This window comes from Methylocella silvestris (genome assembly GCF_002891535.1).
Taxonomy (GTDB): domain Bacteria; phylum Pseudomonadota; class Alphaproteobacteria; order Rhizobiales; family Beijerinckiaceae; genus Methylocapsa; species Methylocapsa silvestris_A.
This window is the reverse complement of the sequence record NZ_PDZR01000005.1, coordinates 55,444-111,283: the sequence shown is the minus strand read 5'-3', so window position 1 is coordinate 111,283 and position 55,840 is coordinate 55,444. Positions and strand designations below refer to the sequence as shown.

General features: G+C 63.6%; 53 protein-coding genes (2 of these 53 running past the window's edge). 32 read left to right on the top strand and 21 right to left on the bottom strand.

Going from position 1 to position 55,840, the window contains the following annotated elements; genetic code table 11:
- A protein-coding gene (gene msrB / locus CR492_RS07055; protein ID WP_102843034.1) for a peptide-methionine (R)-S-oxide reductase MsrB crosses the window boundary here: on the top strand, positions 1-60 show its end. It extends 342 nt beyond the left edge of the window; 60 of the gene's 402 nt are visible here — the last part of the coding sequence; its start codon lies beyond the left edge, outside the window; the stop codon is at positions 58-60.
- 7 nt (positions 61-67) lie between these two features.
- On the opposite strand, the gene CR492_RS07050 is transcribed toward msrB, so the two are convergent.
- Positions 68-283: a hypothetical protein gene (locus tag CR492_RS07050; protein WP_102843033.1), complete on the bottom strand. Its 216-nt coding sequence runs from the start codon at positions 281-283 to the stop codon at positions 68-70.
- Positions 284-491: 208 nt separating this feature from the next.
- Here CR492_RS07050 and CR492_RS07045 point away from each other — a divergent pair, with 208 nt between their 5' ends.
- Entirely contained in the window at positions 492-1,187 is a 696-nt protein-coding gene (locus tag CR492_RS07045) for an alpha/beta hydrolase (protein WP_102843032.1), read from the top strand.
- Here CR492_RS07045 and CR492_RS07040 read toward each other — a convergent pair.
- Positions 1,168-1,935: a class I SAM-dependent methyltransferase gene (locus CR492_RS07040; RefSeq protein WP_102843085.1), complete on the bottom strand. Its 768-nt coding sequence runs from the start codon at positions 1,933-1,935 to the stop codon at positions 1,168-1,170. The genes CR492_RS07045 and CR492_RS07040 overlap by 20 nt on opposite strands.
- Before the next feature lie 216 nt (positions 1,936-2,151).
- Between CR492_RS07040 and gloB the strand changes: the two genes are divergently transcribed.
- Complete coding sequence (gloB, locus tag CR492_RS07035; RefSeq protein ID WP_102843031.1) at positions 2,152-2,922, top strand: hydroxyacylglutathione hydrolase; 771 nt, start codon at positions 2,152-2,154, stop codon at positions 2,920-2,922.
- Entirely contained in the window at positions 2,919-3,386 is a 468-nt protein-coding gene (locus CR492_RS07030; RefSeq protein ID WP_102843030.1) for a cupin domain-containing protein, read from the top strand. The genes gloB and CR492_RS07030 overlap by 4 nt, the downstream gene beginning before the upstream one ends.
- A 73-nt stretch (positions 3,387-3,459) precedes the next feature.
- On the opposite strand, the gene CR492_RS07025 is transcribed toward CR492_RS07030, so the two are convergent.
- Positions 3,460-5,802: an autotransporter domain-containing protein gene (locus tag CR492_RS07025; RefSeq protein WP_102843029.1), complete on the bottom strand. Its 2,343-nt coding sequence runs from the start codon at positions 5,800-5,802 to the stop codon at positions 3,460-3,462.
- A 255-nt stretch (positions 5,803-6,057) separates the two neighbouring features.
- Positions 6,058-7,635: a B12-binding domain-containing radical SAM protein gene (locus tag CR492_RS07020; RefSeq protein WP_102843084.1), complete on the bottom strand. Its 1,578-nt coding sequence runs from the start codon at positions 7,633-7,635 to the stop codon at positions 6,058-6,060.
- A 519-nt stretch (positions 7,636-8,154) separates the two neighbouring features.
- On the opposite strand from CR492_RS07020, the gene CR492_RS07010 reads away from it, so the two are divergent.
- From CR492_RS07010 to CR492_RS07000, 3 genes are all read left to right on the top strand, one after another.
- A complete protein-coding gene (locus CR492_RS07010; RefSeq protein WP_102843027.1) occupies positions 8,155-9,726 on the top strand; it encodes an SUMF1/EgtB/PvdO family nonheme iron enzyme in 1,572 nt (523 codons plus the stop codon).
- Between the two features lie 159 nt (positions 9,727-9,885).
- Positions 9,886-10,941: an efflux RND transporter periplasmic adaptor subunit gene (locus tag CR492_RS07005; RefSeq protein ID WP_102843026.1), complete on the top strand. Its 1,056-nt coding sequence runs from the start codon at positions 9,886-9,888 to the stop codon at positions 10,939-10,941.
- Entirely contained in the window at positions 10,941-14,039 is a 3,099-nt protein-coding gene (locus tag CR492_RS07000; RefSeq protein ID WP_102843025.1) for an efflux RND transporter permease subunit, read from the top strand. Before CR492_RS07005 ends, CR492_RS07000 begins: the two co-directional genes overlap by 1 nt.
- A gap of 26 nt (positions 14,040-14,065) precedes the next feature.
- Here CR492_RS07000 and CR492_RS20430 read toward each other — a convergent pair whose 3' ends face one another.
- The 8 genes from CR492_RS20430 to CR492_RS06965 all read right to left on the bottom strand — a co-directional run bounded on the left by CR492_RS20430 (position 14,066) and on the right by CR492_RS06965 (position 23,656).
- Positions 14,066-15,343 (bottom strand): HEPN domain-containing protein, encoded by a 1,278-nt coding sequence (locus CR492_RS20430; RefSeq protein WP_146030193.1) that lies wholly within the window; start codon positions 15,341-15,343, stop codon positions 14,066-14,068.
- Positions 15,344-15,433: 90 nt separating this feature from the next.
- Positions 15,434-16,801 (bottom strand): UDP-N-acetylglucosamine-peptide N-acetylglucosaminyltransferase, encoded by a 1,368-nt coding sequence (locus tag CR492_RS06995; RefSeq protein WP_245411999.1) that lies wholly within the window; start codon positions 16,799-16,801, stop codon positions 15,434-15,436.
- Positions 16,802-16,940: 139 nt separating this feature from the next.
- A complete protein-coding gene (locus tag CR492_RS06990; RefSeq protein ID WP_146030192.1) occupies positions 16,941-17,468 on the bottom strand; it encodes a hypothetical protein in 528 nt (175 codons plus the stop codon).
- A 238-nt stretch (positions 17,469-17,706) separates the two neighbouring features.
- Positions 17,707-18,234: a hypothetical protein gene (locus CR492_RS06985; RefSeq protein WP_245411998.1), complete on the bottom strand. Its 528-nt coding sequence runs from the start codon at positions 18,232-18,234 to the stop codon at positions 17,707-17,709.
- A gap of 374 nt (positions 18,235-18,608) precedes the next feature.
- Positions 18,609-19,556: a M91 family zinc metallopeptidase gene (locus CR492_RS06980; RefSeq protein ID WP_102843022.1), complete on the bottom strand. Its 948-nt coding sequence runs from the start codon at positions 19,554-19,556 to the stop codon at positions 18,609-18,611.
- 12 nt (positions 19,557-19,568) lie between these two features.
- The gene (locus tag CR492_RS06975; RefSeq protein ID WP_102843021.1) at positions 19,569-20,732 is read right to left on the bottom strand and encodes an adenylate/guanylate cyclase domain-containing protein; all 1,164 of its coding nucleotides are present in this window, start codon (positions 20,730-20,732) and stop codon (positions 19,569-19,571) included.
- Between the two features lie 24 nt (positions 20,733-20,756).
- The gene (locus tag CR492_RS06970) at positions 20,757-23,135 is read right to left on the bottom strand and encodes a sensor histidine kinase (protein WP_102843082.1); all 2,379 of its coding nucleotides are present in this window, start codon (positions 23,133-23,135) and stop codon (positions 20,757-20,759) included.
- 161 nt (positions 23,136-23,296) lie between these two features.
- Positions 23,297-23,656 carry a DUF2147 domain-containing protein gene (locus tag CR492_RS06965; RefSeq protein ID WP_102843020.1) on the bottom strand — a complete coding sequence of 120 codons (360 nt, stop codon included), beginning with the start codon at positions 23,654-23,656 and terminating at the stop codon, positions 23,297-23,299.
- On the opposite strand from CR492_RS06965, the gene CR492_RS06960 reads away from it, so the two are divergent.
- From CR492_RS06960 to CR492_RS06940, 5 genes are all read left to right on the top strand, one after another.
- On the top strand, positions 23,655-23,885 hold the full coding sequence (locus CR492_RS06960) for a hypothetical protein (protein WP_102843019.1): 231 nt from the start codon (positions 23,655-23,657) through the stop codon (positions 23,883-23,885). The genes CR492_RS06965 and CR492_RS06960 overlap by 2 nt on opposite strands.
- 66 nt (positions 23,886-23,951) lie before the next feature.
- Positions 23,952-24,830: an aldose epimerase gene (locus CR492_RS06955; protein ID WP_102843018.1), complete on the top strand. Its 879-nt coding sequence runs from the start codon at positions 23,952-23,954 to the stop codon at positions 24,828-24,830.
- Positions 24,831-24,963: 133 nt separating this feature from the next.
- Positions 24,964-27,114, top strand: coding sequence for a transglycosylase SLT domain-containing protein (locus CR492_RS06950; protein ID WP_102843017.1), 2,151 nt, complete (start codon positions 24,964-24,966; stop codon positions 27,112-27,114).
- Between the two features lie 201 nt (positions 27,115-27,315).
- The gene (locus CR492_RS06945; RefSeq protein ID WP_102843081.1) at positions 27,316-28,272 is read left to right on the top strand and encodes a bifunctional 5,10-methylenetetrahydrofolate dehydrogenase/5,10-methenyltetrahydrofolate cyclohydrolase; all 957 of its coding nucleotides are present in this window, start codon (positions 27,316-27,318) and stop codon (positions 28,270-28,272) included.
- An 87-nt stretch (positions 28,273-28,359) separates the two neighbouring features.
- The gene (locus CR492_RS06940) at positions 28,360-29,793 is read left to right on the top strand and encodes a hypothetical protein (protein WP_102843016.1); all 1,434 of its coding nucleotides are present in this window, start codon (positions 28,360-28,362) and stop codon (positions 29,791-29,793) included.
- A gap of 3 nt (positions 29,794-29,796) precedes the next feature.
- Here CR492_RS06940 and CR492_RS06935 read toward each other — a convergent pair whose 3' ends face one another.
- On the bottom strand, positions 29,797-30,006 hold the full coding sequence (locus tag CR492_RS06935) for a DUF2842 domain-containing protein (RefSeq protein ID WP_102843015.1): 210 nt from the start codon (positions 30,004-30,006) through the stop codon (positions 29,797-29,799).
- A 204-nt stretch (positions 30,007-30,210) separates the two neighbouring features.
- Between CR492_RS06935 and CR492_RS06930 the strand changes: the two genes are divergently transcribed.
- Entirely contained in the window at positions 30,211-31,290 is a 1,080-nt protein-coding gene (locus CR492_RS06930) for a COX15/CtaA family protein (RefSeq protein ID WP_102843080.1), read from the top strand.
- A 2-nt stretch (positions 31,291-31,292) separates the two neighbouring features.
- Here the strand turns inward: CR492_RS06930 and CR492_RS06925 are convergent, their stop codons facing one another.
- Entirely contained in the window at positions 31,293-31,736 is a 444-nt protein-coding gene (locus CR492_RS06925) for a CoA-binding protein (protein ID WP_102843014.1), read from the bottom strand.
- A 71-nt stretch (positions 31,737-31,807) separates the two neighbouring features.
- Between CR492_RS06925 and CR492_RS06920 the strand changes: the two genes are divergently transcribed.
- From CR492_RS06920 to CR492_RS06895, 7 genes are all read left to right on the top strand, one after another.
- Positions 31,808-32,236: a cupin domain-containing protein gene (locus CR492_RS06920; RefSeq protein ID WP_102843013.1), complete on the top strand. Its 429-nt coding sequence runs from the start codon at positions 31,808-31,810 to the stop codon at positions 32,234-32,236.
- A gap of 193 nt (positions 32,237-32,429) precedes the next feature.
- Positions 32,430-32,900 carry a 50S ribosomal protein L13 gene (rplM, locus tag CR492_RS06915; RefSeq protein ID WP_102843012.1) on the top strand — a complete coding sequence of 157 codons (471 nt, stop codon included), beginning with the start codon at positions 32,430-32,432 and terminating at the stop codon, positions 32,898-32,900.
- Between the two features lie 2 nt (positions 32,901-32,902).
- Positions 32,903-33,382, top strand: a complete 480-nt coding sequence (rpsI, locus tag CR492_RS06910) for a 30S ribosomal protein S9 (RefSeq protein WP_102843011.1) — start codon at positions 32,903-32,905, stop codon at positions 33,380-33,382.
- A 205-nt stretch (positions 33,383-33,587) separates the two neighbouring features.
- A complete protein-coding gene (locus CR492_RS20730; RefSeq protein ID WP_180982459.1) occupies positions 33,588-34,283 on the top strand; it encodes a hypothetical protein in 696 nt (231 codons plus the stop codon).
- Positions 34,280-34,951, top strand: coding sequence for a TetR/AcrR family transcriptional regulator (locus CR492_RS06905; RefSeq protein ID WP_180982458.1), 672 nt, complete (start codon positions 34,280-34,282; stop codon positions 34,949-34,951). The genes CR492_RS20730 and CR492_RS06905 overlap by 4 nt, the downstream gene beginning before the upstream one ends.
- A gap of 244 nt (positions 34,952-35,195) precedes the next feature.
- Positions 35,196-36,110: an N-acetyl-gamma-glutamyl-phosphate reductase gene (gene argC, locus CR492_RS06900; RefSeq protein WP_102843009.1), complete on the top strand. Its 915-nt coding sequence runs from the start codon at positions 35,196-35,198 to the stop codon at positions 36,108-36,110.
- Positions 36,111-36,177: 67 nt separating this feature from the next.
- Positions 36,178-36,666, top strand: coding sequence for a CDP-archaeol synthase (locus CR492_RS06895; RefSeq protein ID WP_102843008.1), 489 nt, complete (start codon positions 36,178-36,180; stop codon positions 36,664-36,666).
- Between the two features lie 118 nt (positions 36,667-36,784).
- On the opposite strand, the gene CR492_RS06890 is transcribed toward CR492_RS06895, so the two are convergent.
- Both CR492_RS06890 and CR492_RS06885 read right to left on the bottom strand, forming a co-directional pair.
- Entirely contained in the window at positions 36,785-37,030 is a 246-nt protein-coding gene (locus tag CR492_RS06890; RefSeq protein ID WP_102843007.1) for a hypothetical protein, read from the bottom strand.
- 197 nt (positions 37,031-37,227) lie between these two features.
- Complete coding sequence (locus tag CR492_RS06885) at positions 37,228-38,235, bottom strand: metallophosphoesterase (RefSeq protein WP_245411997.1); 1,008 nt, start codon at positions 38,233-38,235, stop codon at positions 37,228-37,230.
- A gap of 344 nt (positions 38,236-38,579) precedes the next feature.
- Here CR492_RS06885 and trxA point away from each other — a divergent pair, with 344 nt between their 5' ends.
- From trxA to pgi, 7 genes are all read left to right on the top strand, one after another.
- Positions 38,580-39,500: a thioredoxin gene (gene trxA / locus CR492_RS06880; RefSeq protein WP_102843005.1), complete on the top strand. Its 921-nt coding sequence runs from the start codon at positions 38,580-38,582 to the stop codon at positions 39,498-39,500.
- A gap of 117 nt (positions 39,501-39,617) precedes the next feature.
- The gene (locus tag CR492_RS06875) at positions 39,618-40,277 is read left to right on the top strand and encodes an LON peptidase substrate-binding domain-containing protein (RefSeq protein WP_102843079.1); all 660 of its coding nucleotides are present in this window, start codon (positions 39,618-39,620) and stop codon (positions 40,275-40,277) included.
- 74 nt (positions 40,278-40,351) lie between these two features.
- The gene (locus CR492_RS06870) at positions 40,352-40,561 is read left to right on the top strand and encodes a Trm112 family protein (protein WP_012590878.1); all 210 of its coding nucleotides are present in this window, start codon (positions 40,352-40,354) and stop codon (positions 40,559-40,561) included.
- A gap of 207 nt (positions 40,562-40,768) precedes the next feature.
- The gene (gene tesB / locus CR492_RS06865) at positions 40,769-41,683 is read left to right on the top strand and encodes an acyl-CoA thioesterase II (RefSeq protein WP_180982457.1); all 915 of its coding nucleotides are present in this window, start codon (positions 40,769-40,771) and stop codon (positions 41,681-41,683) included.
- 416 nt (positions 41,684-42,099) lie between these two features.
- On the top strand, positions 42,100-42,438 hold the full coding sequence (locus CR492_RS06855; protein ID WP_102843003.1) for a P-II family nitrogen regulator: 339 nt from the start codon (positions 42,100-42,102) through the stop codon (positions 42,436-42,438).
- 35 nt (positions 42,439-42,473) lie between these two features.
- A complete protein-coding gene (locus CR492_RS06850; RefSeq protein ID WP_432431199.1) occupies positions 42,474-43,994 on the top strand; it encodes an ammonium transporter in 1,521 nt (506 codons plus the stop codon).
- A 166-nt stretch (positions 43,995-44,160) separates the two neighbouring features.
- The gene (gene pgi, locus CR492_RS06845) at positions 44,161-45,810 is read left to right on the top strand and encodes a glucose-6-phosphate isomerase (protein ID WP_102843002.1); all 1,650 of its coding nucleotides are present in this window, start codon (positions 44,161-44,163) and stop codon (positions 45,808-45,810) included.
- Positions 45,811-45,827: 17 nt separating this feature from the next.
- Here the strand turns inward: pgi and CR492_RS06840 are convergent, their stop codons facing one another.
- The gene (locus CR492_RS06840) at positions 45,828-46,598 is read right to left on the bottom strand and encodes a protease inhibitor Inh/omp19 family protein (RefSeq protein WP_102843001.1); all 771 of its coding nucleotides are present in this window, start codon (positions 46,596-46,598) and stop codon (positions 45,828-45,830) included.
- Between the two features lie 297 nt (positions 46,599-46,895).
- Between CR492_RS06840 and CR492_RS06835 the strand changes: the two genes are divergently transcribed.
- A complete protein-coding gene (locus CR492_RS06835; RefSeq protein ID WP_102843000.1) occupies positions 46,896-47,714 on the top strand; it encodes a DUF3108 domain-containing protein in 819 nt (272 codons plus the stop codon).
- Between the two features lie 11 nt (positions 47,715-47,725).
- On the opposite strand, the gene CR492_RS06830 is transcribed toward CR492_RS06835, so the two are convergent.
- Both CR492_RS06830 and CR492_RS06825 read right to left on the bottom strand, forming a co-directional pair.
- Positions 47,726-48,391 (bottom strand): 3-oxoacid CoA-transferase subunit B, encoded by a 666-nt coding sequence (locus CR492_RS06830; RefSeq protein ID WP_102842999.1) that lies wholly within the window; start codon positions 48,389-48,391, stop codon positions 47,726-47,728.
- Positions 48,391-49,044: a CoA transferase subunit A gene (locus CR492_RS06825; protein WP_102842998.1), complete on the bottom strand. Its 654-nt coding sequence runs from the start codon at positions 49,042-49,044 to the stop codon at positions 48,391-48,393. Before CR492_RS06825 ends, CR492_RS06830 begins: the two co-directional genes overlap by 1 nt.
- A gap of 237 nt (positions 49,045-49,281) precedes the next feature.
- Here CR492_RS06825 and CR492_RS06820 point away from each other — a divergent pair, with 237 nt between their 5' ends.
- Positions 49,282-50,673, top strand: coding sequence for a GntP family permease (locus CR492_RS06820; protein ID WP_102842997.1), 1,392 nt, complete (start codon positions 49,282-49,284; stop codon positions 50,671-50,673).
- A gap of 14 nt (positions 50,674-50,687) precedes the next feature.
- Here CR492_RS06820 and CR492_RS06815 read toward each other — a convergent pair whose 3' ends face one another.
- Positions 50,688-51,572: an AraC family transcriptional regulator gene (locus CR492_RS06815; RefSeq protein ID WP_102842996.1), complete on the bottom strand. Its 885-nt coding sequence runs from the start codon at positions 51,570-51,572 to the stop codon at positions 50,688-50,690.
- A 404-nt stretch (positions 51,573-51,976) separates the two neighbouring features.
- Here CR492_RS06815 and CR492_RS06810 point away from each other — a divergent pair, with 404 nt between their 5' ends.
- Positions 51,977-53,008 (top strand): alpha/beta hydrolase, encoded by a 1,032-nt coding sequence (locus tag CR492_RS06810; RefSeq protein ID WP_245411996.1) that lies wholly within the window; start codon positions 51,977-51,979, stop codon positions 53,006-53,008.
- Between the two features lie 110 nt (positions 53,009-53,118).
- On the opposite strand, the gene CR492_RS06805 is transcribed toward CR492_RS06810, so the two are convergent.
- Positions 53,119-53,844, bottom strand: a complete 726-nt coding sequence (locus CR492_RS06805; protein ID WP_102842994.1) for a GyrI-like domain-containing protein — start codon at positions 53,842-53,844, stop codon at positions 53,119-53,121.
- Between the two features lie 176 nt (positions 53,845-54,020).
- Between CR492_RS06805 and dapF the strand changes: the two genes are divergently transcribed.
- The gene (gene dapF, locus CR492_RS06800; protein WP_102842993.1) at positions 54,021-54,890 is read left to right on the top strand and encodes a diaminopimelate epimerase; all 870 of its coding nucleotides are present in this window, start codon (positions 54,021-54,023) and stop codon (positions 54,888-54,890) included.
- Positions 54,891-54,904: 14 nt separating this feature from the next.
- Positions 54,905-55,840, top strand: partial view of a tRNA (N(6)-L-threonylcarbamoyladenosine(37)-C(2))-methylthiotransferase MtaB gene (gene mtaB / locus CR492_RS06795; protein ID WP_102842992.1) — the 5' portion only. It continues 348 nt past the right edge of the window; 936 of the gene's 1,284 nt are visible here — the first part of the coding sequence; the start codon lies at positions 54,905-54,907; its stop codon lies beyond the right edge, outside the window.

Below are 55,840 nucleotides of genomic sequence, written 5' to 3'. Positions count from 1 at the left end.
CCGCCCACGGGCCTGCGCTATTGCATCAATGGCGTGGCGATGAATTTTACGCCCGAATGAGCGGGCCTCACGGAATATAAACCGCCTCAATGACCTTGAGCTGTTTGCCCATCGGGTCGGCCTCCATGCGTACGACCTCGGCCATCAGCTTGTCGCGGAACTTGTAGGCGCGGCGCCAGCCGTCCTCGCTTGTCGGGGGCCAGGGCGTGAAGGTCTTCTTGTCGACCATCATGGCCTCGCAGCGCAGCCGCGGGCCGGTGATGTTGCGGGCGATGATATACATGCGCGCTCCTCGGGATGGCGCGATCCGCAGGACGGCGCAAACCCCGCGCCGCCATCGCCGGCAAAGCATAATCTCGCCTTGCGCGCCGGTAAACGTCTAACTCAGCGCCTCGCGCGAGGGAAAATGAGGCGCAAGGGTTCCACTTTTCCGCGCCATGCTCTAATGGCGAGGGACCAAAATCGCTCCCCCCACCCGCGGATATCTTCTCATGGCGGCACAGATTGACGGCCCGCGCCTTGCGGCGAAATCGCGAACGGCCAAGCAACTCGTCGTTTTTCTGCATGGGTACGGCGCCGACGGCAATGATCTGATCGAACTTGCGCGGCAATGGCAGCCTTTCATGCCAGACGCCGCCTTCGCCTCGCCGCATGCGCCCGACCCTTGCGTGCAGGCGCCGGGCGGCCGGCAATGGTTTCCCCTGACGATGCGCGATCCGCAGGAGCGCTGGGCCGGCGTCAACAAGGCGGCGCCGGGCCTCCAGGCTTTCCTCGACGCCGAGCTCGAGCGCCACAAACTGGATGATTCGAAGCTCGCGCTCGTCGGGTTCAGCCAAGGGACGATGATGGCGCTTCATGTCGGTCTTCGCCGCGCCCGCTCGCCCGCCGCCATCCTCGGCTATTCGGGGGAGGTCGTCGGTCCGGAGCATCTGCAAGAAGCCGTCGCCGCCAAGGGGATGAAGCCGCCGTCGATCCTGCTGGTTCATGGCAGCGAAGACGACGTCATTTCGCCCGAGGCCCTGTTTTTGTCGGCGGAGGCGCTGTCCGGCGCCAATGTCCCGTGCCAATGGCATTTTTCGTCGGGTCTCGGTCATGGCATCGATGGCCCGGGGCTGAAGCACGGCGGCCTTTTTCTGGCCAGCAGCTTCAAGATCGAGATCGACCCGGCTATCCGCGGTCGAATCTAAATCGGCTGCGCGTCGAGATGGGCGCGCCAACGGGGTCGGCTGCCGGCGCGAATTGCGGCAAAGCCTCCTGGGCGCGCTGCGTCGCCGGCACCGGGCGATACAGCTGCTTCGTCGCCTCGACGATCAGAACGCCAGCTCCCGGCAGGCCGAAGAAGGCGCCGATCTTCTCGAAGATGACGCCGGCGCGCAGCAGCGTTTTATGGCGGAACGGCGGCGCATAAAGCGCCTCGGTCCAATGCGTCGGGGAAAACAGCGTGTCGCGCATCAAGTCGCGCAGCTGGCTGCGGGAGAACGGCTGGCCGTGCCCGAACGGCGTGCGGTCGAGACGCGCCCAGAGGCCGGACCGGCTTGGCGCGACGATGATGACCCGCCCGCCGGGCGTAAGGACGCGCCAGATCTCGGTCAGAAGCTCCCGCGGATGCTCGGTCGTTTCGAGGCCGTGGATCAGAATCGCCCGGTCGATCGAAGAGTCCGGCAGCGGCATCGCGATGGTTTCCACCAGCGCCGACGCGCAGCAGGCGGCGGCCGGCCAGTGGACGACCCCCTGCTGCGCTGGCATGAAGGCGAGCACGCGCACCGCCTCGTCGCGAAAGACGCCAAGATAAGGCGTGGCGTAGCCGACCCCGAGGATCGAATATCCCGCGCAGTTGGAAAACCGCTCCCGCACGATGCGCGCAATCAGCCGCCGCGCGAGATCGCCCGCGAGCGAATCATAGAAGGAGCGCAGATCGATGACATCGAGCGACATGGCCTGCCGGGCGTAAGAGATCCTGGGCAAAAGCCCGCCCGCGATCATCAGCCCTGGCTCGCGAAAAATAAACCCTTACCCTTTGAGCGCGCAGAGCTTGCGCACATTCTATGGCGATCAACCCGGTCCCTGCGGTTTGATGTCGAAGACAGGCGTGGCAAACTCACGCCGCAGCATGGGAACGCGCGCAGGACAGCACGCGCAGGAAAGCAAGCAATGGCGCCCCACATCCATCAATTCATCTGCCTCAGCGATAATTTCGGCGTGCTTGTGCATGATCCCGAGACGCGCGCCACCGCTGCGATCGACGCGCCCGACGGCGCGCCGATTCTCGCCGCGCTCGCCGCGCGCGAGTGGGAGCTGACCGACATTCTCCTCACTCATCACCATGCGGACCATGTCCAGGGAGTCGGAGCGCTCAAAACCGCCTTCCCGAAGGCGCGCGTGGTCGGACCGCTGAAGGAGGCCGAAAAGATCGGCGGCCTCGATCTCAAGGTCGGCGAGGGCGATCTCATTATGGTCGGCTCGCTCGCAGCCCGCGTGATGACGCTTCCAGGTCACACCAGCGGGCATGTCGCCTATTGGTTCGCGGAGGAGGATCTTGCCTTCGTCGGGGACACCCTCTTTGCGATGGGGTGCGGCCGGGCGTTCGAGGAGCCGCCGGACGTGCTGTTTCATTCGCTCTCGCGGCTCGCCGCCCTGCCAGACGAGACGCAGGTTTATTGCGGCCACGAATATACGCTCGCCAACGCCAAATTCGCGCTTTCGGTCGAACCCGGCAACACGCTTCTCAAAGAACGCGCCGCCGAGGTCGCGGCGCTGCGCGCCGCCGGCAAATTCACACTGCCAACGACGATCTCGATCGAGCTTGCGACCAATCCATTCCTGCGCGCCGAGGAGCCTGAGCTTCAGGCCGCAGTCGGTATGCCGGGCGCCGATCCGGCTGCGGTATTCGCGATGCTGCGCGAGCGCAAGAACCGCGCATGAGCGGGCGCGCCCCGACCGATTGCGAGGCTGCGGGCGCCGATGAAATCATCGCGCGGCTTGACCTCTCGCGTCATCCCGAGGGCGGCTGGTACAAGGAGACGTTTCGCGATCAGGCGACAGACGCGTCCGGGCGGGCCGCCTCGACGCTGATCTACTTCCTGCTTAAGGCGGGCGAGGTGTCGAACTGGCACAGAATCGACGCCGCGGAGATCTGGCATTTTTATGCCGGCGCGCCGCTGGCCCTCAGCCTTTCACAAAGCGGCGAAACGGTCGGCCGTCATATTCTCGGCCGGGATCTTTTCAGGGGCGAGCGGCCGCAGCTGGTCGCGCCTGGACGCTGGTGGCAGAGCGCGGCGAGCCTTGGGCGATGGACTTTGGTCGGATGTTCCGTCGCGCCGGGATTTGAATTCGCCCGCTTCGAGCTTGCGCCAAAGGGATGGCGGCCTGCGGGCGGCGCGGCGTAATCGATTCCGATTGTCCGAAAGAGGATGTCGGTCTGTAAAATCAGCGCCCTCCGTGACGGCGCGCTCTGAAGGTTCAGAACTGGTAGCGCATGCCGGCGACCACGGCGTAGCCCTCGATGTTGCCGCCAAAGCGATAGTCACCGCGTAAGAAGCCGAGCAGGCCGGTTTTCAGAACCTGGCCGGACACGCCGACGCCGACCTGACCGAAGGTTCCGATCCGGGTGACGCTCAGCGGCACCGAGGATGCGCCTGCCGAAAACGTCGTGTAGCTGTCGCCGGCGAATTCGCGCCATACGCTGCCGGTCACGAAGGGTTGCAACGCGAGTTCGGCCTGCTCGAACACATAGGTCGTGCCGACGCGCGCTCCGGCGCGTCCGAGGGCGCTCTCGAAGGGGTTGAAATCGAGCGTGCCGGACGAGGTTCCGCTGGCGTCGAGCCCGACGCGCAGGCTGTCCATATGCAGGTTCGAATACATGAAGGCGACGGAAGGTTCGATGAACCAGGCAGACGGAAGATCGACGCGGTAGCCGGCAGAGGCGTTAGCGGCGACCGCCGTGCCGTTCAGCGCGGAGCTGTTGAGAAAGGCCGCCGGATTGGTGAGGTTCAGCGCGTAGAAGTCTTCGCGGAGCTGTGCGTCCACAAAGAAATTATGACCGGTGACGGCGGCGTATATGCCGATGAACGGCACGTTCGCCTGGCTCGTGATGTTGCTGAGGATCAGATCATTCGTGCGCAGGCTGACGAGGCCTGCGGTGACGCCAAGATGAGTGTTCCAGCCGGTGCCCTCGACATTGGCGACGCCAAGGTCGACGCCGGTCTGGAAGCCGTCGAAGTCGGCGCGCACTTTGGCCGGAGCCGAGGCTGAGCCTGTCGTGTTGTAGGCGGTCGTCGTCGAGGAGATGTCATTGCGGCCGTTGGCGACGCGGATCCACAGACCGCCGTTCCACTGGTTCCTGCCGGGATCGGGCGGCTCCGAGAGAAAGGCGCTGGCGTTCTGGAAGAAGCCCGTATTCAGGGCGGTCAGCATGGCGTCGATGCTGGTCGGAGTGGCCGAGGCGACGCTGGTGTTGACGGAAGAGGCGAGGCTGAAGGTGTTGCCTGACTGCAGCACTGTATAGTTGATAATGCCGGGACTCGGCGCGGCGGAGACGGTTGCTCCGCCGGCGAGATCTGTTGCGGTCAGGATCGGGATCGGCGTCGAGATCAGTCCGGCGGCGCCGATATTGGCGATCGAGATGAAATTGGCGCCCGTCAGCCGCGAAACGGTCAACCGGTCGGCCGTTCCGGCGCCGGAGTTGACGTCGATGGCGAGGGCGCCGCCGAGGCCGTTGAGGGTCGCGGAGCTCCAGTTCGAAGCGCCAGTGGCGCCATTGACGAAGCTTAGCGTTCCGGCATTGTTGATAATGGTCGTCCCGGTCGGGCTGATCGGTCCGGCCGAACCCCAGATCGTGCTGCCGGCGCCGACATTGATCGTCGCCAGTCCATTGACGACGGACGTTCGCAGGCCAAAGCCGTTGTTGCCGGTGACGTCGCCGACGGTCGAGATCGTGACGTTGCCAGCGCCGCCGGTGACGGCGGTGACGCCGTCGAGGGCGCCGACGATGAACCCGCTCCGGTTGATCGTGATATTGCCGCTGGCCGCCACCGCATTGATGCCCGGACCGTTGACGAGATCGATGGTGTTTCCGGTGCCTGAAACCGTGATGTCGCCTGTACCGGCGCTGACTGCGGTGATGCCGCCGGCGAGTGCGGTCCCGGATCCGCCGATGTTGATGTTCCCGGCGCCGTTGGATCTTACGGCGATATCGTAAAAGGACGCGGGGGTGTTGGTCCTGACGTCGCCATTGAAAGTGACATTGGCGTTGCCATCAACCACAGTGACGCTGATCCCCTCAAGAAGGCCCGAGACGAGCGTTCCCGGCGCCGTCGTAATGCTGACGCCGCCAACGCTGCTGGCGATGGCGTTGATGCCGTTTCCGTTGATCCCGGTAATATTGGCGTTGATGCCGCCGCCGACAGAGTTCTGGCCGATGAGAATATCAGCGCCGTTGAGCGAAAGGACGAGAACGCCTGTGCCGGAGCCGACGATCGAACTCGGCGCGCCGGTATTGGCGGTGTCAAGGCCGAAAAAGGTTCCCGCCGGGCCGGTCACGAAGACCGGCAGGTTCGCGGTGAGGTTGATGGTCGCCGGGTTTCCATCGGCGCCAAGAATCAGTTGCGTGCTGATCGGCACGGCCGGGACGGGAAGAGCGGCGACTGTCGTGCTGCCGGTGCACTCGACGGTGTCGAGGGTCGGCGTCACCGAGGTCAAAGTGCAAACGGCAAGCGCCTGCGAGGCAGGCAGAAGCAGAGGCAGCGCGACGCCTCCGAGCAGAATGGCGGCCACGCGTTTCAAGCTGAAATTGCTACCGCTCATCGAAATGATCCCGCGCGCCAATTATGAATTTGTAGCTTACACGTATTGTTGAACGCAATCCGCTGAGTCGGCTCTGTATATCCCGGCTGGCCGCGCGGCGCTGGGCATGCTGAAAAGCGCCTGGGGGGAATTACGTTGCTTTAACAATTGGCTGACAACGATTTTCGCGCGGCTTCCCGCGGTCCGGCTGCTGTCCGCGGCCGCGCTATTTCGGCCTCTGTGGCGTTGATGCCACAGGCCGGGGACCAGCTACGCCTATTCGGCCGCAATTTCCGGTTGAAGCGGAGTCGCGGCGCCCTGCGGGCGGTTCCTGGCCGAATAATGCGACGCATTGCTGCGGCCGGAGCAGGCGTCGCGCGCGAACATGATGAGATGATGCGCGACGAGGCCGACGCTGATCACCGGCTCGATCTTGCCGCGAATCAACCGGCCGAGGGTGAACGTCCAGAAGGCGCGCCTGTAGCCGCCGCGCAGGCCAACATGCCAGAACAGTTTCGCAAGGATGATCATGGCCATGCGGATGTTGCGCGGCGAAAGGCGCTGGCGGCTCCAGGGTCGCGGTAACCGGTTCGGGCGCGTCGCGCGCATCTGATAGGCGTAGCGCGCGAACAGGGCTTCGGGCGTATAGGCCTTCTCCATGCAGCGGCGCCACATGGCGAGCACCTCGTCGTAAGGCAGCGCGAAGTCGACGTTCGACTCGCGGTCGGCGTCGTCGAGAAGGCGTCCATCCCGTTCGAGCCGGTCCCACAATGGCGTTTTCGGCAGCGCCTGCAAAAGGTTGATGGTCGCCAGCGGGATGTTCGACTGTTCGAGGAATTCGAGGATTCGATCGCCGCTTTCAGCCGTGTCGGTGTCGAGGCCGAGGATGATGCCGGTCACGACTTCCATGCCGTGATCGTTGATGGCCTTGACCGACTCGAGGATCGGCCGGGCAATATTGTGCGATTTCTGGATCGCTTGCAGCGCCTCGGGCTCGGGCGTCTCGATGCCGCAGAAGATTGTGTCGAACGCTGCTTCGCGCATCAGCTTCAGGATTTCCGGCGAGCGGGCGATGTTCAGCGTCGCCTCGCAGGAAAGGCTCACCGCGTAGCCGTTGCGCTTCTGCCACGCGACGAGATGCGGCAGAAGGTCGAGCAGGGCGCGACGGTTGCCGACGAGATTGTCGTCGACGAAATAAATCGAGCCGTTGACGCCGCAGGCCAGCAGCTTGTCGAGCTCGCGGACGACCTGCGCCGGCGTCTTCAGGCGCGGCACGCGGCCGTAAAGGCCAGGGATGTCGCAGAACTCGCAGGTATAGGGGCAGCCGCTCGAATACTGAATACTGCCGAGGAAATAGCGGTCGATCTCGGCAAGCTCATAGGCCGGCGCCGGAAACGCGGCGAGCGGACGTCGATCATTTGTCTTGAGGATGATCTGGCGCGGCGGACGCGAGACGTCGCGCGCGATGATGTCGATCAGCGCCTCGGTCGCATCGCCAAGCTCGCCGACATGGAGATAATCGAAAGCGGGATATTGCTCCGGCGCGGCGGAGACCGAGGGGCCGCCGAGGGCGACGGGCTTGTCCTGTTCATGGGCGCGCGCGCAAATATCCTCCATCTGCCGGCGTTGAATATGCATGCCGCTGACGAAGACCGCGTCGGCCCAGGCAAAATCGGTGGCGCTCGCCCGCGTCATATTTTCATCGATGAAGCGGACCTGCCAATGTTGCGGCAGGGCCGCGGCGATAACCAGCAGCCCTTGCGGCGGCATGAAGGCCTTGACGCCCGGCGTCAGCGCATGGGCGTATTCAAAGGTGCCGAACGAGGGAACATAATGCGGGAAGACGCACAGGATGCGCCGCTTCGGGCTTCCGGCGGCAGCCGCGAAATCCGCAAAGGATGGGAGATTGGGGGGTAAACTCGCGCTCTCAGTCAAAGGGCTGTCAGCCTTTCGTTGTCGATTCGCGCATGGCGTCCGGGGCGCCGGTCATGTCGGCGCGCAAAAAGCGCCAGCATTCGACGCAAAGAGGCGGATATGAAGGCGGCGAAGATATGATCGCCGGGCGGAATTGAAGGATGCGCCTCAAATCCGGCTCCTTGCCGACCCCTCGCCCGCGGCTCCTCCGCGCCGTTCGCCCCGCCGATAGTCAGCTGATTCGGAAAGCCTATCGTCTGCGGGCCGGAAGTAAAGCTTCGCCGTGATCCTTCCGCGGCTCATTTGCGCCGTCTCCTTTGCTTTGACCGCTTGATGCAGAGCGACATTGCCGTGCCGGCGCATGGACTTTCGTGCGGCGCATGCTAGCCTTTCAAAACGCCGCCTTCCCGCCGCTTCCGACGCCTTCGGGCGCAAAGATCATCGCGTCGTCCCGCCTCCATGCGCTTTCCCGTTTTGCTGCTGTTGCTGAGCCTTTTCGCCATGCTCGCGTCCGGCGTCCGCGCGACGGAGGCGGCCGAGGGAGGCGGCGGCGGCGTCGCGCTTCTTATCGCCAACGCCGCCTATTCCGGCGTCCCTGCCTCGGCGGCGGTCGTCGCTGGCGCGCAAAATCTGGCGCGCGAACTCTCCCGTCTCGGCTTTGCCGTGACGATCCAATCGAATCTCGACCGGGCGGCGATGCGCCGTGCGATCGACGCGTTCGCAGCTCAAATCAGACCAGGCGGTCCGGCGCTCTTTTTCTTCGCGGGCTATGGCGTCGAGGCGAAGGGTTCGAGCTATCTCATTCCCGTCGACGCCGGCATTTGGACCGAGGCCGACGTGCGAAAGGAAGGCGTCGGCGTCGACGGCGTTCTTGCCGCGATGGTCAAGGCCGGCGCGAAGCCGAATGTGATGATCCTCGACGCCTCCCGCCGCAATCCGTTCGAGCGGCGCTTCCGCAGCTTTTCGGCGGGGCTCGGCGTCATCGACCCGCCGCCGCAGACGCTGCTTTTTTCCGCGGCCGAGCCCGGCAAGGTCGTCGGCGATCAGGAGAGCGAGAGTTCTGTTTTCATCGCTGAACTGATCAAGGAGCTGAGCGCGCCCGACTCCACCGCCGACGATGTTTTCAATCGGACGCGTCTTGGCGTTTTTCGCGCGACCAAAGGCCAGCAGGCCCCGGTGATGAAATCGACGCTGACCGAGCCGTTTTTCCTGTCGGCGCAGAGCTCGGCCGGCGCCGGCTTCGCCGATGAAGCGCCGGGCCTCGAGGCAGATGGCGCGGCGTTCGGGGCTCCCGCGGAGGCGCGGCCCGGCGCGGTCTTTCGCGACTGCGCCGCCTGTCCGAGCCTCGTCATCGTCCCCGCCGGCGCATTCGCCATGGGGTCCGACGATTTCGACGCCGAACAGCCGGTCCATTCCGTCGTGATTGCAAAGCCTTTCGCAATGGGCCGATTTGAGGTCACCAATACGCAATGGGACGCCTGCGTCGCCGGCGGCGGCTGCGGCGGCTGGCGTCCGCAAGATCGCGGCGCAAGCGGGGGCGGCGCTCCTGTCGGTGAGGTGAGCTTTGTCGACGCCAGCCGCTATCTCGACTGGCTGTCGCATAAAACCGGCCGCGCCTATCGCCTGCCGAGCGAAGCCGAGTGGGAATATGCCGCCCGCGCGGGAACGACGAGCCGCTTCTGGTGGAGCGATGAGGTTGGGACGGACCACGCCAATTGCCGCGGCTGCGGCGGCCCCGGGCGCCCGCTCGCCGCCGGCTCCTATCCAGCCAATCCCTTCGGCCTTAATGACACCGCGGGCAATATCGCCGAATGGACCGCTGACTGCTGGACCGCTTCCTATGCCGGCGCGCCGCGCGACGGCTCGGCTGTCGTGGCGCCCGCGGGCGGGGGCGCATGCAAACAGCGCGTCGTGCGCGGCGGCTCGTTCGACGCCGGCGCGCGCTACGTGCGCTCGGCCTCCCGCTTTCTCTACGATGCGGAGCTTCGCTATTATACGAATGGCTTTCGCGTCGTGCGCGATCTTCCCTGATCGCAATCTTGCATCATCGCGATCTTCCATCATCAAAGGTGACGACAGGCCGGGAAAGCCTTTTAATGCTTCGATTCGTCCGCCCGCGAAGACCTGATCGATCCCGCCCCTCGCCAGCCAGCCGCGGCTTCCCAAAAAAGCCGCCATGAGAAGCCCCAAATGAGTTTTACGCGCAGTGCGCCCGCAACTCGGCTCGCTCCCCGTTTCGGCGGCGATGAGCGCGCGGGACGTTTTTCGCGCGTGGCGGCGGCCTTCGCCATTGGCCTGTTCGTCGCGGCTCTGGCTCCTGAAAAAGCCGCCGCGGAGCAGGCTCCGGCCGCGGGGCCAGCCGGGGCGCCGGTGGCCGTGGCGCAGGCCGCGGCGGGCTGCTTTTCCGAGGCGATCCACGCCGGCGGCTTTCTGGCGCCGCGCGCCGACGCCGTCGTGATCCTGACGCTTGAAAATTACCAGGTCGCCGAAGTGCTTGCCGCTGAAGGTGACAGCGTCGCGGACGGGCAGCCGCTCGCCCGCATCGCAAAGATCGAAGCGCCGAACCCTTATCCGCCCGGCATGGGGCCTCCGCCCGCGCCTGGCCCAGTGCTGCCGGCCTCGATTGTGCTGCGCGCGCCGGCCGCGGGGACCATCGTCAAGTCGCGCGCGCGGATCGGCGCCGGCGCCTCAGCGCAGGGCGATCCGCTGTTTGCGCTCGCCATCGACGGGCTGATCGAGGCCCTCGCGCAGGTGCCGAGCGTTCATATCAGTGAGGTCAAGGCGGATCAGACGGTGAGCATCACCGTCGAGGACGGCCGCGAGATCTCCGGCCGCGTGCGCCGGATCGGCTCGCGGATCGATCCCGTGACGCAAATGGGCGAAGTTCGGGTCGCGATCGAGCGCGACCCCGCGCTCCGCGCCGGCCGCCTCATTCGTGCAAAAATCGACGCCCGCCATAGCTGCGGCCTGTCGATTCCCCGTTCGGCGCTGTTTTATTCGAACGAAGGCGCAAGCGTGCAGATCGTGCGCGGCAAGATCATCGAGACGGCGCGGGTGAGGGTCGGTCTTTCCTCCGGCGCCGACGCCGAGATCGAGGCGGGGCTTCACGCCGGCGATCTCGTCGTGCTCAACGCTGGAGGCTCGCTGCGCGACGGCGATGTCGTGACGCCCATCCTGCCGGACGAGCAAGGGCAGGATCGCGACAAGGCTCGCGGTCAACAGGATCACCCGGCGGAGCGTCCCTGATGGCGATCAATGTTTCAGCCTATTCGATCCGCCGCCCGCTGCCCGCGATCGTCCTTGCCCTCGTCCTTCTCGCCCTCGGCATGGCGAGCTTCAAAAATCTTCCGATTACGCTCTTGCCGAATGTCGACCAGCCGATCGTCACCGTGGTCGTCAGCCAGTTTGGCGCCTCGCCGGCCGAACTCGAGACGCAGGTGACGAGGCCCGTCGAGGACGCCATCGCTGGCGTTGAAGGCGTGCGACATATTCTGAGTCAGGTGACCGACGCCGTCTCGGTGACGACAATCACCCTCGCGCTCGGCGCCGACACCGACCGCGCCCTGAATGACGTCAAGGATGCGGTGACGCGCATCAGGGGCCAGCTCCCCCGCAACATCAGCGAGCCGCTGATCCGGCAGGTCGGGGTCGTTGGCGCCAGCATTCTCGCCTATGCCGCCGTCGCGCCTGGCAAGACGCCGGAGCAATTGTCGAATTATGTCGACGAGATCGTCAAACCGAAGCTGCAGGAGGTGCGCGGCGTCGGCAATGTCGAGCGCATCGGCGGCGTCGACCGCGAAATTCTCGTCTCGCTCGACCCGGCGCGGCTGGCCGCCTTCGGCCTCACGGCCGCCGACGTCAGCCGCCGCCTGCGCGGCACCAACCTCGATCTCGCCGGCGGCCAGGCTGAGCTCGGCGGCCAGACGCAGTCAATCCGGACCCTCGCGGGCGCCCGCACGCTTGACGAACTCGCCGGCAGCGTTCTCGCCCTGCCGAAGGGCGGGGCGGTGCGGCTCGACGAACTCGGCGTCGTCACCGACACCATCGCCGAGCCCCGCACCTTCGCCCGGCTCGACGGCGAGCCGATCGTCGCCTTCTCGATCCAGCGCTCGAAAGGCGCGAGCGACGTCACTGTCGCCGCCGAGGTCGAAAAGCGAATTGAGACGCTCCACGCCGCAAGGTCAGACATCGATCTGAAGCTGATCGACACCTCCGTCGCCTATACGCTCGGCAATTACCATTCGGCGATGAGCACCCTGTTCGAGGGCGCGCTCCTCGCCGTGATTGTGGTGTTCCTGTTCCTGCGCGATATCCGCGCGACGGTGATTGCGGCGATCGCTTTGCCGCTGTCGATCATCCCCGCCTTTTTCGTGATGGACGTTCTCGGCTTCTCGCTGAACCTCGTCAGCCTGCTCGCCATCACGCTGGCGACCGGCATTCTCGTAGACGACGCCATCGTCGAGATCGAAAATATCGTCCGCCATATCCGTATGGGGAAATCGGCCTTCCAGGCGGCGATCGACGCCGCCGACGAGATCGGCCTCGCGGTCATCGCGATCAGCCTCACCATCGTCGCTGTGTTCGCGCCGGTCTCCTTCATGAACAATATCGCCGGGCAATATTTCAAGCAGTTCGGCCTCACCGTCTCGGCCGAGGTCCTGTTCTCGCTGCTCGCCGCCCGTCTCATCACGCCGATGCTGGCCGCCTATTTCCTGAAAGCCGAAGGTCATAAGGAAGAAAAGGAGGGCAGGCTCACACAGCGCTATGCGAAAATTGTCGCCTGGTCGGTCGAGCGGCGCTACAGCACGGTGGTGATCGGGCTGGTGCTGTTTGCCCTCTCGATCCTGTCGACCAAGCTGATCGGCACCGATTTCCAGCCGACGCAGGACGCCGGACGGTCGCATCTTGCGATTGAGCTTCCCGCCGGCTCGACGCTGTCGCAGACGCAGGGGATGGCGGATGATGTTTCGCGCCTGCTGCGCCAGCGCTCCGAGGTAACCCATGTCTTTATCGATGGCGGCCATATTCCGCCCTCGACCTCGGATGTGCGCAAGGCCTCGATCATCATCAATTACACGTCGCGCGGCGAACGCGCCAAAACCGTGCAGCAGCTTGAAGCGGAGATTTCGCACGATCTCAACGCGCTGCCCGATATCCGCAGCTGGTTCGTCGATGACTACGGCCAGCGTCCCGTCTCCTATGTCGTCACGGGGCCGGATTCCGTCACCGTCGCGACCTTCGCCGCCGAACTCGCGGCGCAGATGAACCGCATTCCGGCGCTGGCCAATGTGATCGCCTCGACCTCGCTGGAGCGGCCGGAGCTGCTGGTGCGGCCGGATCGCGATCTGGCCGCGCGGCTCGGCGTCTCGACCGAGGGGCTCTCCGAAACCTTGCGCGTCGCGACCATTGGCGACGTCGGGCCGGCGCTCGCCAAATTCAACGCCGACGGGCGCCAGATCCCGATTCGCGCAAAACTCGATGGCGCGGCGCGCTCCGACAAGCAGGTGCTGGAAAGCATCGGCGTGCCAACAGGGGCGGGGCCCGTCCTGCCGCTGTCCTCGATCGCGCAGATCGAGCTGGGGCAGGGCGAGGCCTCGATCAGCCGCTTTGACCGCGAACGCGAGGCGCAGATCCAGGCCGCGCTCGCCCCGGGCTCCACTCTGTCAGAGGCGGAGGCCGCGATCTACGATCTGCCGCTGATGAAACACCCGCCGCCGGGCATCAGGGTTGGCAAATCCGGCGACGCCGAGGCCATGGCCGAACTTTTCGCCGGTTTCGCCGAGGCGATGCGCAATGGCCTCATCATGGTCTATGCTGTGCTTGTAGTGTTGTTTGCGAGCTTCCTGCAGCCGGTCACGATCCTGTTCTCGCTGCCGCTCTCGATCGGCGGCGCGATTTTCGCGCTGCTCATCACCTCGCGTCCCGTCTCGATGCCGGTCATCATCGGCATTTTGATGCTGATGGGCATCGTCACCAAAAACGCAATCATGCTGGTCGATTTTTCGATCGAGGCGATGCGCTCGGGAATGGAGCGGACGCAGGCCATCGTCGAGGCCGGAAAGAAGCGCGCGCGGCCGATCGTGATGACGACGATCGCCATGGTCGCCGGCATGGTTCCGAGCGCGCTCGCGATCGGCGCTGGCGGCGAATTCCGCGCGCCGATGGCGATTGCGGTGATCGGCGGATTGATCGTCTCGACCGTGCTGTCGCTTCTGTTTGTGCCGGCCTTTTTCGCGATGATGGACGATGTCGGCCGTGCGATCGGCGGGTTGTGGCGGCGCTTCGTGACGGAGCGGGCGGGCGCGCCCTTGCTAACGGACAAGGTGGAGAAAACGCTTAAATAAGAATGCGTTCCCGATCCTAGGACCCCCTATACCGACTCAGGCCACTCGAGGCCGAAGCTTGCACGTTCAAGCTCTCGGGAAAAGTCTTGATAGATTGTTTTGACCGGTTTTCGCGTAATAACGGTCCAATAGACGATTTCTGTGATGCTCTGTAATTTATACACATCAGAAGCGTGAATCTCGGCGCGCGTGCCTCCATGGATCAGGCTTGATCTTTTTGCATACAAATCGATTATAGATTTCGAAATATCAATTCTACTTTTTGGGTTGTTGGAAATGATACAGGCAACGGAGCGTGCAATGTTTTGAGTTATCGGAACGCTCTGATCCTTTTTGGTGAGGAGAGCCTCTAAAGATGTAAAAAAATGCATAAACCGTTCGGCTCTAAGTTTGGTTTGGCGAGCCAATGTCATCCAACCTAGTCCTCGATTTAAACGTTCCCCAACTGTGTCCTTTTGCGGGTAAAATATTTCTGCAGCGGTGTCGTTAAGTTTCCACTCGTTTAGGTGGTTAAGTGCAATCTCGTCGATCTGATATCTATGACCATAATTATCACTAAAACGACACGATCTACCTTCTAATAACGCCGCTGCGGTGATGCGACTAGGTTCTGTCGGCTGGTGCTCAACATCTCCGTTAGGCGGCCTAAGGGCAGATGGCAAGGTCAACAAAGCGCACCGAAGAAGACTGATCGCGATATTAATTTTCCAACGCGCCTCCTCATCCGCATTTCTAACCGATGTGCTCACCAGTACTTTCCAGGCCATAAACGGCAGCTCCAGAATTGGTTTGGCTTCGGTAAAATGAATCCCTTCCGCCTCACCAACCCTAATCTCTAAAGCCAAACTCTCATCGTTCGCTAAAGCTGCTGTCCGAAGGATAACAACATCGCCAACTTCAACAATTTTGACAGGATCTCGCAAGACAAAGAGATGATTTGCAGCGAGAAATATCTGTGGGACATTTCTCGCAGTCTCTATTAATTCAAAGAATTGTCGATGACGGTTTTTGGAGTTCGTTTCCGCCGTTGCGGCCGACCACATGGCCTCTTTTATATCTGTCTCGTGAATTTCAAAAGCATTTAACGCGACCAAGCATTCACGCACCAGCGTAGATATTTTTTCTATCAGCTGCGGGGTGTGGAGCCAAATGCCGCCTTCGGCCATGCGATGCACATTGCCCCCTCTTAGGGCGGTTGACGCCTGTTCATTCGTTTTGCAGCGTGCTTCATCGGCGCAGGTAAGAAAATTATCCAATGCCTTCTGGATGTTTTTACGAGATTGAAGCTGGCCGTTATTGCCCATTTGAAATGTCTCAACAATACAGATCTGATTTCTGAGTATTACTGATATAGTATAAAGTCGTTTGCTTACAATTATGAACGCAACCAGTTTCTAAAAACTTTTTATTACGCTCGCCCAGATCGCGGCGGCCGGCAGACCGCCGCGGCGTCGGCTCCACATCGTCTCAAAAAGCGCTTCAAGCGCCCGCGTGTAGGCGCCAACGTCAAACAACGGCGCGGTCAGGCGGGCCTGCCGCAGCCTTGTCTTCAGAGCCGCGAGCCGCTCGGGCTCGCTCGCCAGAACGGAGGCGATGGCGAGATATTCCTCCGCGTCGGCGGCGATCAGTTCGGGCATGCCGACGGCATGCAACAGGCTGCCCGCGACGCGTGACGGAAAGGTCTCTCCGGCGAAGGTGACAATGGGCACGCCCGCCCACAGCGCATCGCTCGCCGTCGTATGCGCGCCATAGGGCGAGGTGTCGAGGACGAGATCGGCGAGTTGCAGCCGGCCGAGATGATCGACCTGGTTCATGTCGGGCGCGAAGATAAGCCGGTCGGGCGAGACGCCGCGCCGCAACGCTTCGCCGCGTAAATTGCCTTCGGCCTGTTCGGCGCGAAGCAGCCAAAGCACGCTGCCGGGAAATTCGTCGAGCAGGCGGCGCCAGAGATCGAACACCGCCGGCGTGATCTTATAGGCCTGGTTGAAGCAGCAGAACACAAAGCCCTGCTCTGGAAGTCCGGCCTCTGCCCGTGTCGGTTTTGCGCCGATCGCGCCTTTGCGGCCGCGCGGCTGGTAGGAATGCGGCATATAGGCGAAGGATTCGGAATAATCGGCGGCGGCACTCCCCGGCGTCATATGCGCGTCAGTGATGAGATAGTCGCAGAGGTCGCCGCCAAGGGTTCCGGCATAGCCGAGATAATTGACCTGCACCGGCGCCGGATGCAGCAACAAAATGCCGGTGCGGGCGCCCTTGGTGTAGCCTTTGAGATCGATCAGTATATCGATGCCGGCGTCATGAATGGCTTGCGCCGCTTCAGCGTCGCTCAACGCCGCGACGTCATGAAACGCATGGAACGCGTCGCGAAGCCGGCCGCGCATCGCCGATCCGTCGTCGGCGCCGAAGCAAAAGGCGTGCGCCTCGAAGCGCGCGCGATCATGCGCCTCGAATGTCTCGATCAGCAGCAGGGATGTCGCATGATCGTGGAAATCATTGGAGAGATAGCCGATGCGGATTTTTTCGCGGGAGCCCAGATCGAAGGCGAAGGCGACGCGTCCGTCCATGCTCGTCGCCCGGCGCGCGCGAATCCAGTCTTCCGACAGGCGGCGGTGCTCCTGCGCATTGACTCCCGGAATCGACAGGAACAGGAAAGGCGACATTCGATCCGCGCCGCCGGCCGCCAGCGCAGCGCGCATGCGCGGGGCGGCGTCGGCCAGCTCGGCCCATTCGCACATGGCGAGGCGGCGGGGCAGGGATTTCATCGCCGCCGCGATTTCCTTGGCGTCGGGCGCGCCGCGGAGCAGGAGGGGCCTATTCGATAGCGCATCGCCGGCCGCCTCAAAAATTTGATCGGACTATACCGGCATCACGCACGCAATTCCCAAGCCACCGACGGACGCTTCACTTTCCGTAGGGCCGCCCGAACAGGGTCGGCTCCGCGTCATAGCCGCCGGCGGGGCCATAATAGCCGGCGAAGAAAGGCGTGCCGACGCCGTCGTTCGGATTGAACACGCCGTAGCGGTAGCCATTATTGGCGACTGGCAGCCAATAGTTGTAACGCGCAGCGTCCGCGGCGATGGCGAAGCGGACGGGGTTTTGCCACGGCGGACGCTCGTTGCGCACATGATAGCGCCAAGCGCCGACGCGCACGCCGATCGGCAGCGCGTAAAAGCCAAGTCCGCTGCCTGGATCGCCGACGAGCTCCGTATATCCGGTTCCATGCCCGCGCAGTCCGCGCGGCGCATAGGCGAGCCGGCCGCCCGGGCCCCCGGCGCGCGCGACGCTTCGCCCCTCCGCGACGCTGAGGCGCTGCGCCGCGACGACCTTCTTCTTGTGAGGCGTCGTCGATGACGCCGCCTCGGCCGGAAGGACCGCGAGCGTCGCAATTGCCCCGATGGCGAGACCGAAAAGACCAAACCCGCGCAGCATGTGACGTCTCCGGATGAAACCGCTGCGAAACAGATAGTTATCCGCGGCCTCGATGTCATCCCCTTGCCTCGACAATGTGGCGCGCCGACGCTTTCATTTGCATACGGCGCCGCCGGTCGAAACGGCCCCTGCGCAGAGACGCCCTCGGGTCCTGAGCCTTATCGCCGGACGGATGCTGCTTCGCCGTTCTTCGCTATGAGGCTTCGAGGCCGGCGCGCTTTTCGGTCCGACACGCCGCTTAGAGCCGCTTCAGCCCTTCCTCATAGCTGATTGCTTCATAGGCCTGGTCGTATTTGGCGGCGCCGTCGGCGATCACGTCGAGTTTTTCGGCTGTGTCGAATTTCTTCATCTTCGTCTTGTCGAGATAAAGAAAATCGATCAGCTCGTTGTAGACGGAGGTGTCGTCGATCGGCAGAACATAAAGCGGCACGCCGCCCATGTTGATCTGATAGCGCGAGGCGCGGTCGAGATCCGACACATAAATGAAATATTTGCCGTCGGCTTTGACCTCGGCGCCTAGCGCTTCGACGAGGGCTGGCAATTGCTTGTAGGACGACAGCGAGCCGGCCAGAAAAGACAACCCGGCGTCGCCGTCTTCGGCCGTGGCGAAGGCGGCTTCGAGCGTGACAGGGGGGTCGATCGTCAGCGCGATTTCGCCGCGAAAGCCGAAGCGGCCTGGACGACGGGTCTCCGCCTTATGCGCGGGCTTCAAAAGACGCCCTTCCGCATCGAGGCGTTTGAAGGGTGTTGAATCGATGGAGGTCATCATAAAATCTCATGCTTCCGCTCATTCTTGAAGGGTTCAAAAACATAACGGCCGATGGTGTCATGCGGCGCGTGGGCGCATCGCCTGCGGGGAGCCGAAAGCTCCTCGACGCGGACGTCGTTGCAGGAATTCTGGCTAAATCTGGCCGATGGCGGAAATGGCGCTTTCCCGACAAAGCGGACGGAAAGGCTCCATTCGAGACATAGGCGCCGTTCCGTGCAATTTGCGGCGGAACGCGTCTAACGGCTTGTTGTCACGAGCGCTTCACGCAAGGAATTGTGTTTCGCCCATGACATTGGGCGGCGTGCGCGCCTCTCGATCCGCCGCTCGCGGAGAGGTGGTTTCACTAATCGTGCCAGCAGCGGTCGGACCGATCAGCCCCCGAACATCGTCGCGGCCAGAGCCTGTCCGGCCCTCTGCTCCGTCTCATATTGTTGCACCGGATTGAAGGGCGCCCTGGCCGCGGGAATAACAGAAAGCGCGCGGTAGAAATCCGGCTGAGCCGTCTTGAATTTCGCCATCAGCTCGCGCGGGCTCATGTCGATGTGCTGATAATTGTCGAGGAATTTTTCGGGATGATCGAGCAGCTTGTCGCCATGCTCGCCGAGAAGTCCCTTCAATCCGCGCTCGGACATGTAGATGTTGGTCAAAACGGTTGCGAGATATTCCTCGACGAAGCTATAGCCCTTATTGACTTCCTTGAATTCCTGCAGGCCATGCATCTGCCGCGCGGCGTGCACGAGCTCATGAAAAATGATCACATCCGGCGCATCGCCGTCGGCTTTGGATTTTGAGCCGCCGCCCGGCCCCCACATCTGCGGCGTGTAGGCGACGCGTGAATTGGTTCCGCGTCCTGTGGTTCTGCGGCGCCGGCCATTGACCCGCACATGCTTTCCGCCCGCCGTGGAATTGACGAAGTCCTCGTCCGCGCCGACGTTGTTGCGTGGACTTGCTTCCGCGTTGAGGGGCGCGCTCCAGTTCCAGTTCGGCACGAAGCGCGCGGTGCGGGCGCCAGCTCTGCCGATTTCGGCAAGGAGCGCCTTGCCGGCGAAGCTGCCGGCAAGCGGCGCGAACTGCGCGCGCAGCTTTACCCGGTAATCCCTGATCTCCGTCTTGTAGCGGTGCAAATAGATCTTGAACGCATGCGGATCGAGGGCGAGGTCGTACCAGGCCATCCAATCCGCCATCGGAAAGAAGCTCGCGACGACATTGCCAAAATGGGCGTCGACCGGTTCTTCGGGCGGATCGACGATATCCGCCGTTTCATCCGCCGTGGAATTATCCTCGCAATATTCCTCATATTTCCAATGCGGCCAGAACATCGAGATCTTCCTTCAGACGCTTGCGCTTTGCGCCGCCGCCGCAGCTCCCAAAATCTCGAAAGCCTCGATTGGCCGCCGAAACCCTTTCAGCGTCAGCGGTTCGAGCGGGCGCCATTCAAACAGGCCATCGTCAAGCGTATGGAAGGCCCGCGCGGCGATGATGATCTGTCCAGATTTGGCCTCATCGCAAAGCCGCGATGCGAGATTTGTCACACTGCCGACCGCGGAATAGTCGAAGCGGCGCTCAAATCCGATCCGGCCGAGCGTGGCGTAGCCGCAGGCGAGGCCAATGCCGAAGCCAAGCTCATGGCCGAGCTTGCGCCATGCGGCGGCGCGCCCCTTGATCGCCTCCATCATGTCGAGCGCCATGCGCACGGCGCGCTCGGTGTGTCGCGGGCAGGGCAGCGGATCATTGAACAGGATCAGCATGCCGTCGCCGGCGAAACGTTCAAGCGTCGCCTCATAGCGGTCGATGAGCGCGCCAAGCGTCTCGTGGTAGTCGTTGAGGACGCGCATTACTTCTTCGGGCTCGGCCGTCTCGGTGAAGGCGGTGAAGCCGCGCAGGTCGCAAAACAGCACGCTGACCTCGCGGCGGTGGCTTTCGAGCAGGCCCTGGGCCGCATCGCTCGCGGCGACGACATCGGCGATCTGCGGCGAGAGGAATCGCTTGAGGCGGCTCATCCGCTCGATCTCGCCGACCTGCGCCTCGACGCGCGCCTCGAGCGTCGCATTGAAGGCGGCGAGTTCTTTCGTCTGCTCCGCGAGCGTCCGCGCCTGATCCTGGACGAGATCATGCAGCGCCTTGATCCGCAGCATGGAGCGGACCCGCGCGACGAGCGCGCTCTGGTCGAAGGGCTTCGTCAGATAATCATCAGCGCCGGCGTCGAGGCCGGCGACGAGGTCGGTGCGGTCGGCCTTGGCGGTCAACAGGATGACCGGGATGAAGCCGAGATTTTCGTCGCGCTTCAATTCCTTCAGCACCGAAATGCCGTCGAGCTTCGGCATCATGATGTCGAGCAGGATCAGATCGGGTTTGATCGCGCGCGCCTTGGCGAGCCCTTCCTCGCCGTCGGAGGCCGTGACGATCTCATAGCCATGGGCTTCGAGGCGAACGACGACGATCTCGAGATTTTCGGCGACGTCGTCGACGGCGAGGATGAGCGGCGGATCATGCAAGGGGATTGATCCTTTGTGTGAGCTTCATGCGGCGGCCTTCTGCCGTTCGACGCGGATCGGGACGAGGATCGTGAAGCTCGATCCTTCGCCAGGTTTCGAGGCGACGCTGATCGCGCCGCCGTGCATTTCGACGAAGCGCCGGCTGATCGAAAGGCCAAGCCCGGTGCCGCCTTTCAGCCGCGTCGAGGTGTTGTCGCCCTGCTGAAAGGCCTCGAAGATTCGCGTCTGATCCTCGGGCGGTATGCCGGGCCCCGTGTCGGTCACGACGATCTCGAACATGTCGGCGAGGGTTTGCGCCTTGATTGCGACAAAGCCCTCGTCGGTGAATTTGATCGCATTGCTCAGGATGTTGATCAGGACCTGGGTCAGCCGCCGTTCGTCGCCGCGCCCAAGCGGCATCGGATCCTCGATCGACTGTTCAATCCGCAGACCCTTGGCCTGCGCGAGCGAGAAAGTCGCCCCGATTGCCTGCTCGACGATGTTGCGCATCGAATATTCATCGAGCACCAGCGAGAGCTCGCCGGCTTCGAGTTTCGAGAGATCGAGCACGTCGTTGATGAGGCCGAGCAGATGGGCGCCATTGCTTTCGACGCGCTCCAGCACCGATTTCGCGCGGTCGGGCAGTTCGCCGTAAAGCCCGTCGCGCAGCAACTCGGCATAGCCGAGGATGGCGTTCAGCGGGGTGCGCAATTCATGGCTCATATTGGCGAAGAAGCGCGATTTATGCTCGCTCGCGATGGCGAGCTGGCGGCCGTTCTCCTCGACCTTGCGGAAAAGGCGCGCATTGCGCATGGCGAGCACGGATTGATGCGCGAAGGCCTGCATCAGGCTGACCTTGTTGGCGGGAAACGGGCCGGGCCGGCTGCTTTCCACGACAAGGGCGCCGAGCACGCCGTCCGGCGCGACGAGCGGCACGACGAGAGCCGAGCGAAATCCAGCGGCGATGGTCGCTGCGCGCAGCGGAAAGCCGGGGCAGTCGGCGATCTCCGGCGCCTGCACCGTGCGGCCGTGCTCCGCGACTTCGCCGAGGAGTCCGTCGAGCCGAGTCAGTTTGACCTCGCGCAGCGCCGCGACGAAGGATGGATCGAGCCCATGCGCCTCGGCGAGATGGAAGGCGCCACGCTCGCGGTCGAAGGTGTAAATGGCGCCGCCGTCGGCTTCCGCGAGCTCGACGGCTCGCGTCAGCGCCGTCTGCAGCACCAGGCTGAGGTCGAGCGAGGCGGCGAGCGCGCGGCCGATCTCTTCGAGCGCCTTCAGCTCCTGCACCGATTGGGCGAGGTCGCGGGTGCGGTCGTCGACTTTCTGTTCGAGCCGCGCGTAGAATTCGCGCAGCTGCGCCGCCATGCGGTTGAATTCATCGGCGAGCACCTCGACCTCATCGCCGGTGTGGACCTCGATCGGATGATCGAAATCGCCCGAGGCGAGGCGCGAGGCGCCTTCCTGCACGGCGCGGATCGGCACGGTCATCCGGCGCGCCAGGAGAACGCCGGCGCAAATGCATAAGATGAGGCCGAGTCCAAACAGCCAGGCGAGCCGGATGAGCAGCGAGACGACAGGCCCGAAGGCTTGCGTGACCGGCTGCTCGACAAACAGCAGCCATTTCATATGCGGCACCGTCGCCGCCGCCGACAGCACCGATTGTCCGTCGAGGTCGGAGCCGATGTCGAGCGGGGCGCCGGCCTGGTTCAGCGCATGCACCTGCGGCAGCTTCGACATGTCGAGGTTTTTGCCGACGAGGCTCGTATCGGTATGGGCGATGAGCCTGCCCTCATTGGTCGTGAGGTAGGCCGAAATCCCCGGTCCTGCCTGAATGCCGTTCAGGATGTCGGAGAGATATTTCAGCTCGAATTCGGCGACGGTGAAGCCGGCGGCATTGCCGGAATGGGCCATGACGATCTGCATGCGCGGCCCGGTCGAGGCGAACACGACGGGGCCGAACCAGGCGCCGTCCTGGCGCGCCTCGCGCGCGGCCGCGGTCAGCGTCCAGTCGTCGCCCGTGTGAATCGCGCCGCCGTCGCGCGACAGCGTCGCGATCTCCTTGCCGGCGCCGTCGATCTGGGCGATCTCGGCGATTGCCGGCGTATTCGCAAGAATGCGACGATAATCCTCCATGCGCTGTTCGGGGCTCGCGACGCTGGCTCTGGTCGCCCAGCTGATCTGACGTTCGAGTTCGGCCATGAACTGCTCGACCCGCCGCGCCGCGGCATCGGCCTTTTCGCCCTGCGCGTGCAAAAGTATGTTCTTCGTGTCGCGATAGGTGATCCAGACATCGACGGCGCTGCTGATCGTCAGCACGAAGGCGACGAGGCCGACGAAATAGGAAATGTATTTTCCAAACAGGCTTTTCTGCCGGAACAGGGCCTGCAACAGGTCCCGGGGAGACTCTGCCAAAGCCGTCTTCAAATGTCGTTTATCCCGCGTTCGGCGCCAGAGCGCGGCCGATCCAAATCCGGCGATTCCTATCAGGCGATTGACGTCAGGCGATCGCCGCAATCAGATTTAGCGCGTTTGCTTCGCGGCGCCAAAGCGAAAGCGCCAGGCCGGGCCGCCTGGTTTCAACGCGGTTACTTCAAGCGTGACCATTGCTGGCCGCCGCAGATCATGCCGCCGAGAACGCAGCCCTCGACCTTCAGCACCTGCTCGCCGCGTAGCGACATGCGGCCGACATATTTTTGGCCGTCCCGCGCATTGACGATCGAGCCCGCCCAGACATCGCCATTGGGCTTCATGCTGATCAGCACCGGCTTGCCGATCATGTCGGAATCCTTGGCCCAGGACACAAAGCCGCAAAAATTGGCGCCGCAGGAGCGGATCGCGACATTGGCGGTGCCGTCGGCGATGCGCCATTCCCCAGCGGGGCTCGCCACGGCCGGCGAACTCAGCGCGGCGATCACGGCGGCGGCGGCAGCGGCTAGTTGGTTCATGACGGCTCTCCCCAAGTCATTGGAAGTGACCGTGGCGCCCATTGCCCGCCGCGCCTGTGAGATTGCGCACATCGATGCTGCGCCGCCAAAATTGGACGATGAGCGCGCATCCCTCTGCGCACGGCCCGCACGCCTCTGCTCCAGTCAATTCCGCTCGAGTTGCCTGAATCTGGCTGACAAGGATATGTTCAAGCTGTTGAATCTGGAACATTTCGTATCGACCGAATGAGTCCATCCGGCTAATCAGCGCGCTAGCGCGCCGGTTCCGCGCCGGCTGGGGGAGAACCGGTTTTCGATGGGTGCGATTGAACTTGCCGTCGGCTCGGCCAGGGCGACGATCGCCTTGCGCGGCGCGGAGGCGACGCAGTGGAGCGTCGGCGGAACCCAGCTCTTATGGGAAAAGGCGCCGGCGATATGGGACGCGACGTCGCCGCTTTTGTTCCCGCTCGTCGGCTGGACGCGCGGCGCGGAAATCCGCGTCGACGGACAGGCCTATCCAGTCGGCGTGCACGGCTTCGCCAGCCGGATGCGCTTTTCGTCGAGCACGACGAGCGCGCAGCGCGCAAGGCTCACTCTGTCGAGCAGCGCCGAAACGCTGGCGGTCTATCCGTTCGATTTCTGGCTCGGCGTCAATTACGCCTTGTTCGAAACGGCTTTTGCAGTCGGCCTCACCGTAAAGAACAGAGGCGGCCGGCCGATGCCTTACGCCTGCGGCCTGCATCCGGGCTTCCGCTGGCCGTTTGCAGGCGGATCAGCTGCCGACTACGCCATCATGTTCGCCGCCGAGGAAGAACCCTTCGCGCCGAAGATTTCGCCGCGAGGGCTGATCTGCGCCGAGCATCGCCCCATTCCGCTGCAAGGCCGCAAGCTACCGCTCTCGCCCGATCTTTTTGCCGCGGAGGCGCTCTGTTTTCTGAATGCGCGCAGCCGCAGCCTGAGTTTCGAGGGGCCGGACGGCGCGGCGATCAAGGTCGAGACATCGAATTTTCCGCATGTCGCGCTGTGGTCGAGGCCGGCGGCGCCGTTTCTGTCGATTGAATCTTGGACCGGTTATGGCGATCCGGAAGGGTTTTGCGGCGAGCTTGCCGAGAAGCCGTCGATGCGAATGCTTGAGCCGGGCGCAATCGCTCATCATGTCGCGCGCTATACTTTTACTGCGCCGCAAAAGGCTTGAGCTATAGCGCCATCAAGGATCGCGCCCAAAGAATTTAAGGAAATCATAAGGATGCAGGCCGCGATCGCCGCCGACACAGCGGCGAAGGCGAGTTATAATTCAAGAATAGTTTGATTTTTAGGAGGGAGCCGCCATGAACCCGCTCATCGGGCTCGCGATTCAACTGGTCCCCCAACTGTTACAGCTGTTTTCGGGAGACAAGGCCGGCCAGATCGGACAGAAGGTCGCCGATGCGGTGACCAAGATCACCAAGACGGATTCGCCAGAAGAAGCGACGAAGATCGTCATGGAGGATCCGAAGATCAAGGCGGATCTTCAGGCCGAGCTGGCGCAAATCGCCTTCTCCGCCCAGCAGGCCGCCTTTCAGGACGCGCAAAATCAGCGCGAAGCGGATCTGAAGGCGGACGTGCTCGCCAATGAAAGCACGGCCGGCGCACGGCGCTTCGCCGAGGCGCTCGCGGCCTCAAGCCCGCTGATGCAATGGACGCCGACCGTCATCTCTTTCATGGTGGTCATCGGATTTTTGGCGCTGTTGACGCTACTGACGTTTGGCAAGGCGGTGGGGCTCGCCAATCCCGACCAAAATTTCCTGCAGATCATCAACATATTGATCGGCGCGCTCGCCGCCGCCTTCGCTACGGTGATGAATTTCTGGCTCGGCTCCTCGCTTGGTTCGCGCGGCAAGGATCGCATGCTCGAACTTCAGGGCGCGCAGGCGATTTCGGCCGGGCCTGCGCCTTCGCTCGCGCCAGACGCCGCGCCGCCCCCGATCGGCGGCGGATCGCCCGGAGCGGCGCAAATCGGGGCGCCGGGCGGCGCGGTGGCCCCGCCGAGCCGCGCGGCGCCTGGCCAGACGCCGGCTCAGGGCGGCCTCGCGCCGGCCGGGGCTGGCCCTCTCACGCCGCACCCCGCCCCGAGCCTCGAACAGCAGCCGACACGGCCGGTGACGCCAACGCGACCCGGCGTCGTCAAGGAAACCATGGCCGAGCTGACGACGCCGCATCGGCATTTTGCCGACGGCGTCTCATGGGCGCTGACGGCGTCCGGCGTCTCGATCGACGGCGCGGCGGCCATGGGCACGCCGGGCGAGCCTTCGACGGTGCGCAAGATCTGGACGAATTTCGGCGCGCCCTGCGCCGCGGCGGCGCAAAAATATGGCGTTCCGGTCGAACTCATCGTGGCGACCATCGCAACGGAAAGCGGCGGCGATCCCACGGCGCGCCGGTTTGAACCGAAGATCAACGACCAAAGCGTCGGCCTGATGCAAACCCTCGTCGGCACCGCCCGCGGCGCGCTGCGCCGCCCGACCCTGACAGCCGACGATCTGCTGGATCCCGCTGTTTCGATCAACGCCGGGACAGCCTATATCGCCGAGCAAAGGGGTTCGACGCATTTCGATCCGCCGCTCGTCGCCGCCGCCTACAATGCCGGCTCGATCCGGCGCGACGAAGCGCCCGCCAACCGCTGGAAGCTGCTCTGCTATCCGACCGGCACGGGCCATCACATCGATAAATATGTCGCCTTCTTTTCTGACTGCATGCGCGTCTCGGACGCCGACGGATGGAGCGGCGCCGGCGCGACCCCGAGCTTTGCCGATGAGCTTTCGGACCGCCCGGCCGCTCCGGTCACGGCGGGCGCCGCAGCGCCGTCCAGGCCAGTTGACGCGTCGGGACAAGACTTTCCGCCGCCGCCGCCTTTTGCGCCGCTCAGCAGCATCGCCGACAGGCAAAAGCTGTTCGGGGTCTTCACCTTCGCGCCTGCGCCACAGCCTGGCGATCCCGAGCATATCAGGGTCACCAATGATTGGGCGGCCCGCAATATTGTGACGGTGGCCATCCCGCTGCGCTCCGTTCTGGGCAAGCCGGGCCCGCTCAAAATGCAGTTCCACAGGCTCGCCGCTGCGCAGCTGACGGCGCTCTGGCTCGAATGGGAAAAGCAGGGCCTGCTCGATGAGGTGCTGACATTCGACGGCGCCTATAATCCGCGCTTCATTCGCGGCAGCACGACCACCCTCAGCAATCACGCCTTCGGCACGGCGTTCGATATCAATGCGCGGTTCAATCCGCTGAAGGCGCGCCCGGCGCTGAAGGGTCAGCGGGGATCGGTGCGCGATCTCGTCCCCATCGCGAATAAATTCGGCTTCTATTGGGGCGGGCATTTCAGATCGCGGCCCGATGGGATGCATTTTGAAGTCGCCCAATTGCTCGACATCATCCCGGATGACAAGACTGACGAAGAGCTCGTCGCCGCTGCCGGCGCGGGCGCCCCTCTCGCCGTGACGTAGCCGCAAGGCGAGCGCGCCGGAGCTTGGGCTCCGGCGTTGGCAAATTAATCTTGGCGGCGGCCAAAATTATTTTGCTATCCGTTCGCAGCAGCGCTCCCTATTTTCACGCAAGCTTCGCCCACTCGAAGAACGCGACGGCGCGCGCGAAACCGCTTGGGCGCCAATTTCGAACAGACCAAGAAACCAGGCTGGAGGTTACCCATGTCCGTCGCCCAACTGTCGACCCCTGAGACCGGCGTCCTGCGCCCATCGAGCGGCAAGGCGCTCCTGATCGACGGCAAGCGCGGATCGGAGGAAGTGCTCGCGGACATCACCGAAAAGGTGCGCGGCCTTGGCGGATTGCAGCCAGGTCTCGCCGTTATTCTTGTCGGCGCCGACCCTGCGAGCCAGGTCTATGTTGGCGCGAAGGGCAAGGCGGCGAAGGCTTGCGGCTTCCATTCCGTGCAGCATGACCTTCCGACCGAAGCGACCGAAGCCGAAATTCTGGCGGTCATCCAGCAACTGAACGCCGACCCGAAAATCCACGGCATCCTGCTGCAGCTGCCGTTGCCAAATGGCGCGGACGCGACCCGCATCATCGAATCGATCGCGCCCGAAAAAGACGTCGACGGGCTGCATCCGATCAATTCCGGCCTGCTCGCGATTGGCGATATCGAGCGCGCCCTGATCCCCTGCACCCCGGCCGGCAGTATGATTTTGTTGCAGAAAGCGGCGGCCGCGCTGAATTTCAAGCTGCAAGGCGCGGAAGCGGTCGTCGTCGGACGCTCCAATCTCGTCGGCAAGCCGATCGCGCAACTGCTGCTCGCCCAGAACGCCACCGTCACCATCGCGCATTCGCGCACGCGCGATCTGCCGGCCGTCGTGCGGCGCGCCGATGTGCTGATCGCGGCGGTCGGCCGCCCCGAGATGATCAAGGGCGATTGGATCAAGCCGGGCGCGATCGTGATCGACGTCGGCATCAACCGCGTTCCGGCGACGGACCCCGCCGCCAAATCCAAGACGCGGCTTGTCGGCGACGTCGCTTTCGCCGAATCGCTCGATACGGCCGCGGCAATTACGCCGGTGCCGGGCGGCGTCGGGCCGATGACCATCGCCATGCTGATGAGCAATACGCTGAAGGCCGCATTGCAAATCTCCGGACGCAAGTCCGGGCATTAACGGGCCGCTACAAGCTGGCGTCAGCCGTTAACGACTCCGAAACCATAAAGGGCGTCTCATGCAGGCGTTGGGTCTCGGAGCCGACCGATGCATTGGCTGGACTGGGAAGAGCCGCAGGATGAACGCCGCAACTGGTTTGCGGCGCTGCGTCAGGAAGCGGCCGCCCGGCGGGCGGCGCTGTTTGCAGCGGCGCTGAGCGGGCCGCTCGCGATCGTCGCTTTCTTCTTGGCCGCAACCCCGCAATATCAGGCTGAAGCCCGGATTTTCGTCGCGGCTGTTGAGGCGCGGCCGGATGATGTCCTGAACCGTCAGGCTCTGACCCAGGGCGAGGCGCTGCTCGGCTCGGGCGATCTAGCGCGGCGCGCCATGAAATCGCTCGGCGCCGAAATAAGGCCGGAATTGTCCGGGCAGGGGGCTCTGATGGCGGCGGCGCGCGCCTTGCTGTTTCTTGGCGCACCCAGTGACGAAGGCCGCCCGCGCGCCGATGAGCGCGCCCTGGCGGCGTTTCGGGACCGTCTCAGCGTCAAGGCCTCGGATCGCGATCGAATCGTCACGATCTCCTTCCGCTCCGATGACGCCGATTTTTCCGCGCGCGCGGCCAATCGCGTCGCCGCTCTATTTGTCGAAGCGGGCGCCGAAACTTCGCAGATTGCGGCGCGGGTGATTGCTCCGGCGCGCCCGCCGGAGCAGCCGGTCTTTCCATCCCCCAGCCTCCTCGCCGCGATTGGCGCCGCCGCGGCTCTCGCCGTCGGGACGGGCTGCGCTCTGATGAGGCGGCCCTCGAGCCGCATCGAGGACGCGCCGGCGCCGCCGCGCGCGATCGGAGAACGCGGCGTATTTCTGCGTCTCAAAGAGGCTCCCGGCGTGCAATCCTCGATCGGGCGGGACGCGGCCGGGCGGCGCGCAGAAGCTCAGAACGCCGACGCGCTCGAGGAAGCGGCGGCGCGCATTCTCGCTGCACGCAGGCCGTCGGGGGCGATCCGCATTCTGGGCGCGCGGCTCGACGCCGGCGGTTCGACCGAAGTTCTCGTCGCCCTGGCGCGGCTGCTCGACGCTGAAGGACGTTCGATCATGATCGATCTCGCCGGATTGACGGCCCCGGCCGGGACCGAGCAGGAGGAGCAGGGGCCGGGCCTCTCGGAGCTTATGTCGGGGGAGGCGTCCTTCGCCGAAGTCATTCGCCGCGACCCGAGCTCGCGCCTGCATTTTTTGCCGTGCGGTCGGCAGGGCGTCTCGGCGCAAGCGGCAGCGCCTGGAGCAGATCTGTCCATTATCTTGCAGGCGCTGGAAGGCGCCTATGATTTTATCTGGCTGACGGTCTCGGCGCTTGGAGAGGAGGATATTATTCGAGCGCTTTCGGCAGAGGCCGATTTCGTCGTGCTGACGGCCGCGGCCGAGCCGCGCGAGGCGGTGATCGTCGGCTCCGGCGCCAATCTCGCCGGCTGGCGGGCGAAGAACGTGCTCGTCATCGGCGCGCCGAAAAAATCGTCGCCGCGCGGCCTCAGCCTTGACGCCGCCTGAGCTTCAGCGGTCGGGCTTCTGCATCCAGCGGATGAGCGGCATCAACGGCAGCACCCAGGCAAGGCCCAGCGCCGCATAGCAGATGATCTGGACCGCGGGCGCCGCCTCCTGTATCGGCCGGGCCTGCGCCAGAGCCATGGCGATCAGCGCGTAGAGAACGACAAACGCCGTCATCACGATCGCCCCGATGAATTTGCGCGTCCGCATTCGCATGCGCGTGTCTTTAACCTCTCGTTCCGGCCCGTCGCGTGGACTTCGCGCTAATGCGGCGATAGATCAGATCAGATTTTCGGCGTCGCGCCCAAAGGCGCGCGGCGCACGGAAATGATCGCCGTCCCGCTCTTAATCCGCGCCCTGTCCCGCAACAAGCGTTTCATGCGCGTTCAACGTTGCAAGGAGAGCGATGAAAGGTCCGACATGACTTGGGTTTACGATCCGATTGCGACGCCCTCGGCGTTCGACGTTCGGACTGGGCCAACCGCTCCAGTTGTCGCCGTCTGGCTCTGGACCCTCGCCGCGCTGGTGTTTTTGATGGTCCTCGTTGGCGGCGCGACGCGGCTGACGGAATCCGGCCTTTCCATCACGCAATGGAAGCCCTTGAGCGGCGTGATCCCGCCGCTTTCGCAGGCCGACTGGCAGGCCGAATTCGAGAATTACAAGAAAATCCCGCAATATGCGCAGGTCTTTCCCGACATGGACCTCGCCGGGTTCAGATTTATCTTTTTCTTCGAATGGAGCCACCGGCTGCTCGGCCGGCTGATCGGGCTCGCGACGTTCCTGCCGATGGTTTTCTTCTGGGCGAAGGGCATGCTGCCGTCCGCGCTCAAGCCAAAGCTCGTTGGCGTGCTCGCGCTGGGCGGGCTCCAGGGTTTTGTGGGCTGGTGGATGGTGAAATCCGGCCTCGTCGACCGCGCCGAGGTGGCGCAGGAGCGGCTTGCGCTTCATCTTCTGCTGGCGAGCATGACCTTCGCCATTCTGGTCTGGCTGGCGGCGTCGCTCAATTCACGCCCACCCGCGGTTCCGGCGCCGCCGCGCCGCCTGTTCGGCGTCGCCCTCGTCTTCGTCGTGGCCGCCCTGGCTCAGATTGGGCTCGGCGCGCTCGTCGCGGGGCTTCGCGCCGGACGCGCCTATAATAGCTGGCCCTTGATGGACGGAAGGTTCATTCCGCCACTCGATCAATTGACGGCGGAGGCGCCGCTTTGGCGCAATTTTGTCGACAATCTTCTGACTGTGCAGTTTCAGCACCGGATGGCCGCCTATGCGCTGCTGGCGTTCGCTCTTGCGCAGGCTGTTTATACCGGCGTGGTCGCGGGCCGGAGCGCCGCCAGCCGGCGCGCCCTGGCGCTGGCCGGACTTGTCGCGGCGCAGGCGATCATCGGGATCACGACGCTTTTGCTCGCCGTGCCGCTGTGGGCCGGGCTGCTGCATCAGGGCTTTGCGATGATCGTGCTCGGCATGGCCACGGCGCATGCGCAGGCGCTGCATCAGGAGCGATGAGATTAGGCCTGGTCGAGCCCAAGCTGGATATAATCGATTTTCGGGCAGCGATTCATGATCACCATGATCCCCTGCGCCCGCGCTAGGGCGGCGGCAGTCTCGTTGACGACGCCAAGCTGCATCCAGATCACGGACGGACGCCAATTCAGCGCCAATATCTCCGTCACGACCTCGCGGGCCGCCGCCGAATTGCGGAAAATATCCACCATATCGACCGGCGCGGCGAGATCCTTGAGGCTTGCGACGACGGGCGCTCCGAGCAGGGTCTGGCCGGCGAGTCCAGGGTTGACGGCGGTGACCTCATAGCCGCGCGATAAAAGGAAGGCCGCGACCTCATAGGACGGGCGATCCGGATTGGCCGAGGCGCCGACGACGGCGATCGTCTTCACTTTGTGCAGGATCGCCCTGATCTCATCGCCGGACAGGGAAGGGACGTTGCTGGTCATGAAATATCCTCAAATCTTGCCCGCTCCACATAATCCTTTGGCCGCCGAATCGCTTCAACTGGAGACAGCGCATGGACGTCAATACCGATAGCAGCGCCTTCGGGCGCTTCGATCTGAACGAAATCGCCCGGTCCTTTCCACCGAGCGCCGACACGCTGCTGCTCGACCGCTATCTGACAAATGAGCCTGGATCGAGCGCGCGTGTGTTCCGCGTCTATCGTGGGACGCCGGCCCATTATCATGAAGGCTCGGACGAATATCTCTATGTTCTTTCCGGCCGCGGCACGTTCTGGATGGGCGCGACGTCCGATCTCCGCGAGTTCGCGCCGGGTCAGCTCCTGTTCTTCAAGCGCCGCACGATCCACGCGCTGCCAGATATTCTCGAAGGGCCGGTCGTCTTCTTCGCCGTGGATGCGCCGCGCCGCGATCCCAAAGACATTATTTTCGTCAATCCGGAGGAGGGATCTGCTGAATCCTTCGTCCGCGCCCAACCGGCGTGAGGAAAACGCGGCCTCCACCGCATTACGGTGTGGTATTATTTTACCTCTTTATACAAACATATGATCTATCAGCTAGTTTTGGCGGCTGTCAGCTTCAAAGACGCTTGACGCGCGGCCCCGGAAAACCTAAAAGCGCGACGCGACCGCAGCGGACAGACTCCGCGCGGCTCAGATTGCATGGAATTTGAAACCAATGTTCGGCAAGACCTATTCCGCCAAGCCGGCGGACATCACCAAGAAGTGGGTCCTGATCGACGCCACCGGCCTCGTTGTCGGCAGGCTGGCGTCGCTTGTGGCCATGCGGCTTCGCGGAAAGCACAAACCGACTTTCACGCCGCATATGGATGATGGCGACAACATCATCATCATCAACGCCGAGAAGGTGGTCTTCACCGGGCGCAAGCGCGAGCAGAAGGTCTATTACCACCACACCGGCTATCCGGGCGGCATCAAGGAGCGGACGGCGAAGTTCATCCTTGACGGCCGTTTCCCCGAGCGCGTGCTCGAGAAGGCCGTCGAGCGCATGGTCCCGCGCGGGCCGCTTGGACGCAAGCAGATGGGCAACCTCAGGGTTTACAAGGGCGCGGAGCATCCGCACGCGGCGCAGCAGCCGGAAACGCTCGACATCGCCAGCCTGAATAGCAAGAATTCGAGGATTGCCTGATCATGGCCGAGACTATTAATTCGCTCCAGGATCTGAAGAGCGCCACGGCCGCCCCGACGCAGGAAGCGCCGCATTATGTGCAAAAGCTCGATGCGCAGGGCCGCGCCTACGCGACCGGCAAGCGCAAGGACGCTGTCGCCCGCGTCTGGATCAAGCCGGGCTCCGGCAAGGTCGTCGTCAACGGCCGGGCTGTCGAGGTTTATTTCGCCCGCCCTGTGCTGCGCATGATTTTGCAGCAACCGCTCGGCGTCGCAAAGCGCGTCGACCAGTATGATTTGACCGTCACCGTCGCCGGCGGCGGTCTGTCGGGGCAGGCGGGCGCGGTCCGCCACGGCCTCTCCAAGGCGCTCGTCGCCTTTGAGCCGGAGCTGCGCGGCGTGCTCAAGAAAGAAGGCTTTTTGACCCGCGACTCGCGCGTGGTCGAGCGCAAGAAATATGGCAAGAAGAAAGCCCGCCGCAGCTTCCAGTTCTCGAAGCGCTAAGGTTTTTGGATTTCAACGATGGGGGCGGCCTCGGCGCCGCCCTCGGACTGACAAACCCCGCCATTTTTGGCGGGGTTTTGTTTTTGGGCTTTGGTTGGAATTGTGTGATCCACAGTCGACGCGTCGAGGGCCGCGCTGCGACATAATTTCGCCTCCAACAGGCGGGAAGTTCAAACAGACGTTTGAATTAGCGCAGGAGGCCCCGATGCCCACGCCGATCCCAGTGATGCTACGCAATGGCCTGCACGCCGTGACGCAAAAGCTGGTCGCCGAGGTGCTTGTGTCGGTCTTCTCGACGCTGCTTGTCATGATGATTGTTTCGGATCTGACGAAGCCCAAGCCCGCCTTCGCGCCGGTCGCTCTGCGCGTCGCCGCCGTCCCCGCCCTGGAGCGGAACGAATCAGGCGATGCGACCGCCGATTTTCTGGAGCGCGTCGCGCTTTCTCATATCGTAGCGCCAAGGGCTGCGGCGCTTGAAGCGGCGGGCGAGCCCGCAACTGACGCGGTCGCTCCGCTGCCGCCGCGCCGCCGCGCCGCCCAGCTGGACCGTCCGCACGCCGGCAAGGACCGCGTCGCCGCCTATGTTCAGGTCAATGCGCCGGGCGGCGTCCGGAGCAATGCGCTGGGCGATATTCCGAAAGCGCCCGCCAATCCGGCGCCTGCCGCCGCGCCCGCTTCCCCGGATTGGGCCGATTGGCTCAATCCCTTGAAATATGGCGGCGGGCTCGTCTCTGGCATCGGCGATTTCGTCACTGCCTCCCATCAGCGCATGGTCGACGGCGGCGTCTGGCTCGGCGCCGGAATCGGCGGTCTTGTCTCCGCTTCCGACAAGCGCGTGGTCGACGGCATGGCTTCCGTCGCCGATTCGGTGACGTCCTTCATGAAGAAGCCGAAATCTTGAGAAACGCCGATTTGACCCGCCAGGCGCTGCTCGATCACGCTGCCTGTGCTTTCGCAGAAAACGGCTTCGAGCGCGCCGCGGTGCGCGAGATCACCCGGCGCGCGGAGGTCAATCAGGCGGCGATCAACTATCATTTTGGCGGCAAAGAGGCGCTTTATCGCGAGGTTTTGCGTCTCGCCTTCGCGGCGCTGCGCGAGGCCTCGCTCCTTGATGAGGCGACGGTTGACCGCGTCGGCCGCGAAGAGGCGGTCCAATTGTTCATTCGCCAGCAGGTGACGGCGCTCGAAAAGCATGACCAGCTCAGCCGCTATCTGCGCATCCTGGCCTGGGAGACCCTGGCGCCGACGCCCACGCCGATCTATCTTGATTTTATCGCCAGCGCGAAACTGCCGATGCTGGACCAGGCCGAAAAGATCGTGCGCCGCTTCCTGCCGGCCGGCGCCGCACGCGCGGAAATCACCATCGCGACGATCTGGCTGACCCACCAGGTCGCTCCCTTCATCCGCCATTACGACCTGCTGTCAAAACCGCCGTTGAACCTCACCATCGACCGCCATTTCATCGAGCAACTGGCGGCTGACGTCGGCCGTATGGCGGTCGCCGGGCTCAACGCACGAACCACCGCCCCCGAGGCGAGTTCGTATTATGCCGAGGCACAAATGGCCTGAATGGCTAGCGAGCGGGATGACCTCAGTTCCGCACACGGAGCGTCTCGCCCTGCGTTCTGACCGTTCCCCGATCTGACCGGGGATTGAACCGGCCATCCAAACCACTATCTGCGTGACAGAATGTCCGGGTCAGTCCCGGCATGACCCTATCAAGATCCGGGCGTGCTAACTGCAGTCGCAAATGGCAGGGTCTGCTATAAGTGCGGGCCTTCGCAGGCGGGACTTGAAAAGGGTGCGGCGGGTCATGCACGGGACAATTTTCATCGACGGGGAAGCCGGCACCACCGGCCTTGGCATCAAGACGCGGCTTGCCTCCGAGCCGGGGATCGAGCTGAAAAGCCTTCCGCCCGAGCTGCGCAAGGATCGCGACGCCAAGTCAAAGCTGCTCGCCGGCGTGGATGTGGTCATTCTCTGCCTTCCCGACGACGCTGCGCGCGAAACCGTCGCCATCGTCGAGACGCTGGGATCAGCCGGTCCGCGCGTGCTCGACGCATCGACGGCGCATCGCGTCGCTCCCGGCTGGACCTATGGCTTTCCCGAATTGGCGAAAGGCCAGGCGCAGGCGATCGGTCAGGGAAGGCGCATCTCAAATCCCGGATGCTATGCGACCGGCGCGATCGCTTTGCTGCGCCCGCTCATCGACGCGGGGCTCGTTCCCGCAGATTGGCCGATCGCCATCAATGCGGTGTCGGGCTACAGCGGCGGCGGCAAGGCGATGATCGCCGATTATGAGAAAGGCGCAGCGCCCGCTTTCGAACTCTATGCGCTCGGCCTCGAACATAAGCATGTGCCGGAGATCGAAAAATATTCCGGGCTGACGCAGCGGCCGATTTTTGTCCCCTCGGTCGGCAATTTCGCGCAAGGGATGCTGGTGTCGATCCCGCTGTTTCTCGACGCGCTGCCGGGCAAGCCTCACGGCGCCGATTTCGAGGCGGCGCTAGGCGCCCATTACGCCGGGGCGCAATTCGTACGCGTCGCGCCGGCGGAGGCCTCCGGCAAAATTGAGCCGGAGATTTTGAACGAAACCAACAATCTCGAGGTCAGGGTTTTCATCAATGAGGCGCGGCGTCAGCTGGTGTTGGTCGCTCGGCTCGACAATCTTGGCAAAGGGGCGTCCGGCGCGGCGATGCAAAACCTCGGACTGATGCTCGGGGCCTGACCGGAACCCTTGGCCACATAAAAGCGTTGCCTCACAAAATCTGCCGCGCAGCGGCAGGAGAAATGTGATGAGCATCGCGCCGATCGCCCAGGCCCTGATTCTGGTTTTCGTCGCCAACGGCGCGCCGATCCTGGCCAGCCGTGTCCTTGGCCTGTGGGGGAACGCCCCGCTCGACCTTCATGCAAGGTTTAGCGACGGGGCGCGGCTGCTGGGCTCCTCCAAGACTTTTCGTGGCGTCATCGCCAGTCTCATAGCGACGACGCTTGTCGCGCCGGCAATAGGCGTCGACTGGCGCGTCGGCGCGCTGGCGGCGTCCGCGGCCATGACTGGCGATATTTTCTCAAGTTTCATCAAGCGCCGGCTGCAGCTGCCGGCGCAGGGAATGGCGCCCGGCATCGATCAGGCCCCAGAAAGCCTGTTGCCGCTGATTGTTTGCAAAAGCGCATTGGGGCTGAGCTTCGTCGACGTGCTGGTCGCCGCCTTCATCTTCTGGGTCGGCGCGCTCTTGCTCTCGCGCGCGCTGTTCACCCTGAAGATCAGGGAGCGGCCTTATTAGAGCTCGTTCCTTTTGAAAAGAAAACGCTCTAAATTCAAACGCGTGAGCAAAATAGTCTGGATCCGACCGGCTCGGCGCGGGGGCGACAGCGTCCAGCACGTCGGACTGGGACATGCCGTCAAAGTCCCTCGCTGGAGCTGCCCCAGGGATGAGAGCCCGGAACCAGGGGCGCCTTGATCCCCGCCTTCTCGACATCGGCCAGCGTCTTGTAGAGCGTGGCTTCATGCACTAGCGCGCCGTTCTTCGACAAGACGGCGACATAGCGGGCGGGCAGGTCGACGTCGCAGTGATAGCCGCCGCCCGGATCATCGGTGCTGCGCGTGTTGCCGCCCCAATCCACAAAATACCCTGAACTCCCGGACATGCCGCCTCTCCCGCGCAATAATGCTGACGCGAGGGCTTGCGCTAGGCCGCCCGCGCCCGCCCACAGCAAACTTCTTGCCGCGCCGAGGGGGAGACTGTAAGCTATTGTTTAAATAAACTTTTTTTGAGACGACGAGGCGCGCCGCAGGGCGGCCTTTTGTCGGTTTGTCGGAAAGGCGACGTTTCGGCCGATCCGTTTTACCCGCCCCGTAGCCGGTGCAGTGTGATCTCCGGCGGGCAGTTGAACCTCACCGGCAGCACGCTCGATCCCGCTCCGGTCGAGGTATAGCCGCTCATCTCATTGTATTTCCAGGCGCCCGCGCCGAAGGCGCGCGGCAGAACGGAATCAAGCGTAAGCGGAAATCCGCCGGGCAGGCAGATCTGGCCGCCATGCGTATGGCCGGACAGGATGGCGTCAAAGCCCGCATGCGCCGCCTGGCGATAGATTTCCGGCGTATGCGACAAAAGCAGCGAGAAATCCTCGAAAGGAATATCGGCGGCGACTTTCTCGATATTGTCGACCCGGAAGAAATGGGCGTCGTCGATGCCGCCGATGTGGATCGCCGCGCCGTCGCGTTCGATGCGGACGGATTCGTTGAGAAGCATCCTGACCCCGAGATCCTCGAGGGCGGGGGTCATTTTGATCGTGTCGTGATTGCCGAGCACGCCATAGACCGGCTGCTTCAGCCGGCCGAGCAAGGGAGCCATTCCGTCCAGCGTCGTTTTGAAGCCGCCAAAGGTTCGCGCCCGATAGTCGCCGGTCAGGACGCAGACATCGTAGTCAAGGCCTTCGACGAGTTCGGCGGTCCGCAGCATGGCGGCCGCGCTCATCTCCACATGCAGGTCGCTGAGATGGAGCAAGGTGAAGCCGTCGAAAGCGGCCGGCAACCGGCGCGAGACGATCTCGTTGCGGCGTAGCTCGACCTTGGCGGCGTTGCGCTGGCCGCGTCCGTAGGTCCCGCTCAGCCGAAGCGCGAGGCGCATCATGGCGTGGACGGAATACCAGTTCTCGATGTGAAAGAAATTGAGCCCCTGGCCGAAGGCCTGCGCCTCGTGATCTTCCTCGATGCCAATCCTTTGCCGCGCATAAACCGGGCCGAGCCGTTTTTCGAGGCGGCGGGCCACGGTGAAGTCGGACATATCGGAAGGGGATTTTTCCGGCGCCTCGGACTGTGCGCGCCGGGGCGGATCAAGAGGCTGGGACAAGCGCGTTCCTTGATTTGAAGCATCCTGGAACTGAAGCATTCGGATCTAAAGCAGCTGAACTTGAAGAAGCCGAATGGCTCACTCTCCCGCGGCCGCGCCGATTTCATCAAACTTAGGGATCAGCGGCGGTCAAAATTGCGATATCGGCGCCAAAGCGCATTTTGCCTGAAGCATGACTTCAAAAATCGAATACCGCCGTTCGGCGAGAGTTCCTTATATGCCTTCGCGCGAAGAACTCGAGCCGCAACTTCGCGCGGCAGTTTTTCCCGCGACATCCCGACCGTCACGCTTTAATGAGAGACGGATTTGAGATTTGAGGCGCCAGCGTCGAGGGAGAGCTGCACATGGCGGGACTATACGGCCTCAGCGCTAACGAAGCCAAGCCGGATCAGGCGGCGGCTGCCTCGCTCGTCAAGGATACGAGCACGGCGAGCTTTGGCGCTGACGTCATTGCCGAATCCGCGCGTCAGCCGGTTCTGGTCGATTTCTGGGCGCCATGGTGCGGCCCCTGTAAGCAGCTGACGCCGATCCTCGAAAAAGTGGTTCAGGCGGCGGCCGGCAAGGTCAAGCTCGTCAAGATGAACATCGACGAACATCCCGAGATCGCCGGGCGACTCGGCGTTCGCTCGATTCCGGCGGTGATCGCATTCCAGCGCTCGCAGCCGATCGACGGCTTCATGGGCGCTCTGCCGGAATCCGATGTGCGCGGCTTTGTCGAGCGCTTGGTCGGCCCGATCGGCGGAACGGCGGACCTCCTCGCCGAGGCCGAGGCTTTTGTCACCGAGGGCGACCCCGCCGCAGCCGCCGAATTGTTCGCCGCGATTCTTGCTGAAAACCCGGCTGACCTTGACGCGCTTGCTGGTTTTGCAAGGCTTCATGTCAAGGCCGGCGACCTCGAGCTTGCGCGCGAATTGCTCGACGCCGCTCCTGCGGGAGCGGAAAAGCATCCCGGCGTCGGGGCGGCAAGAGCCGCCCTTGAACTTGCCGAACAGGCGGGCGCCCTTGGCGATCTCGTCGACATCAAGCGCAAAGTTGACGCCGACCCGCAAGATTATCAGGCGAAGTTCGATTATGCGGTTGGCCTTAACGCCCACAACAAGCGCGAGGAGGCGGCGGCGGCGCTGCTCGACATCATCAGGCGCGATCGCGCCTGGAGTGAGGATGGCGCGCGCAAGCAGTTGCTGCAATTCTTCGAGGCTTGGGGACCGGCTGATCCCGCGACCATCGGCGCGCGCAAAAAATTGTCGACGCTGCTGTTTTCCTGATCGAGCGCAGGCTTTAGGCGTTGCGGCGGCCATAATGTATAAAGCGATCATGCGCGAGTGGACGGAACAGCGGCAATGGATCAATCGGCGGGCTTTGGCGGAGCGGAGGAGCTGACGATGGGCATCAACCACGTTTACGGCGGCCCCGACGACTTGCCGCCCTCGCTGCCGATCTTTCCGCTCGCCAAGGCGCTGCTGTTGCCGCGCGGACAATTGCCGCTCAACATTTTCGAGCCGCGCTATATGGCCATGGTCGACGACGCCCTGAAGGGCAATCGTCTGGTCGGCATGATCCAGCCGAACCCCGAGGCGAAAAAGAGCGAGGCGCTGTTTCAGGTCGGCTGCGTCGGCCGCATCACCCAGCTCGCGGAAACCGGCGACGGCCGCTATCTCTTGACCCTGACGGGCGTCGCCCGGTTTAAGATCATCGAGGAAATCGACGCCCTGACGCCCTACCGGCAGGCTCGCGTCGATTATGCGCCGTTCTCGATCGATTTCAGCCCACGCGCCGGGGAGGAAATGGTCGATCGCGACGGGCTCTTGCGCACCCTGCGCAGCTTTGCCGAGAGCAATGAGCTCCAGCTCGATTGGGACAGCATCAATGAGGCGCCCAATGAGGCCCTCGTCAACGCGCTGGCGATGATGAGCCCCTTCGGGCCGCGGGAAAAACAGGCCCTGCTCGAAGCGACCGATCTCAAGGGCCGCGCCGACGTGCTGGTGGCGATCACGGAAATCGAGCTCGCGCGCGGCAAGAACGCTGAAAATACGCTGCAATAGGCCTGGAGCGCGACGCCGGAGCGAGGACTTTTCCGGCCGGCTGCGCGCCGAAGTTTGCAAAGGATTGACGCCCGATGACCGATACGCCCGCAAAACCCGCCGCCGACGCCCCGCGGGTCGATCCGCGCCTGCTCGAGATCCTGGTCTGTCCGCGCACCAAGACGACGCTCGAATATGACGCCGAAAATCAGGAGCTGATTTCCCGCGCCGCCAAGCTCGCCTATCCGATCCGCGACGGCATCCCGATCATGCTGCCCGAAGAGGCGCGGCCGCTGCAGGATTGAGGCGCCGGATTGGCGAACCGGCCTCCGCCGGCCTGCGCCAACGCCGCGATCTTCCGTCGGCCCCGGCGCGCGTCGGTCGGCTCCGGCTGGACTGAAGAAGCGCGTTGGCGTCGGTCAAGGCGCGCATTGCTTATCCGTTGCCCCGGCGATGCGGGGCGCCCTCCAGGCCGCCTTCTTCGAGATCACGCAAGAGGATCGCCACGCGACATGACCGATGCGCGCAAGACCCCGTCGGCGGCAAAAGAGGCCGAACGAGCCTCTTCGCCCGCGGAGGCGGTTGACGAACTTTTGACGATCCTCGACCTCGAGACGATCGAGCAGAATATTTTCCGCGGCCGCAGCCCGCAGGTCGGCTGGCAGCGCGTCTTCGGCGGTCTCGTCGTCGCGCAGGCCCTCGTCGCCGCTTCCCGCACTGTGCGGGGCCGCGCGCCGCACTCTCTCCATTGCTATTTTTTGTTGCCGGGAGATCCGCAGGCGCGGATCGTTTATGAAGTCGAGCGGCTGCGCGACGGCTCCAGCTTTGCGACGCGCCGATGCGTTGCGATCCAGCACGGCCGGCCCATCTTTTCGCTCTCTGCGTCTTTCCAGATCGAGGAGGACGGGCTGGAGCATGCCTTCGCCATGCCCGACGCGCCTGCGCCGGAATCGCTGCCGAGCGAAGCCGAGATGCTCGAGACCTTTGGCGCGCAGCTGCCGGACGCGATCCGGCGCTGGTTCGCCAGCTCGCGTCCGATCGAGACGCGTCCCGTCGATCCCTCTCGCTATATGCGCCGCGAGCCCGGCGCGCCGACGCAGAACATCTGGCTGCGCGCCGCCGCGCCCCTGCCGGATGATCCGGCGATCCATCGCGCCGTCCTCGCCTATCTCTCCGATATGACCCTGCTCGACACCGCGCTGATCGCTCACGGCCATTTCGTCTTCGAGCCGACCCTGCAGGTGGCCAGCATCGACCACGCTCTCTGGTTTCACAGACCTTTTCGCGCCGATGAGTGGCTGCTCTACGTGCAGGACAGCCCGAATTCCAGCGGAGCGCGGGGGCTGACTCGGGGGCTGATCTATTCGAGGGACGGGCGCCTCGTGGCCTCGACCATGCAGGAAGGCCTTATGCGGCCAAGACCATGATGGCCATGAGGCAGGACGATTGATATTATTTGATATTTTGGCAAAGTCGTTCACGTTGTCGCGAGCCGGCCGATTTCGCAGCGCACGCTATATTGCCTGAATATTAGGCATCCAGGCTATCTGCCAGGCGGAATTCGCGCAAGAGCGCGGGTTGGCCGCGTTCGGCTGGAGCGCGGCTTTTGCCGCGCTGGGCCGCCCGACTGGCGCAAGCAGCGCCGTAGTGAGCGAGCGCCAGCCAATTCGTGACAAATAATCGCTTTCCCGCAAAAAAACGCAGCGAAAGCGGACGAAAGGCCCGGCGCTTGCTAAGCACGGCCGGCAAGGACGCGCCTGAACCGCGCCCGAGCTGGTTGGTGGGGGGCGACTCACGGGCTGACTCAACGGCTCTCAGGTTGGCGCAAACGGGAAAAATACACATGAAAATCGTTGTTGCGATCATAAAGCCGTTCAAGCTGGACGAAGTGCGCGACGCTCTGACCACCCTTGGCGTGCATGGCATGACAGTGACCGAGGTCAAGGGATACGGACGTCAGAAGGGTCACACGGAAATCTACCGGGGCGCCGAATATGCGGTGAGTTTCCTGCCAAAGCTGAAAGTTGAAGTTGCAATCGCGCCAGACCTCGTCGCAGCGACGGTCGATGCGATTGCAGCGGCGGCGCGAACGGGCCAGATCGGAGACGGAAAAATCTTCGTCAGCGGGCTCGATCAGGCGGTTCGTATCCGTACCGGCGAACGCGACCTCGACGCCCTTTGATCCTTGAAAAATTCCCAGCTTCTCAGGAGTATATGATGAGATTTGCGTTTCCACCGATCCGAGCCCGCTCGGTAGGGCTAGGGCTGCTGCTAGCAGGCGCCGCCGCGGGCCTTGCCTTTGCGCAGACCGCCGCCGCCGCCCCTGCGCCCGTGCCGAACAAGGGCGACACCGCCTGGATGTTGGTCTCGACCGCCCTCGTGCTGATGATGTCGGTGCCAGGCCTCGCGCTTTTCTACGGCGGCTTGGTGCGCACCAAGAACATGGCGTCGGTGCTCTCGCAAGTCTTCGCGATCGTTGCGCTCGTGTCGATCATCTGGGTTGTCTACGGCTATTCGCTCGCCTTTACCGAAGGGTCGAGCACGCCGTTCCCGCTGTTCGGCGTGAACTGGAACGCTTTCTTCGGCGGTTTCAGCCGCGCCTTCCTGAAGGGCATGGATGCGTCGTCAAACGCCGCAACATTCTCCAACGGCGTCGTCATTCCTGAATTCGTCTATATGGCGTTCCAGATGACCTTCGCCTGCATCACGCCAGCGCTGATCATCGGCTCCTTCGCCGAACGCATCAAATTCTCCTCGCTGCTCGTGTTCATCACGCTGTGGGTGACCTTCATTTATTTCCCGATCGCGCATGCGGTCTGGTATTGGGCCGGCCCGGATGTCGTCGCCGAAGCCGCCAAGGCTCTCGCCGCCGCTACTGACGACGCCGCCAAGGCGACCGCGCAGGCAAATCTTGACGCGGTGAACGCCAACGCCGGCTTCCTCTTCCAGCTTGGCGCTCTCGATTTCGCGGGCGGCACGGTCGTGCACATCAACGCGGGCATCGCCGGCTTTGTCGGCTGCCTTGTCATGGGCAAGCGGATCGGCTTCCCGCGCGAAGTTGGGCCGCCCCATTCGGTGACCATGTCGATGATCGGCGCCTCCCTTCTGTGGGTCGGCTGGTTCGGCTTCAACGCCGGCTCCAATCTCGAATCGAACGGCACGACGGCTCTTGCCTTCGTCAACACCTTCGTCGCGACGTCGGCCGCGACGCTGTCATGGATGCTCGTGGAATGGGCGTTGAAGGGCAAGCCGTCGCTGCTGGGCATTATTTCCGGCGCCGTCGCGGGTCTTGTCGCCGTAACGCCCGCGTCGGGCTTTGCGGGACCGATGGGTTCGGTGGTGCTTGGCCTCGCCGTTGGAGCGATCTGCTTCTTCTTCGTCGACTATGTGAAGAAATGGGGCGGCTATGACGACTCCCTCGACGTCTTCGGCGTGCATTGCGTCGGCGGCATCGTCGGCGCCATCGCCACGGGCTTTCTCGTCGCCCCGGCGCTCGGCGGCGTCGGCCTCACCGACTACACGATCAAGCCGGGCGAAGCCTCGGCGGGCGCCTATGACATGGCCACTCAGGTCATGACCCAGCTGAAGGCCGTCAGCTTCACGCTGCTCTACTCGGGCATCGGATCCTTCATTCTCTACAAGCTCGTCGATCTTGTGATGGGACTGCGGGTGAAGAAGGACGCCGAGCTCGAGGGCCTCGACATCACCTCGCACGGCGAGCGCGCTTACAACCCATAAGCCGACGCGCCGCCGCAAACTGCGCAAATATCGGCCGCCGGATCGAAAGGTCCGGCGGTTTTTTTCCGCCGCCCTCCGGAGCATCGTAAAAGCCGGCGCGCAGCCAACTTTGCTTCGCAGCCGCTTTACGCTAGATGATCGGCCGTCGCTTTCCCAAGGCCAGCCCATGGACCGCAGCAAGGTCGCAAACGCTTTCGCCGCGCTGGACGCTTACGCGCGTCGGAGCGGCGCCCCGAAAATTGCCGATCTCTTTGCCGCCGATCCGCGGCGGTTCGATCGCTTCCACGCGTGTTTTGACGATCTTCTGTATGATTTCTCGAAGAATCGGCTCGACGCCGAGACGCTGCGGCTGCTGCTCGATCTCACCCGCGCGGCGGAAATCGAGCCGCGCCGAGCGGCTCTGCTCAACGGCGATCTCGTCAACAGCACCGAGCGGCGCGCGGCCTTGCACATGGCCCTGCGCAATCTGTCCGGCGCGCCAATGCGCGCGGCGGGCGAGGATGTGGCGGCGATGGTCGCGACGGAGCGGGAAAAGCTCCTTGGCTTCGCCGAAGCCGTAAGGAGCGGGAAGATCAGAGCGGCCAATGGCGCCCGCTTTACCGACATCGTCAATTTCGGCATCGGCGGCTCCGATCTCGGGCCGGCCATGGCCGCTCGCGCGCTCTCGCCTTTTATCGCCGATCATCTGAGGCTGCATTTCGTCGCCAATGTCGACGGCGCCGATTTCGCCGACACGATGCGGGATACGCCGGTCGAGACCACGCTCTTTATCGTCTGTTCCAAAACCTTCACGACGCTCGAGACGATGACCAACGCCGCGAGCGCGCGCGCCTATGTGGCGGAAAGACTCGGGCCGGAGGCGATCGCCAGCCATTTCTGCGCCGTGTCGACGCAGCTCGACAGGGTCGCCGCCTTTGGCGTCCAAAGCGATCGCGTGTTCGGCTTCTGGGACTGGGTCGGCGGGCGCTATTCCATCTGGTCGTCGATCGGGCTTTCGCTGGCGATCGGCATTGGCCGCGACAATTTTGAGGCGTTTTTGCGCGGCGGCGAGGACATCGACCGCCATTTTCGTGAGGCGCCCCTCGACCGCAACATCCCGGTGCTGATGGCGCTGATCGGCGTGCTCTATCGCAATGTCTTCGGCTATGCGACGCAGGCGGTGATTCCCTACGATCAGCGTCTAGCGCGCTTTCCGGCCTATTTGCAGCAGCTCGATATGGAATCGAACGGCAAATCGGTCGATTTGTCTGGCGCCCGCGTCGCCTATGAGACCGCGCCGGTGGTCTGGGGCGAACCCGGCACAAATGGCCAGCACGCCTTTTTTCAGCTGCTGCACCAGGGCACGCAGATTGTTCCGGTCGATTTTCTCGTCGCGGCAAAGCCGACCGCCGCCGACGAAACGCATCACCGGATCTTGTTCGCCAATTGCCTCGCCCAAAGCCAGGCGCTGATGCAGGGCCGCCCGCTGGAAGCAGTTTCGGCGCAGCTTGCGGCGCAGGGGCTCGGGCCCGAGGCGATTGCGGCGCTTGCGCCGCATAAGGTTTTTGACGGCGACCGGCCGTCGAGCACCTTGCTTTACACGGCGCTGACGCCGCGCACGCTCGGGCGGCTGATCGCGCTCTATGAGCACAAGATCTTTGTTCAGGGCGTGATCTGGGACATCAACTCCTTCGACCAATGGGGCGTCGAACTCGGCAAGGAGCTCGCGCAAAAGCTAGCGCCGATCGTTGGAGATGATTCGGCGTCAACGGAAGCGCTCGACGCTTCGACAGCCGGGCTGGTGAAGGCGGCGCGGGCGCGCCGCGCAGGGGCCTAGGCGGCGTCGGCGCGGGCTTAAAGCTTTTTCAGGCCCAGATTCTTGCCAAGCGCCGCATCCTTCACGAAGGTTCCGTCCGGTTGCAGATCGAGCTGCGTCGTGTGGCCCTTGCGTGCGACGAGCACAAGGCGCGAGCCGGCGAGGCGCCAGCCGACGGGATCGAAGGTAACGATGCCCTGATCGCGGCAGGCCGGCGCCAAAAACGCTTTTGTCGAAGCATCCAGCGTCACCATGCAGCCGGTGTCGCGGCCGCCGTCGCGCAGCACGGCGTAGCGGCCGGGGATTTCCCCCAGGCGCGGCGCCGTCTTGGCGGCGCCCGGGCGCGTCGCGGCCGGGTTTGCGGCGGAAGCGGGCGCGGGCGTCGCCGCGGGCGCGGCAGCGGCGAAGGTGAGCTTATAGTTTTCGCCGGCCGGAGAAATCGCGGCAAGAGCGCCATCCGGCTGCAAGGCGAAATCGAGAAGGGGGGCGCCGACGACGTCGCCGATGATGAGATGCTCTCCCCCCGGCAGGCTCCAGGCGGCGGCGTTGGCGAGAGGCGCGACAGCGCGCCGGCAGCCCGCCGGCAGGCCGAGATAATAGCCGCCGCGCACGCGCTCGGCGCGGAACGTCAGCCGACAGGCCTTGTTGCTGCCCTCAAGCGTGAGATCCCACTGTCCGAGCAGGGCGTCGGGATTGTCGAGCGTCGCGGCGGCGAGCCGCGCGCCCGAGGCGACGCAGAGGGCAATCGCCAGGAGGATTTTCGCCGCCGTCAACCGGGCGGTCGCAGGAGGCGCGAGGTGCAGTCGCATGGATCGCTCGGGGGTTTTAGGGTTTGACGTGGTGGCGGGCGACTCAAAGCGGCGAAGGTCAAGGAGCAAACCTTATAAGGAAAATCGGCGCTGCGCCAATCTTGCCAGCGAAATCCGGTGAGAGATTATCCGGCTGCTAAAAATTGCCGATATTCGCGCCGAACATGCGCCGGACCGCAGGATGGGCGCGATTTCGTGATCGCTTGCTGATTCCATCCGGCCGGAAAGCGCGCTAGAGATTTTGGGCTTGCGCCGCCGATTCGGACTGGATCGCCTGCGGAGGCCGGGAGACCACTTTTGATTCGCCAATCCGGCCTCGCCTTCGCGACGCTCGCATTAATTGCCTCCGGCCTGACGTCGCCGCGGGCCGAGACGGTGCGCGCGCGCTATGCGGTAAGCCTCGTCGGCCTGCATATCGGCGAGGTCGCGGCCGTCAGTTCGTTCGACTCCAGCAAGTACCGGATCGATTTCAACGCGCGGCTGACCGGCGTCGCGGCGATGGTGGCGGATGTCAAAATGGCCCTGAGTTCGACGGGCTCGGTGCAGGGCGGCGTGATCTCGCCCGCGACCTATGTAACGACCGCGGCCAATTCGCGCGAGACGCGGACGGTGCGCATGGCGCTCAGCGGCGGCTCGGTCAAATCGCTCAACATCACCCCGCCCTGGGACGACAAAGAGGGCCGCGTCCCCGTTACTGACGCCAATAGACGCAATGTTCTCGATCCGACCAGCGCCTTCATCATGAGTGTGCCGCCGGGGCAGCCGCTGGTCGGCCCCGCCGCCTGCAACCGTAAAATTCCTGTTTTCGACGGCTATTTGCGGTTCGACGTCACGCTGTTCTATGTCGGCTCGCGCAATGTCGACATGGCGGGCTATTCCGGGCCCGTCTCCGTCTGTGCGGCGCGCTATACGCCCATCGCTGGCCACAAGCGCGATTCGCGCTCGACGCGCTTCATGGCGGACAACCGCCAGATCGAGGTTTGGCTTGCGCCGATCGAGCATGCTCACGTCGTCGCGCCGCTCCGCGTCGCGCTGATGACGCTGGCCGGCAACGCTGTCATCGAAGCCGTGGAATTTTCGGTCGACGCAAGCGACGTCACCGCCACGACGCACTAACCTGATCGTCGTCAGCCGGCCGCCGCGCGAATATCCATTTCCGGAACATCCTCCGGCACGGTCATGCGCGCCGTCGTCGCCTCAAGAATCTCCGCGACCGTGACGCCCGGCGCGCGCTCGCGCAAGACAAGGCCGTCCAGCGTCGGCTCGATCACGGCCATATCGGTGACGATCAGCGTGACGCGGCGCGTCGAGGTCAGCGGCAGCGTACAATGCGGCACGATCTTGGGGCGCCCGCGCGCCGTGTGCTGCATGGCGACGATCACGCGCCTTGCGCCCGTCACAAGATCCATCGCCCCGCCCATGCCCGGCACCATCTTGCCTGGCACCATCCAGTTGGCGAGCCGTCCCTGCTCATCGACCTCAAGGCCGCCGAGCACGGTCGCGTCGAGATGGCCGCCGCGGATGAGGCCGAAAGACGTCGCGCTGTCCACGGTCGCGGCGCCCGGCACGGCGGTGACGAAGCTGCCGCCGGCGTCAGTCAACTGGGCATATTCCATGCCTTCGGGCGGGCGCGCGCCCATTCCGACGATGCCGTTCTCCGACTGGAATAAAATCCCGTCATGCGGCGAGATGAATTGGGACACGCCGGTCGGCAGGCCGATGCCGAGATTGACGAGCGTGCCGGGGTGCAATTCGCGCGCGACGCGGCGCTGGATGATTTCGTCCGGCTTCATCAGACCGCCCTCTCGATGAGATGATCGACCAGCACGCCCGGCGTGTTGACGCTGTCGGGCGGGACAGCGCCGATGGGAAGAATTTCGCGCGGCTCGCAGATGACGATGCGGCCGGCCATGGCCATCACCGGATTGAAGTTCGTCGCCGTCAGCTGATAGGACAGATTGCCGTTGTAGTCCGCGCGCTCGGCCGCGACGAGGGCGAAATCGGCGAACAGCGGCGGCGCGTAGAGCCAGGGCTCGCCGTCGATCTCGATGATCTTTTGGCCCTCGGCCGCAAGGGTTCCAAGCCCCGTCTTGGTGAGCACGCCGCCGAGGCCGTAGCCGGCGGCGCGGATGCGCTCGGCAAGGGTCCCCTGCGGAACCAGCTCCACCGCGATCTCGCCGGCGATCATCGCCTTCTGGGTTTGCGGGTTCAGCCCGATATGCGAGGCGATCACCCTGGAGACGCAGCCGGCGGCGATGAGCTTGCCGATGCCGATGCCGGGCAGACCGGTGTCATTGGCGATGATCGTCAGATCGCGCTTGTCGGCCGCGACGAGCGCGTCGATCAGGCGATGCGGCGAGCCGACCGCCATGAAGCCGCCGATCATGATCGTCGCGCCGTCCGGGATGAGGGCGGCGGCGGCGGACGGCGAAATGGCGCGTTTCATGCGGCTGCGGCGTTCATGTCTCGCCCCTTCCGATCGTTTTTTGCCAAGCCGAGCAGTTGTCCTGCAAGGAGTGCGCCGCAAAGTTGTTATGACGCCGTCGCATGTTTGACAACAGACTTGCCGAAGCTAGGCTTGAAAAACGCGGTTTGGCCCGGGCTGGCGCTGAATCGGGCGCCAGTTCAAAGCTGCGCACAAAGTTGCAAGCAGGCGGTGCGCCTGCAGCGGGGAAACGAGCCCATGGATTTTCTGATCGCGCTCGCCGCGCTGATCTTTTTGATGTTCGTCGCCTATCGCGGCTTCAGCGTCATTTTGTTCGCGCCGATCGCCGCCATGCTGGCGGTGCTGGTCACCGATCCCTCGGCCGTTCCAACCATTTTCACCTCGCTGTTCATGGAGAAGATGGTCGGGTTTCTAAAGCTCTATTTTCCCGTGTTTCTGCTTGGCGCCATTTTCGGCAAGGTGATCGAACTCTCCGGCTTCTCGCAATCGATCGTCAGCGCGGTGATCGGCGTCGTCGGCAAAAGCAGGGCGATTTTATCGATCGTTCTCGTCTGCGCCATCCTGACCTATGGCGGCGTTTCGCTGTTCGTCGTCGTCTTCGCCGCCTATCCGTTTGCCGCTGAAATGTTCCGGCAGAGCGCCATCCCGAAGCGGCTCATTCCGGGCACGATCGCGCTCGGCGCGTTCAGCTTCACGATGGACGCTCTGCCCGGCACGCCACAGATCCAGAACATCATCCCGACCACCTTTTTTCAAACGACGACATGGGCCGCGCCGGTCCTCGGCCTCATCGGCTCGGCCTTCATTCTGGCGAGCGGCCTCGCCTGGCTCGAATGGCGCCGCCGTCAGGCGGTTGCGGCGGGCGAGGGATATGGCCAGAATCATATCAACGAGCCGGAGGCGGCTGAAAAAGGCGCGCTGGTCCATCCCATGATTGCGCTGGCGCCTTTGCTTGTGGTGTTTTTGGGCAATCGCGCGCTGACCTCGCTGATCGGCGCTTTTTATGGGGCCGAGCAGCATGTCCAGCTGGCCGGCATGGCCGCGCCCGTAACCGCCAACGTCAACGCGCTGACGGCGATCTGGGCCGTGCAGGGCGCGCTGATCGCCGGCATTCTGACGGTGTTCGCCTTCGCCTTTCGGCGTGTTTCCGCCAAATTCGCGGAAGGGTCGAAGGCGGCCGTCGCTGGCGCGCTTCTCGCCGGCATGAACACGGCCTCCGAATATGGCTTTGGCGCCGTGATCGCGGCGCTGCCGGGCTTCATCACGATCCGCGACGTGCTGGCGCAGATTGGCGATCCGCTGGTCAAGGTCGCCGTCAGCGTCTCGACGCTCGCCGGCATAACGGGATCGGCCTCGGGCGGTCTATCCATCGCGCTCGCCGCCATGTCGAAGCAGTTTATTGCCGCGGCGGAGGCGGCGCATATCCCGATGGAAGTGCTCCACCGCGTCGCCGCCATGGCGAGCGGGGGAATGGACACGCTGCCGCACAATGGGGCGGTCATCACGGTCCTCGCCGTGACAGGGCTGACGCATAAAACGTCCTACATCGATATTTTTGCGGTGACCGTGCTGAAGACAACGGCCGTGTTTGTGGTGATCGGGTTCTATTATTTGACGGGGATTTATTAAGCCGGGCACATTTGTTAGAGGCCGGCCCGGTACTGCTTCGGCGTGACGCCCGTGAACTGGCGGAAGACCTTCACGAAGTGACTTTGACTCGAAAAGCCGATTTCCGTGGCCACCCGGCTTGCTGACAGCTTCGCGCTCGCAAACAGGTCCTTCGCTCCCGCAACCCGTTCCCGCATGACAAATTGATAAGGCGACACCCCGAACGAAGCCTTGAACATATGCGCAAAGCGAGAGGGACGCATCTGCACCAGCCCGGCGAGTTCCGTTACCGAGATGTTCCTGGCCAAATTCTCTCGGATGAAGCCGACCAGCGTCCGTATCTCAGCCGGCGACAGGCATTTCTCGCAACCAGCAGGGAGCGAAGGGGTAGCGTATCTGCCAGCGAGATACGCAAGGAATGCGACAGAGATGGATTCTCCGTAGAGCCTGCCGGAAGCGCAACCATCTTTGACTTCCGCGCACATGGCGGACAACAGCGCGGCAAGCCGAAAATCGCGCGTCACCTGCGCAGAATTCAATACCTTATCGATTGCCAGCACTTGAGCGGGCGCAAGATCCTGCAGTCTGGAGCTGTCGAGCTGCAGCACCATTATTGGAAATGCGCCGCTCGGCGCCGCCGACTGGATCTCAACGTCGCGACGTACGATAGACACGGTTCCGGGCGCGATGGGATCAACGCTCCAAACGCCTCGGTGCTTCCAACGCAACGAACCCTGACCGCCTGTGACGTACAATAGTGTGGTCTTTGACCAGGAATGGCTCGCCATCGGCTCGCCCGGCGTATTCGCCTCTTCGAAACTAAAGCCGGCCCAGGGGTGATCGGCGCTCATCAAATCGGGCGTTCGGAAAAAGGGCGCGCGTCGTCCTTGCGAGATCAGATGAATTCGGGTCGAGCTCATTGACAGCTCCAGTCCTCAGAGAGGGCCGGCAATCGTTCACGCTTTTGTGATCGCCTGTCAAGACTTCCATCGTTGGGGCCGCCGGTCCAAACGGCGGTGAGATCGAGCCACGATTGCGAATTTTATGCGTTCGTGCCGGATCATGCGCAAATGAGCAGGATCATGGTAGTCTCCTGCCACGTCCACCTCTAGCATTCGTCGTGACGGGCCCAATTCAGTTTTCGGCAAAGATCGAAAATGCTCGTCGGCAAAAGCAAAAATGGGGGGAACTAATGTACAACGATAATAATGTACTTTCGAAATCCTGTCCTCGGGGACTGATGAATTATTGTTCGTTAGCCGCGCTCCTGCTCAGCGCAGCAACAAGCGGCGCGCTAGCCCACGATTCTCGCAAGGAGCCCATCGTGCTCGACAGGTCGGGCGGGTTCGTCATCGGCGGCAAGGTGGTTCCCATCAATCCGGCGACTCCCAATCGGACGCTATCGTGCGATCACGGCTATGTTGAATATTTTCTGCCGGCAAATCCGCGCAAGACGAGCCTCGTCATGTGGCACAGCTCAAGCACGCAGGTGTGGCAGAATCGCTGGGATGGCGGCGAAGGCTACAAGGACATGTTCCTGCGCCGCGATTACCCCGTCTACTTGTGGGACGGTCCGCGCGTCGGCCGCGCAAACTGGAGCTGTGAGTCGATCACCTACACGCCGTCCTCGCGCGATCAAGGTAATTTCACCGCATGGAACATGGGGCCAGCGGTTCCGGTCGGATTATTGCCGACGGCGGCGGAATGGTGGCCAGACGTGCAGTTTCCAACGACCAATCCACAGGCATGGCCGGCTGCGACGGCCTCGCGCTATGACGAGTTCGACATAGAGAGGAATATCGAGATCGAGACGGATGCGGCGGCCATAGCCGCCGACTCCGGCAAATTGGGCAACAGCATCGTTTACCTCACCAATTCCGCGGGCGGGCTTCGCGCGATGAAGACGACGGGCAAGAGCCAGAAGGACAACATCAAGGGCATCGTCACCTACGAAAGCATCGGATATGTGTTCCCCATTGGCGACCCCGAGAGCCCCGCCAATCTCTGCACGGATCCGGGGCCGGCCTGCGCCTTCGGACCCCTCGGCGTTCCGCTGGCGGAGTTCAAGAAGCTGGCAAAGCTCAAATCGATCCAGTTCGTGTGGGGCGACCACCGGGCTGAAACCTTCACCTATGTTGCTCAGTCCCGCCTGTGCGCCAAGCTCATCAACAAATACGGCGGGCACGCGGAAGTCCTCAAGCTGGGGGACGATGCCGGCCTCAAAGGCAGCACGCATATTCCCTTCGCCGACATGGACAATGACAAGGTCGCCGGGCTGCTCGACAAGTTCCTGAAGAAGGCGAAGCTGGACGGATATGTGAACGACGACGATCACGGCTGGCGAGATCATCACTGATCACGAACAAAAGCCCTGCCCGCTCGCGGCGGCGCAGGGCTATTGCTTTGGCGCGTAAACGTAAAGCAACGGGAGCAGCCGCCGAGGGGGCAGAACCGCTCAGATAAACCCTATTTCAAAAACACATAAATATCCGCCTCAAGCCCTGCGTCGTCGCTTTCGCGGGTCGGGGTCAGATATTCCTCGATGAAGAGGTTCTTGGAATCGAGGCCCTTCTCGTCGAGATAGGCGGTGATGAGATCGTAGGTTGAATCGATGTCGTCATAGGCGCCGCGATGCAAAAATTTGATTGCCTTGCCGGCCGGCGAGTCGCCAATCTTGACCCCCTCGGTCAGCTCGGTCTTGCCGTCTGGCTTCGACTCGATCGGAACCATCGCCTCGAAATGGAAGCTGGTGTCGTCGGTCGACAAAAACACCGCGAAGGGCGGGCCCGCTTGCTTCAGCCCGGCGGTTTTGACCGCCTGCTGCGCCTTGTCGAGCGCGGCGAGGATGGATTTGAACCCTTCCGCCCATTCCGCGTCGCCGACCAGCAGAGCGACGGGTTTTGACGTCACCTCGACCGTTTCGGCGGTGGCGTCGCCGGGGACGCCCGGAGCGCCGGGCGCAGCCTTCTGGTCCGGCTCGGGCACGGTCGCGTCAGGGGCTGCTGATTCGGGGGCGACGGGCGAGGCCTCAGGCGTTGCGGGGGGCGCGGCTTCAGTTGCGGGAGGCGTTGTCGTTGGCGCTTCGGCGGCGGCGGGCGCGGCAAAAAGGGCGAGGAAAGCAAGCGCAATCGCGGCGCGGGCGAGGCGGCGCGAAAACGAAGACGTCAGTTCTGCGAAGTCGCCAAATTTCATATGCCGCTCCAAAAGTCAGACTGTCGCCGCCGCGCCTTCTGCCCGGCGAAGAGCAGCGGCAAGAGGACTTATAAGGGGAGCTTATTGGATAAAGAACGCGCTAAAGCGACAAAACAATGGTTCCGCGCTCCTTATTTTCTTATATGAGGCAGAACGCCCACAGATGAAGCGCGCACATGAATCCCCTGGCCGACCGGCTCGCCGTCAAGATGAACGGCATAGGCAATGAGATCTTGATCCTCGATCTGCGCGGCGCCGGCGCCGGCGTCACGGGCGCGCAGGTGCGCGCAATTGCAAGGACGAAAGGTCTCGGCTTCGATCAGCTGATGGTCCTGGAAGACCCGCGCTCGGAGGGGACTAAAGCCTTTGTCACTATTTTCAACGCCGATGGGTCGCAATCCTCCGCCTGCGGCAATGGCACACGCTGCGTCGCCTGGGCCTTGCTGAAGGACGCCCGGGACGAAATCATCGTCGAGACGGCGGCGGGTCGCCTCGTCTGCCGCCGCGTCAGCGAGCAGGTTTTTTCGGTCGAGATGGGGCGCCCCCGGCTGAAGGCCGCCGAGATCCCGCTCGCCCGCGACTTTGCCGACACAAGCGCGATCGACCTTGCGTTCGGACCGGCGGACGCGCCGATCCTGAAAAATCCGGCGGTGGTCAACATGGGCAATCCGCACGCGATCTTCTTCGTCGACGATATCAGCGCCTATGATCTTGCCGCGATCGGCCCCGCGCTTGAACATGATGCGCTGTTTCCCGAGCGCGCCAATATTTCGCTGGCGCGCGTCGTCTCGCCCGAGCGCATCGAGCTGAAAGTCTGGGAGCGTGGCGTCGGCCTGACCCGCGCCTGCGGCTCGGCCGCCTGCGCGGCGCTGGTCGCCGCCGCGCGCCTTGGCCTTGCCGGCCGGCGCGCGACCGTCGCGTTGCCCGGCGGCGAATTGGATATTTTTTGGCGCGAGAGCGACGATATGGTCATCATGACCGGGCCGGTCGAATTCGAATTCGAGACCCGGCTCGACCCCGCGATTTTCGCGGACGTCGCCGCGTGAGCCAACCCCGCGAGATGGTTCGCGCCGTCGAGGTCGCAAGTTTCGGCTGCCGGCTCAATCTCGTCGAATCCGAAGCCATGCGTCGCGCCGCGGAATGTGCGGGCCGCGAAAATCTCGTCATCGTCAATACATGCGCCGTCACCGGCGAGGCGGTCCGTCAGGCGCGCCAGACGATCCGCCGCATCCGGCGCGAACGCCCGTCCGCCGAGATCGTCGTCACCGGCTGCGCCGCCGAGATCGATCCGTGGCAGTTTTCGCAAATGCCCGAGGTGTCGCGGGTTTTAGGCAATGCGCACAAGTCGGACGCCGCAGCCTGGGCTTCGCTTCAGCCGGCTCCGCCGCAGAGCATCATGGACGCCGCGGGTCCGCTGCACATCCCGGCCGAGGGCGTTGAGGACCACACCCGCGCTTTTCTGGCTGTCCAGACCGGCTGCGATCACCGCTGCACGTTCTGCATCATTCCCTTCGCGCGCGGACCGTCGCGCTCCTCTCCGGCCGAGGCGATCCTCGCCTCTGTGCGCCGTCTGACCGATCAGGGCTTTCGCGAGATCGTGCTGACCGGCGTCGATTTGACGTCTTACGGTCAGGATCTCGGCGACATCCGCCTCGGCGGCCTCGTCAAGGCGATCCTGAAAGCCGCTCCCGATCTCGAACGGCTGCGCCTCTCCTCGATCGACTGCATCGAGGCGGACGCCGATCTCTTCGCCGCTTTCGCCGAGGAGCCACGACTCGCGCCGCATCTGCATCTTTCGCTGCAGGCGGGCGATGACATGATCTTGAAGCGGATGAAGCGGCGCCATTTGCGCGCGGACGCCGTCCGCCTCTGCGCCGACCTCAAGCGCCTGCGCCCCGACATCGTCTTCGGCGCCGACCTCATCGCCGGCTTTCCGACAGAAACGGATGCGATGTTCGAAAATACCGCGCGCCTCATCGAAGATTGCGGCCTTGCC

Excerpts from the sequence above, each read along its gene's own strand:
- CR492_RS07050 (WP_102843033.1), bottom strand. The coding sequence starts at position 283 with ATGTATATCATCGCCCGCAACATCACCGGCCCGCGGCTGCGCTGCGAG.
- CR492_RS07045 (WP_102843032.1), top strand. The coding sequence starts at position 492 with ATGGCGGCACAGATTGACGGCCCGCGCCTTGCGGCGAAATCGCGAACG.
- CR492_RS07040 (WP_102843085.1), bottom strand. The coding sequence starts at position 1,935 with ATGTCGCTCGATGTCATCGATCTGCGCTCCTTCTATGATTCGCTCGCG.
- gloB (WP_102843031.1), top strand. The coding sequence starts at position 2,152 with ATGGCGCCCCACATCCATCAATTCATCTGCCTCAGCGATAATTTCGGC.
- CR492_RS07030 (WP_102843030.1), top strand. The coding sequence starts at position 2,919 with ATGAGCGGGCGCGCCCCGACCGATTGCGAGGCTGCGGGCGCCGATGAA.
- CR492_RS07025 (WP_102843029.1), bottom strand. The coding sequence starts at position 5,802 with ATGAGCGGTAGCAATTTCAGCTTGAAACGCGTGGCCGCCATTCTGCTC.
- CR492_RS07010 (WP_102843027.1), top strand. The coding sequence starts at position 8,155 with ATGCGCTTTCCCGTTTTGCTGCTGTTGCTGAGCCTTTTCGCCATGCTC.
- CR492_RS07005 (WP_102843026.1), top strand. The coding sequence starts at position 9,886 with ATGAGTTTTACGCGCAGTGCGCCCGCAACTCGGCTCGCTCCCCGTTTC.
- CR492_RS07000 (WP_102843025.1), top strand. The coding sequence starts at position 10,941 with ATGGCGATCAATGTTTCAGCCTATTCGATCCGCCGCCCGCTGCCCGCG.
- CR492_RS20430 (WP_146030193.1), bottom strand. The coding sequence starts at position 15,343 with ATGGGCAATAACGGCCAGCTTCAATCTCGTAAAAACATCCAGAAGGCA.
- CR492_RS06995 (WP_245411999.1), bottom strand. The coding sequence starts at position 16,801 with ATGAAATCCCTGCCCCGCCGCCTCGCCATGTGCGAATGGGCCGAGCTG.
- CR492_RS06990 (WP_146030192.1), bottom strand. The coding sequence starts at position 17,468 with ATGCTGCGCGGGTTTGGTCTTTTCGGTCTCGCCATCGGGGCAATTGCG.
- CR492_RS06985 (WP_245411998.1), bottom strand. The coding sequence starts at position 18,234 with ATGACCTCCATCGATTCAACACCCTTCAAACGCCTCGATGCGGAAGGG.
- CR492_RS06980 (WP_102843022.1), bottom strand. The coding sequence starts at position 19,556 with ATGTTCTGGCCGCATTGGAAATATGAGGAATATTGCGAGGATAATTCC.
- CR492_RS06960 (WP_102843019.1), top strand. The coding sequence starts at position 23,655 with ATGACGGCTCTCCCCAAGTCATTGGAAGTGACCGTGGCGCCCATTGCC.
- CR492_RS06965 (WP_102843020.1), bottom strand. The coding sequence starts at position 23,656 with ATGAACCAACTAGCCGCTGCCGCCGCCGCCGTGATCGCCGCGCTGAGT.
- CR492_RS06955 (WP_102843018.1), top strand. The coding sequence starts at position 23,952 with ATGGGTGCGATTGAACTTGCCGTCGGCTCGGCCAGGGCGACGATCGCC.
- CR492_RS06950 (WP_102843017.1), top strand. The coding sequence starts at position 24,964 with ATGAACCCGCTCATCGGGCTCGCGATTCAACTGGTCCCCCAACTGTTA.
- CR492_RS06945 (WP_102843081.1), top strand. The coding sequence starts at position 27,316 with ATGTCCGTCGCCCAACTGTCGACCCCTGAGACCGGCGTCCTGCGCCCA.
- CR492_RS06940 (WP_102843016.1), top strand. The coding sequence starts at position 28,360 with ATGCATTGGCTGGACTGGGAAGAGCCGCAGGATGAACGCCGCAACTGG.
- CR492_RS06935 (WP_102843015.1), bottom strand. The coding sequence starts at position 30,006 with ATGCGAATGCGGACGCGCAAATTCATCGGGGCGATCGTGATGACGGCG.
- CR492_RS06930 (WP_102843080.1), top strand. The coding sequence starts at position 30,211 with ATGACTTGGGTTTACGATCCGATTGCGACGCCCTCGGCGTTCGACGTT.
- CR492_RS06925 (WP_102843014.1), bottom strand. The coding sequence starts at position 31,736 with ATGACCAGCAACGTCCCTTCCCTGTCCGGCGATGAGATCAGGGCGATC.
- CR492_RS06920 (WP_102843013.1), top strand. The coding sequence starts at position 31,808 with ATGGACGTCAATACCGATAGCAGCGCCTTCGGGCGCTTCGATCTGAAC.
- rplM (WP_102843012.1), top strand. The coding sequence starts at position 32,430 with ATGTTCGGCAAGACCTATTCCGCCAAGCCGGCGGACATCACCAAGAAG.
- rpsI (WP_102843011.1), top strand. The coding sequence starts at position 32,903 with ATGGCCGAGACTATTAATTCGCTCCAGGATCTGAAGAGCGCCACGGCC.
- CR492_RS20730 (WP_180982459.1), top strand. The coding sequence starts at position 33,588 with ATGCCCACGCCGATCCCAGTGATGCTACGCAATGGCCTGCACGCCGTG.
- argC (WP_102843009.1), top strand. The coding sequence starts at position 35,196 with ATGCACGGGACAATTTTCATCGACGGGGAAGCCGGCACCACCGGCCTT.
- CR492_RS06895 (WP_102843008.1), top strand. The coding sequence starts at position 36,178 with ATGAGCATCGCGCCGATCGCCCAGGCCCTGATTCTGGTTTTCGTCGCC.
- CR492_RS06890 (WP_102843007.1), bottom strand. The coding sequence starts at position 37,030 with ATGTCCGGGAGTTCAGGGTATTTTGTGGATTGGGGCGGCAACACGCGC.
- trxA (WP_102843005.1), top strand. The coding sequence starts at position 38,580 with ATGGCGGGACTATACGGCCTCAGCGCTAACGAAGCCAAGCCGGATCAG.
- CR492_RS06875 (WP_102843079.1), top strand. The coding sequence starts at position 39,618 with ATGGGCATCAACCACGTTTACGGCGGCCCCGACGACTTGCCGCCCTCG.
- CR492_RS06870 (WP_012590878.1), top strand. The coding sequence starts at position 40,352 with ATGACCGATACGCCCGCAAAACCCGCCGCCGACGCCCCGCGGGTCGAT.
- tesB (WP_180982457.1), top strand. The coding sequence starts at position 40,769 with ATGACCGATGCGCGCAAGACCCCGTCGGCGGCAAAAGAGGCCGAACGA.
- CR492_RS06855 (WP_102843003.1), top strand. The coding sequence starts at position 42,100 with ATGAAAATCGTTGTTGCGATCATAAAGCCGTTCAAGCTGGACGAAGTG.
- CR492_RS06850 (WP_432431199.1), top strand. The coding sequence starts at position 42,474 with ATGAGATTTGCGTTTCCACCGATCCGAGCCCGCTCGGTAGGGCTAGGG.
- pgi (WP_102843002.1), top strand. The coding sequence starts at position 44,161 with ATGGACCGCAGCAAGGTCGCAAACGCTTTCGCCGCGCTGGACGCTTAC.
- CR492_RS06840 (WP_102843001.1), bottom strand. The coding sequence starts at position 46,598 with ATGCGACTGCACCTCGCGCCTCCTGCGACCGCCCGGTTGACGGCGGCG.
- CR492_RS06830 (WP_102842999.1), bottom strand. The coding sequence starts at position 48,391 with ATGAAGCCGGACGAAATCATCCAGCGCCGCGTCGCGCGCGAATTGCAC.
- CR492_RS06825 (WP_102842998.1), bottom strand. The coding sequence starts at position 49,044 with ATGAAACGCGCCATTTCGCCGTCCGCCGCCGCCGCCCTCATCCCGGAC.
- CR492_RS06820 (WP_102842997.1), top strand. The coding sequence starts at position 49,282 with ATGGATTTTCTGATCGCGCTCGCCGCGCTGATCTTTTTGATGTTCGTC.
- CR492_RS06815 (WP_102842996.1), bottom strand. The coding sequence starts at position 51,572 with ATGAGCTCGACCCGAATTCATCTGATCTCGCAAGGACGACGCGCGCCC.
- CR492_RS06805 (WP_102842994.1), bottom strand. The coding sequence starts at position 53,844 with ATGAAATTTGGCGACTTCGCAGAACTGACGTCTTCGTTTTCGCGCCGC.
- dapF (WP_102842993.1), top strand. The coding sequence starts at position 54,021 with ATGAATCCCCTGGCCGACCGGCTCGCCGTCAAGATGAACGGCATAGGC.